Genomic DNA, 55,613 nt, shown 5'->3' with positions numbered 1-55,613 from the left:
GCCCATGCCCCGCCGTCACGGCGAGCCCCGCCTGATTGCGCTGCGCAAGCCAGCCGGGCCCGAGACGCCCGACTGCCGCGATCAGCGCCGCGCGCAGCTGCATCCCGGTCTTCGCCGCAGCGCGGGTTCCAGCGGCGTCAGAGGCAGCGATCAGCACACCGCGCAACGCCGCCAGCCCGAGCAGCCACAGCAGGGATGCCGTGACATCGCGTCCGGCCAGCGCGCCGGTGACGGCATCCGTCAGCATCCACGCGAACGCGATCGTGACCGCCGTCTGCGCGACGCCGATCACGCCCGACAGCAGCAGGAAACCGCGTGCCGCGGCGGCATACCTCAGCAGTCGAGGGTCGACGGGCTTCATGTGTGGGCCCGTTTCGTCTCGGGCACGCTTCGCGCGGCCTCGCTCAACGACCGGTGGGGAGACCGCGCCTCCTCGCTCATTGCGCGAGCGAAGCGAGGCGAAACGTCGTTCGCGAAGACAGCTCTCACGCGTGCGCCGGAGCCCCCTCGATCGAGCTGCGGGTGACGCGCTTTCGGAAGATCCAATAGGTCCACGTCTGGTACGCGAGCACCAGTGGCAGGGCGATCAGGGCGGTCCAGCTCATGATGGTCAGCGTATACGGCGTGCTCGACGCGTTCTCGATCGTGAGGCTGAAGGCCGGGTCGATCGTCGACGGCATCACATAGGGGAACAGCGCCGCGAACAGCATCACGACAGCGGATGCCACGGTGACAGCGCCCGCCGTGAACGCCCGCCCGTCGCGTCCGCGCATCGAGAAGAGCACCGACGCGATCAGTGCGAGCGCCGCGACGAGACCGCATCCGACCACCATCAGCATGAGCGGAGATTCACGGTCCCAGGCGATGCCGATGGTCCAGATCACGGTGCCGGCGGCGGCGAGCACGGTCGGCCCCGCGGCGAGCTTCACCAGGCGACGAGCATCCGAGTGCACCTGCCCGTCGGTCTTGAGCGAGACGAACAGCACACCGTGCAGGAAGAACAGCAGCAGCGTCGTGACGCCGACGAGCAGCGAGTAGGGGTTGAGCAGCGCGAAGAAGCCACCGACGTAGATGTGGCTCTCATTGATCGCCACCCCCTGCACGATGTTGCCGAAGGCGACGCCCCAGAGCAGCGCCGGCACGGCCGAGCCGATCACGATCATCCGGTCGAAGCCGCGCTTCCACGCCGCGCTCTCGCGTTGGTGCCGGTACTCGAACGAGACGCCTCGAAGGATCAGCGCGAGCAGGATCAGCAGCAGCGGCAGATAGAAGCCGCTGAACAGCGTCGCGTACCACTCGGGGAACGACGCGAACAGGCAGGCGCCGGCGACGATGACCCAGGTCTCATTGAGATCCCAGATCGGGCCGATCGTGTTGATCACCTGGCGCCGAGAGACGTCGTTCTTGCCGAGGAACGGCAGCGACATGCCCACGCCGAAGTCGAACCCGTCGAGCACGAAGTAGCCGACGAAGAGGAAGGCGACGATCCAGAACCACATGTATTCCATGACTGATCCCCTTCTCAGTACACGACCGACGGCAGCTGGGCCGTCTCCTCGTGGGGCTGCTCTTCGGTGTCGGGGCCCTTCTGGGCCGCTTTGATGATGAGGCGGATCTCGACCACGGCGAGCGCGGCGTAGATCGCGGTGAAGGCGATCAGCGAGATGAGGACCTCGACGCCGCTGACTCCTGGCGAGACTCCGTCTTGAGTGGTCATCAGGCCGAACACGATCCAGGGCTGCCTGCCCATCTCGGTGAAGACCCAGCCCATGATGTTGGCGACGAGCGCGAGCGGGAACGACCAGATCGCGAGCTTCCACATCCACGGGGCCGGCGGGTTCTTGGCGCCCTTGCGGGTGACCCAGAGCCCGACCACGGCGACGAGGGCCGCGGCCATGCCGAGGCCGATCATCCAGCGGAACGCCCAGTACGTGACCCACAGGATCGGGGCGAACTCGGTGAGGCCGGTGTCGGCGAAGGTCGTGGCGTACTCGGCGTTGAGGTCGTTGATGCCGTGCACGCACGAGTCGAGCGTGTGCGTCGACAGCAGCGAGAGCAGGTACGGCACCCGGATCGAGAACAGCTCGGAGCTGCCGTCCGGGGTTCCGAGGGTGAACAGGCTGAACGATGCGTCGTAGCCGCAGACCGTGTCGAAGGTCGCTTCGGCGGCGGCCATCTTCATGGGCTGTGCGGCGTACATCGCGAGGCCCAGCTGGTCACCCGTGAGCACGACGCCCGCGGTCGAGACGATCATCGCCCACAGGCCGAACTTGAGCGAGATGCGCATGGTGTCGAAGTGCTGTCCGCGGGCGAGGTGCCAGGCCGACACCGAGATCACGACACCGGCGGCGAACATCAGCGCACCGAAGATCGTGTGCGGGAAGGCGGCGAGCGCGACCGGGTTCGTCAGCAGCGCCCAGAAGTCGGTGAGCTCGGCGCGGTTGGTCTCGGGGTTGAAGACGTAGCCGACCGGGTTCTGCATGAACGCGTTGGCGGCGATGATGAAGTACGCCGACAGGATGCTGCCGATCGAGACGCACCAGATGGTGGCGAGGTGCAGCTTCTGCGGGAGCTTGTCCCAGCCGAAGATCCACAGCCCGATGAACGTCGCCTCGAAGAAGAAGGCGAGCAGGCCCTCGAACGCCAGCGGGGCCCCGAACACGTCGCCGACGAAGCGCGAGTAGTCCGACCAGTTCATGCCGAACTGGAACTCCTGCACGATGCCGGTCACGACGCCCATGGCGAAGTTGATCAGGAAGATCTTGCCGAAGAACCGCGTGAGGTGCAGATACTGCACCTTGCCGGTGCGCACCCACGCAGTCTGGAAGATCGCGGCGACGAGCGCCATGCCGATCGTCAGCGGCACGAACAGGTAGTGGTACACGGTCGTCAGACCGAACTGCCATCGAGACAGGACCAGCGGGTCTAGCCATTCCATGAGCCACTCCTTCTTCCGTGCCCTGGTTCTTCCGTGCGCTTGTTCATCTGTGCACCGGGTGCCACGCTAACGACGGGCCTGCCGCCCTCGATGGGCTGCCGACCGTGAATAAGACAGATGCTCGCCTAGGCGGCGGTCATCTCCGTCAGGCGCAGCTGCACGGTGCAATCCGCCGGAAGGGCGGAGGTGCGCACGGCCTCGGCAGCGAGCGGCCCACCGGCTTCGGTGAGCACCCCCTGCATGAGGCCGAGGTGCACGGAGCACAGCATCGGACGGTCTTCGGCGCGACCCGCGGCGTGCGGGCACGGGCTGAGATCGACGGTGAGCTGCTCGTCATCGACGACGGGCTCGAAGCCGCTCTCCTCCAAGTGTTCGATCAGGGCGTCCAGCTGGTAGGTCGCGTCACGGCCCAGAGCGGATGCCGAAGCAGGCAGGACTCGGCGCAGCAGATCGCCGCGGACCGCGGCCGCCTTCGCCTTGTTGCGGGCGATGGGGCTGGAGGCATCCGCTGCGCCCGTCACCGCGCTGTAGAGCGTGCGCGGGCGGCCGCGGGTGGTGCGGTGCTCGCTGGCCTGGATGACGTAGCCGCCCTCGATCAGGCGCTGCAGGTGCTCGCGCACCGTGTTGGGGTGCAGCCCTGTGGCATCGCAGAGCTCGCCGATCGTGAGCTCCGCACGCGTCCGCGCGGTGTCGTCCTGCGCCGAGCCACCTTCGAACAGCGCGTGCAGGATCCGCACTCGCGAGAAGGTCGAGATCGGCCCGCAGACGGGCCCGCCGTTGGCCATGACTCCAGTATTCCGTGGCCGCTGCGCGACATCGAGTGGTTGGGCCGTGAATAATGCCCGAACCGATAGGGATGTCTGATCCCGGCGATAGCCTGGCTGCATGGCCACCCGAAAACCTGCCCCTCCCGCGTACGTCTGCACCGAATGCGGGTGGACGACGGCCAAGTGGGTGGGTCGGTGCGCCGAGTGCCAGCAGTGGGGCACGGTGCAGGAGCAGGGCGCGCAGACCGGCATCCTGAGCCGCATCACTCCCCTCGCGCCGACGGCGGCGAAGGCCGCTCGACCGATCACGCAGATCACCACCGAAGACGCTCCTCGCCGCACGAGCGGCGTGGGCGAGTTCGACCGCGTGCTCGGCGGCGGCATCGTGCCCGGTGCGGCGATCCTGCTCAGCGGCGAACCGGGCGTGGGCAAGTCGACTCTGCTGCTCGAGGTCGCAGCTCAGGCGGCTCGTTCGGGGCGTCGCGTGCTGTACGCCAGCGCCGAGGAGTCGCCCGCCCAGGTGCGGCTTCGTGCAGAGCGCACCGGAGCCCTGCACGACGAGCTCTACCTGGCGAGCGAGACCGATCTCGCCACGATCCTCGGCCACATCGACGAGGTCGCACCGCAGCTCGTCATCGTCGACTCGGTGCAGACGGTGTCGTCATCGCTCATCGACGGCGCGGCGGGTCAGCCGAGTCAGGTGCGCGAGGTGGCGGCGACCCTCATCCGGGTGGCGAAGGACCGCGGGCTGCCGGTCATCCTCGTCGGCCACGTCACGAAAGACGGCACCGTCGCCGGGCCTCGCGTGCTCGAGCACCTGGTCGATGTCGTCTGCCACTTCGAAGGTGACCGCCAGACCTCGTTGCGCTTCATCCGCGCGCTGAAGAACCGATTCGGGCCCACCGATGAGGTCGGTTGCTTCGAGATGACGGGTGCGGGCATCTCCGAGGTCCCCGACCCTTCGGGCCTCTTCCTGTCGCAGGGCGCGACCGAGCCGGGCACGTGCGTCGCCATCTCGCTCGAGGGCCGCAGGGCACTGCCTGTCGAAGTGCAGGCGCTCACGATCAACACCACTGCGCCGAATCCCCGTCGTGTCGTGCACGGCCTCGATTCCTCGCGCGTGGCGATGGTGCTGGCGATCCTCGAGCGACGAGCGCACATCAAGACCAGCAACCTCGACGTCTACGTGTCGACCGTCGGCGGTGTGCGCTTCACCGAACCGGCCGCCGACCTGGCGATCGCGATCGCCGCGGCGGGGTCGATCCAGCAGATCTCGGTGCCTCGAACCGTCGCCGCGGTCGGAGAGCTCAGCCTGGCTGGCGAGATCCGCCCCGTCACGCAGTCGGCGCAGCGCCGCTCCGAGGCCGCGCGGCTCGGCTACGACCAGGTGGTCGACGACCGCTCGAAAACTCTGCGCGCGGCGCTGAACGACGTGCGCGCCCGCAACACCACCCGCCGCAGCGAAGCAGACATCCCGCCGTTCTGAGCCGGCGAGGGCTCGACGCGCACCCCAGACGGGCCACTTCCGTGCCCCACGCCCCGTGCGCTAAGCGGGGTCACTTTCGCATCCGAATCACCAAGCGGGGTCACTTTCGCATCCGAATCGGGCAATGGGGATGCCGAAGTGACCCCGCACGGGCCGCAGATGCGAAAGTGACCCCGCACGGGTCGTGGCGCCCTGTACCGGTCGCACGGGCAAGCGAGCCCGCCACCACGCGGTCACCCAGAAGGGGCGGGCTCAGGCGTCGAGCGCCTTGAGCAGCTCCTCGGGTGACGCCTGCATCGGATGCGGACCTGCGATATCCAGGAAGACGGTCGTGATCGGGTGCGCGCCGAGGAACTTCCGCAACCAGTCGGATGTGTAGATCCCGACCCCCGGAGGCAGGTTCGCCGGCTTGTTCTTGGCATCGCTGAACAGCAGCAGCGCCAGATCGCCAGACTTCGGGTCGCGGTAGGTCCACACCTCTCCGCTGTCGAGCGGATTGTCGCGAGCACCGGGCTTCACGAGCGGCACGACCGTGGTGCCATGGCGCAGTGCCAGAGCCACCGCAGCGATGTCCTGCTTCTCCAGCGCCTGAGCGAGGGCGTCCGACCGGAAATCCTCGGGTGCGGGTTTGCTCTTCGCAGATTTCGACTTCTTCGCTGCCATGCATCCAGCATATTCAGCGGATGCCGACGCGTGCGCCCAAACGAGAGTCGACAGAGAAAGGGGCCCTCTCGAGTCATCCATTGGGGACTGGGGTACTCGAGAGGGCCCTCGGACCCTCGGGCGGCATGTCGAAGCGCTGGGGACGCTGTGCTCGACGCCACTGGGGATGGCATGCGCCGCAAGTCTGCGAGGGTCCCTCCAATGGTATCCCAAAGAAAGAGCAGTGTCACCCGAAACTGAGTGCAGGACTGTATTCGAGACGTTTGGCCAGTTTCGGCGTCAATAGAGCAGGATCTGCTTCGTCGTCGTGCCCTTGAAGCCGCCGATTTCGACAGCGACGTGGTACGACGCCCCGCCTCCGGGCGCGCGGGGACGATTCTCGTCGGCGCAGGTCTCGACATTCGACCGGGTGCGATCCCAGGTGACCGGCACCTTGCTCGTCACGGTCGCGCCTGCCGTGAGGGTGGCGACCATGCTGCTCGGGTTCTCCTGGCAGTCGGTCGACGTCCACCAGACGTCGGATCCGCTCGACACCGTGAGTCTCTGGGTCGTCGATCCGACGTCGATCGCGCAGTCGGTGGAACCACGGTTCGTCAGCGAGATCGACAGCTGCGGCAGCACGCCCGGGTCGTAGGTGTCGGCATCCGTGACCGCAGCCACCTCGACGTCCCCGGCCTCGCACGCGACGATTCCCGGGGTCTCCTCCGCCGACGACTCAGGCGAGGGCGACTCGGCTGCGGGCGATTCAGCCGCGGTGGAATCAGGCGTCGGCGAGTCGGACGCCGACGCGCTGGGCGACGGCGTCGCCTCGGACGCACTCGCCCACGGACGCGCCAGCAGCAGCCACACAGCGACGCCGACGACCGCGACCAACAGGATCGCCGCCACGAGGGTCACCAATCTCCGGCGGCGATACACGGCGGCGGAGTGACGAGGCATTAGTTCAGGTTAGTTGAGGCTTTTCAGCATCCTGGTGTTGCCGAGCGTGTTCGGCTTGACGTGCGCGAGATCGAGGAACTCCTCGACACCCGCGTCGCCGCTGCGCAGCAGCTGCGAGTACACGTCGGGGTCGACGACCTGTTCGCCGATGATCGAATAGCCGCGCCGGCCGAAGAAGTCGACTTCGAAGGTCAGGCAGAACAGTCGGCTGAGACCGAGCTCCCGCGCCTGCTCCTCGAGCGCGCCGACGATCGCGCCGCCGACTCCGTGGTGCAGCCAGTCCCCACGCACCATGAGGGTGCGCACCTCGCCGAGGTCCTCCCAGAACACGTGCAGCGCACCGCATCCGATCAGCTCGCCGTCGGCCTCGGCGACGACGAACTCCTGCACCGCCCCGTAGAGCACGGCGAGGTCTTTGCCGAGCAGGATTCGCTGCTCGACCATCGGCTGCAGAAGGTTCCGGATGCCGATGATGTCGGCGCTGCGTGCCGGCCGGACGATGTACTCGCTCACACGTCAAGCCTAGAACCCGTCACCTCCCGAGACCCTGAGCGGCCCCGGAATGCCGGAGTGCTGGATCACTCCGGATACGCAGAAGGGGCGGATGCTGATCGCATCCGCCCCTTCTGTGATCAGGTCACTCCCCGCTGGCGACCGCCAGGTCGGGGGTGCCGGAGATCGCTCCGCCGGTATTCACGCCGACCGCGACCTTCTCGCCGCGAGGGCCGTGCTCGAAGAGGAACTCGCCGTCCTTCGAGTCGACCTTCACGTGGTCGCCGGGGTTCAGCTCGCCGTGCAGGATCTTCTCGGACAGACGGTCCTCGACCTCGTGCTGCATCGCGCGACGCAGCGGTCGGGCACCGAGTGCCGGGTCGAACCCGATCTCGATGAGACGCTCCTTGGCGGCCTGCGAGAGCTCGATCGTCATGTCGCGGTCGAGCAGACGCTCGCCGAGACGCTTCGTGAACAGATCGACGATCTGCACGAGCTCCTCCTTCGACAACTGCGGGAACACGATGATGTCGTCGACACGGTTGAGGAACTCGGGCTTGAAGTTGCGCTTGAGCTCTTCGTTGACCTTGCCCTTCATCCGCTCGTAGTTCGTCGAGTTGACGCCCTCGATCTGGAATCCGACCGGACCACCGGCGATGTCACGGGCACCGAGGTTGGTGGTCATGATGATGACGGTGTTCTTGAAGTCGATCACGCGACCCTGACCATCGGTCAGACGACCCTCTTCGAGGATCTGCAGCAGCGAGTTGAAGATGTCCGGGTGGGCCTTCTCGATCTCGTCGAACAGCACCACGCTGAACGGCTTGCGGCGCACCTTCTCGGTGAGCTGGCCGCCCTCTTCGAATCCGACGAATCCGGGAGGGGCACCGAACAGACGCGAGACGGTGTGCTTCTCACCGAACTCGCTCATGTCGAGCGAGATGAGAGCAGCTTCGTCGTCGAACAGGAACTCGGCGAGCGCCTTGGCGAGCTCGGTCTTTCCGACGCCCGTGGGGCCGGCGAAGATGAACGAACCGGAGGGACGCTTCGGGTCCTTGAGGCCGGCACGCTGACGACGGATCGTCTTGGAGAGCGCCGCGATGGCCTCTTCCTGACCGATGACGCGCTGGTGCAGCGCCTTCTCCATGAAGACGAGTCGCGAGGACTCCTCTTCCGTCAGCTTGAAGACGGGGATGCCGGTGGCCTGTGCGAGCACCTCGGCGATCAGGCCCTCGTCGACGACCGCCTGGGTCGCGACGTCGCCCGAACGCCACTGCTTCTCGAGGCGCAGGCGCTCGGCGAGGAGGCTCTTCTCCTCGTCGCGCAGCGATGCGGCCTTCTCGAAGTCCTGGTCCTCCGACGCGACCTCTTTCTGTTCGCGCACCTTGGCGATCTTCTCGTCGAATTCGCGCAGCTCGGGCGGGCTCGACAGGATGCTGAGGCGCAGGCGTGCGCCGGCCTCATCGATCAGGTCGATGGCCTTGTCGGGCAGGAACCGGTCGGAGACGTAGCGGTCGGCGAGGTTCGATGCCGCGACGATCGCGCCGTCGGTGATCTGCACCTTGTGGTGCGCCTCGTACCGGTCGCGCAGCCCCTTGAGGATGTTGATCGTGTGAGGCAGGCTCGGCTCGTTCACCTGGATCGACTGGAAGCGGCGCTCGAGAGCGGCATCCTTCTCGAAGTGCTTGCGGTACTCGTCGAGCGTGGTGGCGCCGATGGTCTGGAGCTCACCTCGGGCGAGGAGCGGCTTGAGGATGCTGGCCGCGTCGATCGCGCCCTCGGCGGCACCCGCACCCACGAGGGTGTGGATCTCGTCGATGAAGACGATGATGTCGCCGCGTGTGCGGATCTCCTTGGTGACCTTCTTCAGGCGCTCCTCGAAGTCACCACGGTAGCGGGAGCCTGCGATGAGAGAGCCGAGGTCGAGCGAGTAGAGCTGCTTGTCCTTCAGCGTCTCGGGCACATCGCCCTTGACGATCGCCTGGGCGAGGCCCTCGACGACGGCGGTCTTGCCGACGCCGGGCTCACCGATCAGCACGGGGTTGTTCTTGGAGCGGCGAGACAGGATCTGCATGACCCGCTCGATCTCCTTCTCGCGCCCGATGACCGGGTCGAGCTTGTTGTCGCGTGCGGCCTGCGTCAGGTTGCGACCGAACTGGTCGAGCACCTGCGAGCCGCCCTGGGCGCTCGGGGTGTCGTTCGACTGCGCGCCGACGGCTGCCGGCTCGCGTCCGGGAGCACCAGACAGAAGCTGGATGACCTGCTGGCGGACCTTGTTGAGGTCGGCGCCGAGCTTGACGAGCACCTGGGCTGCGACACCCTCGCCCTCGCGGATGAGGCCGAGCAGGATGTGCTCGGTTCCGATGTAGTTGTGGCCGAGCTGCAGAGCCTCACGGAGGCTGAGCTCGAGCACCTTCTTGGCGCGCGGCGTGAACGGGATGTGACCGGTGGGCTGCTGCTGGCCCTGACCGATGATGTCCTGCACCTGCTCGCGGACGGCGTCAAGGGAGATACCGAGGCTTTCGAGCGCCTTGGCTGCGACACCCTCACCCTCGTGGATGAGGCCGAGCAGGATGTGCTCAGTGCCGATGTAGTTGTGGTTGAGCATCTTCGCCTCTTCTTGGGCGAGGACGACCACTCGACGGGCTCGGTCCGTGAATCTCTCGAACATGCTGTGACTCCTTATTCGCACGGGGCGAAGCGCTGAGTCCTCGACGGGTCTCCGCGCCTGTACATCGAGAGTAACCACCGTGCGGATGCTGTATGCCCGTGTTCGCCGTCGGCATAGCGCCATGACGGTCGGTGACGGCGCTCCTGCAGGGCCGGGGTTGACTCACTTATCGACAGTCGTTATGTTAACGATTATCGGTAATAACGACTCTCGATAAGGAGTGGATGATGACCTCGACGAAAGACCGCACGATCTCTCGCGGCGACTCCGGCGCCCTGATCGGCTTCTGCATCGCAGGAGTCCTGATCGCCGCCTACATCACGGTGTTCTCGATCATCCGGATCGTAGAACTCGCCCGCGGCGTCGATGTGCCGGTGCTGATCGAGTTCGCCCCGGATGCGTCCGCCGTCGACCTGCCGCTCTCGACCGGAGGCAGCGTGGCCGTGGGGCTCGACAGCGGCACGATCATCGCTCCTCAGCTGCCGGCGATTGCCGCGGTGCCCGGCATCATCGGCCAGGTGCTGCAGATCATCACGATCCTGGTCGTGATCGGATGCCTGATCCTGCTCGCGCGCAGCACCGTCAGCGGCCGCATCTTCGGCCGCGGTCGCACGGCCCTCGTGGCCACTGCCGGCATCACCGGCCTCCTCGGATTCGCGTCGGTGCGTTTCTTCGACAACATGCTCGCGAACGCCACCGTCGCCCGGATCACCGACAACGGCATCGACAACGCCGTGATGAGCGTCGAGCCGTTCACCTTCATCCTCGGGGCGTTCGTCATCGCCCTCATCTGCACGGTGTTCTCCATCGGCGACCGACTGCAGCGCGACACGGACGGGCTCGTCTGATGAGCACCGTGACCGCGACACGTTCCCAGACCGCCGATGCGATCACCGTGATCCTTTTCGGCGCGGCCGCTCTGGTGGTGACGGCGATCAGCACCGTCCTGCGCGTGCTCGGAACCTTCCGAGATCAGGGCATCGCGTGGTCCATCCCGATCGACGAGCAGCCGATCGACGCGACCGTCGGCTCAGGAGCCGCGTCGGTCGAGGGGATCGCTCAGCAGGTGATGGTGTTCGCCACCGGAGTGGATGCCGCTTCGACCGCAGCGATCATCGGCTCTCTCGTGCTGTGGGCGCTCGCCCCGTTGATCGTCATCGTCGGCGTGATGCTCGTCGCGTGGAACTTCCTCCGCGGACGATTCTTCGTGCGGAGCAACGCGCGGGCCTTCGACGCGATCGGCTGGACCCTCGTGCTCGCGCCGATGTTCATCGTGCTGCTCGAGAAGCTGGGGCTGAACGGGGTGTCTGCCGCGGTGGGCCTCAGATCCGGCGAGCCGGTGCATCCGATCGAGTTCTGGTCGATCGTCCCGATCTTCGCGACCGGCGTCGCGGTGGGGCTCATCGCAGCCGCGTTCCGGCAGGGCATCCGCCTGCAGCGCGAGAAGGCCCTGCTCGAGGACGACACGAGGGGTCTCGTATGAGCCCGGCCGAGAACGACGACGAGCTCACCGGCATCCACTGCCGTCTCGACGAACTGCTCGCGGAGCGCGGGATGACGCTGACCGAGCTGAGCGCACGCGTCGGCGTCAGCATCGTGAACCTGTCGGTGCTGAAGAATGACCGCGCTCGGGCCATCAGGTACTCCACGCTGCGCGCGATCTGCGATGCCCTCGGATGCGAGGTCGGCGACCTGCTCGTACTCGCCTAGCTGCTGCCCTGCGCCGCATTGCCTCGACGGCCTGACCCGCCGCGACGCCTGACGAAGGATGACGGATGCCGCGGCATCCGTCATCCTTCGTCATGTCGGCCTCGGAATTCGCGCTTCCTCATAGCGTTGAGCGTTATAGCGCGCACACGGCGCGCACCGATTCTGGAGTCCTCGATCCCATGAGCACCACCGCCCGCCCCACGAAGGCGCCCGACACTCGCGGTCCCGTCCGGAAGCTGCTGACCTCGTTCGGCTTCCAGATCCTCGCGGCCCTCGTCCTCGGCATCGCCGCCGGCCTGATCGCGCGCCAGCTCGGCGCCACGGCCGACAGCCCCAACGGCCTCTCCGCCACCCTCGACACGATCGGCAGCTCGTACGTCACGCTGCTGCGCGCCGCCGTCGTGCCGCTGATCTTCACCGCGATCGTCGCCAGCATCTCGAACCTGCGCCGCGTGCAGAACGCCGCACGCCTCGCGGGCCAGACCCTGCTGTGGTTCGCGATCACCGCGTTCATCGCCGTGATCATCGGCATCACGCTCGGACTGGTCATCCAGCCGGGCAACCGCGCCGGTGCAGGCCTCGAGCCCGGCGAACCGTACACGGTCGGCACCTGGTGGAACTTCCTGCTGGGTCTGATCCCGCAGAACTTCCTCGGACTCAGCGTCAGCACGAACCCGGGCGCCACGGACGGCACATTCACGTCGAGCGTGAACTTCAACATCCTGCAGGTCATCGTGATCGCGGTCGCCGTGGGCATCGCGGCGCTCAAGGCCGGCAAGAAGGCCGAGCCTTTCCTCGCATTCACCGAGTCGCTGCTCAAGGTCATCCAGCGCGTGCTGTGGTGGATCATCCGCATCGCCCCGCTCGGCACGTTCGGCCTCATCGGCGCCGCGGTCGTCAAGTACGGCTGGGAGAAGCTGGCCTCGCTCGGCTGGTTCGCGATCGCGATCTACGTCGGTCTCGCGCTCGTGCTGTTCGTCGTCTACCCCGTGCTCGTCAAGACGCACGGCCTGTCGATCAAGCAGTACTTCTCCGGCGTCTGGCCGGCTGTGCAGCTCGCCTTCGTCAGCCGCTCGTCGATCGGCACTCTCCCCCTCACCGAGCGCGTGACGGAGCGCAACCTCGGCGTGCCCCGCTCATATGCCTCGTTCGCCGTGCCGTTCGGTGCGACCACGAAGATGGACGGCTGCGCCGCGATCTACCCGGCCATCGCCGCGATCTTCGTCGCGCAGTTCTTCGGCATCGAGCTCAACCTCGTGCAGTACCTGCTGATCGTGCTCGTCTCGGTCGTCGGCTCGGCCGCCACCGCGGGAACCACGGGTGCGACCGTCATGCTCACGCTGACGCTGTCGACCCTGGGCCTGCCGCTCGAGGGCGTCGGTCTGCTGCTCGCGATCGACCCGATCCTCGACATGGGCCGCACGGCGGTCAACGTCGCGGGCCAGGCGCTCGTGCCGACCATCGTCGCCAAGCGCGAGGGCATCCTCGACGAGGAGCTCTACAACGCACCGCGCGAGGGCCTGCCGTTCGCCGACGACTCGGCCGACGACGAGGCACCCGAGACGGATGCCGCAGCATCCGGCTCCCCGGAATCCGAGACCGAGCCGGTCGGCACCCGCTGACCCGCCGTCTCATCGACCGAGCGCCTCGCCCCTTCCCGGGGTGGGGCGCTCGTCTGTCTCCCGCTATGCGCGACCCTGCAGGCGCGTGGCGGCACGGGTGTCGAGGGCGAGCTCCTCGGCATCCATCGCGGCCATCAGCTCGCGCATGACCTCCTCGTCGAGGTTGCCGGCGTCTCGCTCCGCGAGCAGGATGTCGCGGCGCACCTGCAGCCATCCGCGTGTCAGAGCTGCGAGGTCTTCGTAGGAGGGCCGAGTGACCGCCTCCTCGACCTCCTGCGCCTCGTCGGCGGCCTTCTCGACCCTGGTCATGCGCTTCGTGAACGCGTCGAAGACGCCGATGTCGACGCTGCCGTACTTGTCGACCCACTCGACGCGCTTCTCGGCGAGGAAGGCCTTGCCCGCCTCGCGGCTCTTGGCCTTGACATCGGCGATCGCGCGCTCGTCCTCCTCCTCATCGACATCGCTGGCGATGCCGAGCCCGCGGATCAGCAGCGGCAGAGTCAGGCCCTGCAGCAGCAGTGTGCCGACGGTGACGACGTACGCGACTACGACGATCGCGTGCGACGGCTCGGTGTCGAGAGCCGCGAGATCCGCCGCGGCGAGCGCGGTGGCCAACGTCACCACGCCGCGCATGCCCGCCCACGAGATGACGGCGTTGTCCTTCCAGGTGAGCTGCAGGCCCGCCATGCGATCGCGGACGATCTTCGACCGCAGCTCTTCGGCGCTGTACTGCTTCCAGCGCTTCGAGTCGCGGCGGCGTTCGTCGAAGGCCCCGGACTCGACCGTGCGATCCCAGCGTTCCAGCCGTCTGCGGTCTTGGAAGTTCGCCCACCCGTTCGCCGGGTAGACGTAGAGCGGACGCACGACAAGCACCACGAGCAGCACCACTCCCGACAGCAGCAGGATGCGGCCGACCTCCTCGCCGCCGAGGTCGCTGAGCACGCGCGGGAATTGCAGACCGATGTACGCGAACACGAAGCTCTCGAGCAGCAGGTCGGCCGACAACCACAGCGGGGCCTCCTGCTGACGCGTCGTGTAGTCGGTGCGGGGCGAGTTGTATCCGACGTACAGGCCCATCGCGACGACCGCGAGCACGCCCGAGCCGAGCAGGTGCTCGGCGATGGCATACGCCCCGAACGGTGCGAGCAGCCCGAAGGTGCCGATCACGACGGGGTCGCTGATGCGCATGCGCAGCTGGTGCAGCACGATGCCGAAGACGAGTCCGACGGCGACACCCACCCCGACCGCGAGCAGGAACTGCCAGATGCCGTCCCAGACGGTGAGCGTCGCCCCTGCGATGATCGCCGCGAACACCCGGTAGAGGGTGAGCGAGGTCGCGTCGTTGATCAGACTCTCCCCCGAGAGCACCGTCATGATGCGGCGCGGAAGCCCGAGCTTGCGGCCGATCGCCGCGGCCGAGACCGCGTCGGGTGGCGCCACGATGGCGCCGAGCAGCAGGGCGCCCGGCAGCGTGAGCGACGGCAGGATCCACCACGCCACGAGCCCCACGGCGACCGCGGTGAGCAGCACGAGCGTGACGCCGAGTCGGCGGATCTGCGGCAGGCTGCGCTTGAAGCCCACGAACGACACGTCGAGCGCCGCCGAGTACAGCAGCGGCGGCAGCACGAGGTTCAGCAGCAGGTGGCCATCGATCTCGACCTCGGGCACGAACGGCAGGAAGGATGCCGCGAGCGCGACCACCGTGACGAGCAGCGGAGCCGGCCATCCGCGCCATCGGGCGATCGCCGCCACGACGACAGCACCGACGAGCACGTAGAAGATCTCGGCATCCATGCCCCTAAATTACTGCCCCGCAGCCTTGGCGCCGGGCGCGTCCGGGGGGTCAGGGGCGGTCGTCGGCCAGTTCGTCGCGGAGCCCGGCGTTCTCGTCCTCCAGATCGAGGACTCGTCGGATGCCGACGATGTTGATGCCCTCGACACGCAGGCCCGTCACCCGACGGATGCGTGCGAGATCGTCGTCGCTGTATCGACGCGTGCCTCCGTCGCTGCGCGCGGGGGTGACCAGACCTTTCGCCTCGAAGAGTCGCAGGCTCGCCTCGGGGACGCCGCTGAGCTGGGCGGCGACGGCGATGCCGTAGACCGGCATGCTCGGATCACGATCAGCCATCGGCACCTCCTTCTCTCGACACTTGCATTCTATCTCGATCTGTTCTATAAAAAATCTATAGCAAATGGTGCAGATAATCTGCACCGACATCGCCCATCCGGGCCACACGAAAGGAGACACTCATGGCCATGTCCTTCGATCCGTTCAGTCAGCTCGACCGCTTCGCTGCGAGCGTGCTGGACTCCGTCCGCGCACCGCGTCTCATGCCGGTGGACCTCTACCGCGACGGTGACAGGTACGTGCTGCACGCCGATCTTCCCGGCATCGATCCGGGCTCGATCGACGTCGACCTCGACGGCGGACAGCTCACGATCCGCGCGCAGCGCACGGCCGACGGTCGCGAGGGCGTCCGCTGGCTCGCCCGTGAGCGCGGAGCAGGCTCGTTCCTGCGACAGTTCTCGCTCGGCGACGGCGTGGACCTCGACGCGATCAGCGCCTCGTACGAGAGTGGCGTGCTCTCGGTGATCATCCCGGTCAGCGAGCGGGCGAAGCCGCGCAAGATCGAAGTCGAGTCGAGCGACAACCGACAGTCGATCGCCGCCTGACGCGAGGTGGGGGCGAGCGGGAATGCCCCGCCCGCCCCCGCCGTTGCATTCGGGGATGACTTCCACCGCGCTCTCCGTCCTCGACCTCGTCCCCGTTCGCACCGGCCAGACCAGTGCCGAGGCGATCTCCTCCTCCCTCGATCTCGCCGCCACCGCCGACCGCCTCGGCTATCGCCGCTACTGGTTCGCCGAGCACCACAACATGCCGGCCGTGGCATCGACCACTCCCCCGGTGCTGATCGCCGCCGCCGCGATGCGCACGACGAAGATCCGACTCGGATCCGGCGGCGTCATGCTGCCGAACCACGCTCCGCTGATCGTCGCCGAGCAGTTCGCCGCCCTCGAGGCCATCGCGCCCGGGCGCATCGACCTCGGCCTCGGCCGCGCCCCCGGCAGCGACCCGGTCATCACCCAGCTGCTGCGTGGATCGGGCACCACGAGCGACGTCGAGCAGTTCCCCCGCAACGTGCAGGACATCGCTGCGCTCCTCTCAAGCGACGGCGCCACCGTGCGCTTCACATCGGGTGGCGAGTACACGGTGCACGCGACGCCCGCCGCCGGCGGAAGCCCCGAGGTCTGGCTGCTCGGGTCGAGCGACTACTCGGCGCAGCTCGCCGCATCGCACGGGCTGCCCTATGTCTTCGCGAACCACTTCTCGGGCCAGGGTCTCGAGCGAGCACTCGACCTCTACCGCACCGGCTACCAGCCGAGCGAAGAGCACCCCGAGCCCCGCACGTTCCTCACGGTCAACGTCGTCGCCTCGCCGACGCAGGAAGAGGCCGAGGCCCGCGCCCTGCCGCAGCTGCGCATGATGTCGCGCCTGCGGCTGAACAAGCCGCTCATCGCTCTCGAGACCGTCGAAGAAGCACTCGCCGCCGAGTCGGATGCTGCGACCGACCAGGTCGTCGAGGCTGCCCGCTCGCGGTGGTTCGTGGGCACGGGAGAGTCCGTCGCCGCCGAGGTGCGCGAGTTCGCGGCGAAGTACGGCGTCGACGAGGTCATGCTCTCGCCCGTCGCCGGGGCCTACGAGTCGGAGCCGCGCGACGCCGCCGCCGGCCGCGCGCAGACGCTCGAGCTCATCGCCGCAGCCCTGTAGGGCGCCGCTTCGCGGGCGCCGGGGCGTCCGCGCGCCCGTCGCTCACGAGCGGGGTCAGTTTCGCATCCGAAAAGCCGTTTAGAGATGCAGAAGTGACCCCGCTCGCGGCACCAGATGCGAAAGTGACCCCGCTCGCGGCACCAGATGCTAAAGTGACCCCGCATCGCACCGTAGGATCGCGCCCGTTCACTCGTTCGCGGATGCTGGCCGCAGACGCGACTTCTCCACATCTCTCGGCATCCGCGCGATCACCGGACGAGAACGGCACATCGGATCAGCGAACCTGATCGGATGCGCCATCGGATACTCCTGCCCGACGAACTCGGCCGCCATTTCACCGTGCAGCAGGCCGCGGCCGCGGGCATAGGTCGGGGCCGCGCCTCCGCGCGCGATCTCGACCGCCCTTTCCGCGGAGTGCGTTCGATCGCGGCTGCGGAAATGCCGCTCGATCGAGTTGCCGCCCTTGCGCCCCGCCTGCAGCGTGGTCAGCTCATCGGCGGGGAGACGGCGATGCGGGTGTGGGGGTATCCGCATCCCGGCATCTGGAGCGTCCATGCGCCGATCACCGTTGTCGTGGCGACGGGTTCTTCGCGCGTCCGGCGCAGCGGCGTCGCCGGTCGACGCCTGGCAGCGGGACGCGCCCAACCCTGGCGGATCGGCGGAATCCCTGTCGTCGATCCGCCAGCGGCTCTGTTCATGTGTGCCGCGGCGCTGACCGAGGATCAGGTGGTCATCGCCCTCGACGCTCTGATCAGCGCGACAGACAACTATCCGGGGCTGCGTGCGGGGCGTCCGCCGCTCACCGTGACCGACATCGAGCAGCGTCTGCTGGTCTGGGGCCGTTTCCCGGGGTCTCGCCGAGTCCGTGACGCGCTGTCCCGTGCGCGCGAAGGGGTGGAATCACCGAAGGAAACCGAGACGAGGCTGCTCATCGTGGCAGCGGGTCTACCTGAACCCGTCGTGCAGCACGAGGTCTATGAGAACGGTCTTCTCATAGCGCGATGCGACATGGCCTACCCCGACCTCAAGATCACGATCGAGTACGAGGGCGACGGCCACCGCACGAGCCGCGATCAGTGGCGGCGCGACATCCAGCGACAACGCGAGCTCGAAGACCTCGGATGGATCGTCATCCGCGTGACCCAACTCGACCTGGCGGGCGACCCAGGACCGCTGCTCGACCGCATCCGTCGGGCGCGATCATCCCGCCGCTGACGGTTCCCCTTCACTGCGCCTCTCCTCTCCGCTCCCGCCTTCTCGCTCCAGCCTCCGCGCTCCAGCCCCCAGACGGGGTCACTTTCACACCCCTACTCGCAGGCGGGGCCACTTTCGCACTCGAATCGCCTCTTTGAGATGCGAAAGTGACCCCGCCCAAGCGCGGGATGCGAAAGTGACCCCGCATACGGCGCACGAACGCACGCCCGCGGCCCCGCAGCGGCACGCGCTGTGCGGCGCACGCGCCACCCCGACAAGGGCTGGTATTCCGGTGCGCCGGAGCGTACCCTCACCAGCAACGGAAGGGGTTCGATGATGAGCACGACCAAGACCCTCGCACTCTGGGTGGCCTACGGCACGAACGGAGTCGTCGGCAGCATCCGACACGATGACGAGGGATACACCGTCGTCATGGCCGGATCGGATGCCGCGACGGGCACGTACCCGAACCTGGAATCGGCCAAGGGCGCGCTGCATTCGCACATGCTGCCAGGCAGCGGCTGGCCGATGTTCCGCGAGCACTGATCTTCGAGCGGGGAAAAAGGGGAAGAGGGGCGACGCGGTCGCGGGGGCATCCCGATCCCGCGACCGTCGTACGCTGACTGCATGCGACACACCACCTCCCTCGCTCCCCCGGCCATGTTGACGGTCGAGGACCAGCAGGCGGAGGTGCTGGCAGCCGCCCGACCGCTCGACGCAGAGGCGGTGCCGATCACGCAGGCAGCCGGTCGCACCCTCGCCGCCGACGTTCACGCCCGGGTCGATGTGCCGCTGTTCGACAACTCCGCGATGGACGGATACGCCGTCATCTTCACCGACGTAGAGGTCGCCACGGCCGAGCACCCGGCAGAGCTCCGCGTCATCGCCGACCTGCCCGCGGGTTCGGCTGCGGAGCCCGCGCTGAGTACAGGGCTGGCCGCCCGGATCATGACCGGCGCTCCCGTGCCCCGCACCGCGAACACCGTCGTACCCTTCGAGCACACACGTGACGGGCTGCAGGCCTGGGATGCCGCGGCGATCGTGACCACGGCTCCTCTCCGGAAGGGCGCCAACATCCGACGCCGCGGGGAGGAACTGCGCGCCGGTGCCGTCGTCGCGCGGGCGGGGGCGATGCTCGGCGCACTGCAGCTGACAGCCATCGCGGCCACCGGCGTCGACACCGTGCAGGTGCGTCGTCGCCCTCGGGTCTCCGTGATCTCGACGGGAACCGAGCTCGCCACCCCCGGCGCAGTCCTGGCCCGCGGGCAGATCCCCGAGTCGAACTCGGTGCTGCTCGCGTCGATGTGCGCCGAGGCGGGTGCCGACGTCATCTCGGTCGACACGGTGACCGATGAGGATGCCGCCTTCACGGCCCTCCTCGACCACGCGCTCCGCGCAGGCAGTGCCGATGTCCTGGTCACGTCGGGCGGCGTCAGCGCCGGTGCCCACGAGGTCGTCAAGAACGTGCTGCGCGATCGCATCGAGTTCGTCGCGGTCGCCATGCAGCCGGGTAGACCCCAGGCCTTCGGGCGCATCGACGATGCACTGATCTTCGGCCTGCCCGGCAACCCCGCCAGTGTCGCCGTATCGTTCGAGGCCTTGGTGCGCCCGGCGTTGCTCGCTCTGCAGGGGCGCAAAACGGTGCAACGCCCGATGCTTCGTCTCGCGACCACAGCCGGGTGGCGCAGCCCGACCGGACGACAGCAGTATGTGCCGGTGACTCTCGACCGATCCGACCCGGCCGCGTGGTCGGTGCGCCCGGCAGCCGCCGACGGATCGTCCGGCGCGCACCTCGCCGCAGGACTCGCCGGAGTGGATGCCTACGCCATCGTGCCCGCCGAGGTCTCTGCCGTGGCCCCCGGCGACCTCGTCGACGTGATGCTGCTCTCGTGACCTCGACCAACGCAGCAACCCCGAGAAGCGCGGCAACCCCGGCAACCCCCGGTGCCGCAGCGATCATCCTCGCCGGCGGGCGGGCATCGCGGCTCAACGGCGCCGCCAAGCCGCTGCTCGAGGTCGGTGGCCGCACGCTGCTCGATCGGGCCATCGCGGCCGTCGCAGGCTGCGATCCCATCGTCGTCGTGGGTCCGCCGGTGCCCGTGCGCGGCGAGGTCGTCTGGACTCGCGAGACTCCCGAGTTCGGCGGTCCGGTCGCCGGCATCGCTGCCGGGCTCGCGAACACCGAGAGCGACGAAGTCTTCGTGCTGGCGGCCGATCTGCCCAACGCCGAAGAGGCGGTCGCGCTGCTGCGTCGGCATCCGCCCCTCGCCAGCGGCGAAGACGGCATCTGCCTGGCCGACTACTCCGAACGGATGCAGTGGCTGATCGGGCTCTATCGCACCGACGTGCTGCGCAGGGCTGTCGCTGCCCTGCCCGACGGCGGCCGCGATGCCTCCATCCGGTCACTGCTCGCCGGCCTCGCCGTCACCGCGCTGCAGGCAGGAGACCTGGCGACGGATGTCGACACGTGGGACGATCTCGAACGTGCCCGCGCAACGGCGCAGAATCCCACCACAACGGCGCACACACCCCCGCGCGGCAGCGCACCGGACGAGGAGACGACATGACCGACAAGCCGCAGCATCTTCCGGTCGAGGCCCTCGACGACTGGACCTCCGCCGCCTGCACCGCCCTCGGGATCGACCGCGCGTCGGTCGACATAGCCTTGCTCCTCGATCTCGCCCGCGACGTCGCGCACGGCGTCGCCCGCCCGGCTGCCCCGCTCAGCGCCTACCTCGCCGGTCTCGCCGCAGGGCGCGCAGGCGGCAGCCGCGAGCACACCGCCGCGGCGGTCGCCACGATCACCGCGCTGGCGGCATCCTGGCGCGCCGACGACGACGAGTCCTGAACTTCTCTCATCGCCGCCCCGCCCCGATGTGATCGGGAACGACCACGGCCGGACAAGGTTCGGTCTCAGTCCTCGGGTTCGCCCGAGAGGATGCCGCGCAGCCAGTCGCGCGCCTCGACGAACACGTCGTCGTCGTAACGGTCGGGGTACTGCACGATCTGCCGATCGGCCCGCGGATACGACCCGAGGAACACCACGCGCGGGCTGAACCGCCGGATGCCGAGCAGGGCGTCGGCCATGCGCTCGTGCTCGATGTGCCCGTCGGCGTCGATCACGAACCGGTAGCGGCCCAGCTCGTCGCCGATGGGCCGCGACTGGATGAGCGAGAGGTTGATGCCGCGGGTCGAGAACTGCTCGAGCATCTCGAGGAGAGAACCGGGGTGATCGTTGGGCAGCTCGACGATCAGCGACGTCTTGTCCGCGCCGGTCGGGGCCGGGGCGGAGGTGGTGCGCGTGACGAGCACGAAGCGGGTGACGGCCTGGGCGTTGTCGCCGATGCCCTCTGCCAGCACGTCGACGTCGAGGTGCTTCACGACGCCGGGAGCGGCGATGGCCGCCTGCGCCGGAAGACTGCCGTCGAGCATGCCGACCGCCGATGCGACGTTGCTCGCCGCGGGCACGTGCGAGTGGGTCGGCAGATGTGCGCCGAGCCAGCCGTGGCACTGCCCGTAGGCGACGGGGTGAGCTGCGATCACCTTGACGTCCGACAGCGTGGTTCCCCGGGGAGCGACGAGCACGAAGTTGACCCGCACCAGGTATTCGCCGATGATCCGCAGGCCGGGCAGCGTGGCCAGAGCATCCTGCGTGGTCGAGACGCCGCCCTCGATCGAGTTCTCGATCGCGATCATGGCCGCGTCACTGCGACCCTCGAGCACATCGGCGAGAGCCTCGCCGACGTTGTGCACCGCCCGCCATTCCTGGCCTCGCGCTTCGGCGACCTGTTCGAGCGCCGCTTCGGTGAATGTTCCGGCGGGGCCGAGATAGCTGTAGGTGCGGCGTTCAGTCACGCGTTTCACCTTAGGGCACCAGTGGGCGCCCAGAAGATGCGCGGATGCCGAGATGGGGGCAGACTGTCTGCATGACGAGCCGTGCCGGCCTACCAGCCGAAGAATCCGATCTGATCGATGTCGACGAGCTGATCGCCGCTTATTACGATCGCGTCCCCGACCCCGGCGTCGCCGCCGAACGGGTCGCGTTCGGGACCAGCGGCCACCGCGGGTCGTCGCTCACCAAGAGCTTCAACGAGAACCACATCCTCGCGACCACGCAGGCGATCGTCGACTACCGCACGGCGCAGGGCATCACCGGCCCTCTCTTCCTCGGTCGTGACACGCACGCCCTGTCGCTGCCGGCCGAGCGCAGCGCCATCGAGGTGCTGGTCGCGAACGGCGTCGACCTCCGCGTCGACTCGCGCGATGCGTGGGTGCCGACACCCGCGCTCAGCCATGCGATCCTCACCTTCAACCGCGACCTCGCACCGGATGCCGCCGGCCGCGCCGACGGCATCGTCGTCACCCCGTCGCACAACCCGCCGCGTGACGGCGGCTTCAAGTACAACCCGCCGCACGGCGGACCGGCCGACACCGACGCGACCGGCTGGATCGCCGACCGCGCCAACGAGCTGATCGCCGGCGGTCTGGTCGACGTCAAGCGCGAGCGCTTCGCCGATGTCGACTGGGATGCTCTCCCCGGCTACGACTTCCGCGACGCCTACGTGCGCGACCTGGCGACCATCATCGACATCGACGCGATCCGCAACGCCGGAGTGCGCATCGGCGCCGACCCGCTCGGCGGCGCCTCGGTCGAGTACTGGGCGCTCATCAAGGAGGTCTACGACCTCGACCTGACGGTCGTGAACCCCGAGGTCGACCCGACCTGGCGCTTCATGACGCTCGACTGGGACGAGAAGATCCGCATGGATCCGTCATCCCCTTCGGCGATGGCCTCGCTGGTCGCCAAGAAGGCCGACTACGACGTGCTCACCGGCAACGACGCGGATGCCGACCGCCACGGCATCGTCACCCCCGACGCCGGGCTGATGAACCCCAACCACTACCTCGCGGTCGCGATCGACTACCTGTTCTCGCACCGCTCGGAGTGGCCGCGCGACGCCGCGATCGGCAAGACCCTCGTGTCGTCGATGATCATCGATCGCGTCGCCGAGTCGCTCGGACGCCGCCTGCTCGAGGTGCCCGTCGGCTTCAAGTGGTTCGTGCCCGGGCTGCTCGACGGATCCGTGGCCTTCGGCGGCGAGGAGTCGGCCGGAGCATCGTTCCTCCGCAAGGACGGCACCGTCTGGTCGACCGACAAGGACGGCATCCTGCTGTGCCTTCTCGCTGCCGAGATCATCGCCGTCACCGGCAAGACGCCGTCGGAGCGGTACGCCGAGCTGGAGCAGGCCTTCGGATCGTCGGCGTACCAGCGCGTCGACGCCCCGGCGACGCCCGCGCAGAAGTCGACGCTGAGCAAGCTGGCTCCGGATGCCGTCTCGGCGACGACCCTCGCCGGTGAGGAGATCACCGCCAAGCTGTCGCACGCGCCCGGCAACGGCGCCGCGATCGGCGGCCTCAAGGTGCAGACCGAACACGCGTGGTTCGCGGCTCGCCCGTCGGGCACCGAAGACGTCTACAAGCTGTACGCCGAGAGCCTGCGCGGCCCCGAGCACCTCGCCGAGGTGCAGGCCGAGGCTCGTGCCGTGGTGTCGGCCGCCCTCGGCGGCTGACCCAGCCACCTTTCCGACTGTCTTCTGCCCCCGCACGTCGCCCGTGCGGGGGCAGAAGTGCATCCGGGTCACGCGGGTGCGGGCGCGGGAGCGTGCCGGAGCGGGTGCGGGCGGGAGCGTGCGCGAGCGGGTTCGCGGGCGCGAGCGGGTTCGCGTGCGGGGTCACTTTCGCACCCGAAACGGCCGATCCCGATGCGAAACTGACCCCGCCTGGCGGACGCGATGCGAAACTGACCCCGCCTGGCGGACGCCATCCGCAGGCCGGTCGAACCACCCACCCATCACGGGTGCGGGGTCAAAAACGCATCCGCACCAGCGACTTCAGATGCGCTTTTGACCACCGCAGACCGTCACTCCGCGCACCCGGAGTTGCACGGACGTGCGGGGCCGATGAACCACCGGACACAGCGACTTCAGATGCGCTTTTGACCACCGCAGACGAGCGAGATCGGATGCTACGCGAGGGCAGCCTCGAAGCACGGATACCCCGAAGGGCGGGTGCGGCAGATGGGCAGAAGGGCGGGTGCGGCAGATGGCGACAGGTCAGATCGACCGGGCGAGCGCGGCTCCGGCCTCGCGCAGCCAGCGGGCGGGGTCGGCGAGAGCGGCATCCGACGATCCCGCGATATCGGTGAGAGACGCGGATGCCGCGAACAGCGCCACATCGGAGTCCGCCGTGATGCGTCCGGCCGCGAGCAGCGCCGCGGTCCCGGCGGACGCGGCGAGGCCCGCGATGAATGAGGGCACCTTGCCGTCGCCGGACTGACCGTCGTACGACCCCTCGCCCGTGATGACGACATCGGCGTCGGCGATCGCATCCGCGAGTCCGATGAGCTCTGCCACCTCGGCGGCTCCGGGAGCGAGCGTCGCTCCCCACACGACGAGCGCACCGCCCGTGCCGCCGGCGGCTCCCGTGCCGGGCAGAGCGGGGTCGAGGCCGAGCATCTCGGCGAGACGCGCGAGCGCGGCATCCACGCGCGTGATGTCGTCGCTGGAGAGTCCCTTCTGCGGCCCGAACACCGCCGCGGCGCCCCGTGGGCCGACGAGCGGGTTGGTGACGTCGGTGAGCACGCGCGCCTGAGGCGCGGTGCGCAGTGCGCTGAGGTCGACGGATGCGATGTCGGCGAGTCCGCGCGCACCGCGGGCGGCCGGCTCACCCGAGGCCTCGAGGAATCGAGCGCCGAGCGCTGACAGCATCCCCGTGCCGCCGTCGGTCGAGGCGCTCGATCCGATGCCGACCACCAGCCGTGTGACGCCGTGGTCGAGGGCCGCGGCGATCGCCTGGCCGAAGCCGGTGGTGTCGGCATCCCACGGTCGCAGCTCGTCGAGAAGTTCGATGCCCGAGGTCGAGGCGAGGTCGACGACACCGGTGCCTCCGGGAGAACCGGCGGAGACGGGCAGCAGCAACCAGCTGGTCTCGAGCGGCAAGCCCGCGGGACCATCGACGACGACCGGCATCCGTCGCGCCCCAGGCACGGCCGCGGCGAACGCGGCCACTGTGCCCTCGCCGCCGTCTGCCATCGGGCGATGCACGAACGTCGCGGAGGGATCGACCGACGACCAGCCTTCGGCGAGGGATGCCGCGGCATCCGCCGCGGTGATCGTGCCCTTGAAGCTGTCGGGCGCCAGCACGACGCGCGTCATCAGGCGATACCGGGTGTGCTCGCGCGCACGATGACCTCGAGCGGCAGGGCCGCCTGCTGCCAGTCGGCGTCGACTGTCGCGCGGAAGGCCTGGTACCCGACCTCGCTCAGCGGCACGCGCACGGTGGTGAGCGCCGGAGTGACGTCGCTCGACGACGGCACATCGTCGAAACCGCAGACCGCGATGTCGGAGCCGATCTCGCGACCCGCGTCGCGGATCGCCGACATCGCGCCGATCGCGACGACATCGCTCATGCCGAACACGAGGGTGCCCGGCTCGACACCCTCGGCGAGCGCCGCCGACATCGCCTGCACACCCGATTCGCGACGGAAATCACCTCTGATCAGCCGATCGACCGATCCTCCGCCTGACTCGAAGCCCGCACGGAATCCGGCGAGACGCTCGTCTGAGGTGAGCACCCCTTCGGCCGCGCCGATCGCGATCGCCGAGCGGTAGCCGAGCGACGCCATGCGGCGTCCCAGTGCCTCGGCACCGGCGCGGTTGTCGATCTCGACGTGCCGGTTCTCTGCGCTGCCGGCCCCGAACGTGACCACCTGCCCGCCGAACCGGGCGTACTCGGCCAGCTCGCGGGAGGTGTCGGAGTCGGTCGGCTCGTTGGTGCGCGAGGCTGCGAGGATCAGGCCCTGGGGTCGCTGTCCGCGCAGCGCTCGCACGATGCGCGCCTCACGAGCCGGGTCGCGCTCGGTGATCGCGATCGTGACGACGAGCCCCTGCTCGTCGGCTCCGCGGGCGACGCCGGCGGCGATGAGGCCGAAGTAGGGGTCGGCGATGTCGGCGACGAGCAATGCGATCACGGGCGAGCTGCCGCGGGCTGTGGCCTGCGCAGAAGCGTTCGCCGTGTAGCCCAGCTCGGCCGCCGCCTGCTCGACGCGCTCGCGGAAGGACTCGGCGACCTTGCGCTCGGATCCATTGAGAACGCGGGATGCCGTGGCGAGCGAGACCCCGGCCTCACGGGCCACGTCGTGCAGCGTCGGGGCTGCGCCTCGCGAATGCCGCGGCTGACGCACCCGGGAAGGGCTTTCCTGCTGACTCATGCCCTGAGCCTACTGTGCGGTGCGGGTGGCGCCGGGGATCCTCCGGGGGCCGCGGCAGCCTGAGTCCTGCGGAGCATGACGGCGCTAGAGCGAGAGGTACGAGCGGAGAGTCGCTGCCTCGCCGCGCAGCATCGCCGGGTCGTCGCCGGGCACGAACTCGAGCAGCGCGTCTCTCGGCGGTGTGGGCGCAGACTGCGCCTCTCCGAAGAACCGGGTCCAGAGGGCATCGCGTGCCCGCAGCGGAAGCCTCTCGTGGTCGGGCCACCACGAGAACACGTGCGCGGCGGACACGTGGTCGGCGATCGCACGGTACTCGTCGAGCACCGTCTCGACCGCGGCGCCGACAGTGGGCTGCCAGTAGGTGCTGAGCGTCGGCCTGGCGACCTCGGTGAGCACCCGCAGGGTCGTCGGCGCGGTGTCGGCGAGCGTGCCCGAGTGGAACTCGAGCGCGAGGGAGATGCCTCGGGCGTTCGCCTCGTCGACTGCATCCTGCAGTCGCGCGATCGTCGACGCCCAGTCCTGCAGTGCGGCCCCGTCGGATCCGATCGATCCCGCCCAGACGCGCACACGGTCGACACCGAGAGCCTCGGCCGTGTCGAGCACAGGGGTGATCGGCTCATCGGCGCCGGCGCGGAAGTACGAACCATAGGAGCACGACACGAGTCCGGCATCCGACATCAGCCCCGACACCCTCGCCGCCTGATCGACGTCACCGGCCGGCACGTGCGTGTCACCGCCCCACTCGATGACCTCGAGCCGTGCTTCTGCTGCGATCTCGACGACTCGTTCGGCACTCAGCGCCCTGAAGGTCACCGAGCAGAGTCCTGGGCGGATCTTCGTCATGGGTTCATCCTCTCAAGGGGCCGCGTCGGTGTCTCGGGGGTTGCGCCGGGCGGCTCGCGTCATGTCGGCGCCTCGGGGCCGTCTGCCCGCGCCGTCTGCCCGTACCGTCTGCCGCGTGCCGTTTACCTGATGCCGTCTGCAGGACCGAAGCACGGATGCAGGACGAGAAACCGTGTTCCGGCCCGGCATCCGTGCCCGAGTCCTGCAGCCGGCACACCGACCCCTGCAGAGGCCGCTTCCAGTCCGGGTCGCCGCGTGCCATCTACCTGGTGCGGTCTGCAGGACCGAAGCACGGATGCCGGACGAGGAACCGTGTTCTTGTCCGGCATCCGTGCTCTGGTCCTGCAAGTGATACGCGGGCGGCCAAATGGCACGCCGGGGGTCAGCGCAGGTGCGGTGAGACCGCGGCGCCGAAGGTCTCGGCCGTGCGCCGCACGACGTTCTCGGGAGCATCCGCCCAGATGTCGGCGTTGAAGATCTCGACCTCGATGTCGCGGTCGTATCCGGTGTCGATCACAGCGCGGGTGAGCGAGCCGAAATCGATCACCCCGTCGCCCGTGTAATGCCGCGACAGCAGCACGTCGGCGGCGAGCGGAGTCTTCCAGTCGCACACCTGGTACGTCGCGATGCGGCCTTCACGACCGGCGCGGGCGATCTGCTCGAGCACCTGAGGATCCCACCAGATATGGAACGTGTCGACCGCCGCGCCCACCACATCGGCGTCGAAGTCGGCCGCGATGTCGAGCGCCTGGCCGAGCGTCGAGACGACCGCGCGATCGGAGGCATACATCGGATGCAGCGGCTCGATCGCGAGCGTCACCCCCGCCGCCTTCGCGTCGGCGGCGAGATCTCCGATCGCGTCGCGCACACGCTCACGCGCGCCGATCAGGTCGCGCGACCCGCCCGGCAGACCGCCGGCCACGAGCACGAGCACGGCCGTCGATCCGTCAGCCCCGGATGCGGCGAGCGTCGCGGTCTCCTCGATAGCTCGGCGGTTGTCGTCGAGGGCCGCGACGCGCTCCGGACCCTCGGGGACGGTGAAGAAGCCACCGCGGCAGTGAGTGGTGAACCGCAGCCCGGAGTCGGCGAGCATCCGCGCGGCGACGTCGAGTCCGACCTCGTTGACGGGCTCGCGCCACAGACCGATGGCCTGGATGCGGGCATCCGCCGTCACCCGCAGCGCGGTCGCGAGATCGGCGTGCTTGATGGTCGCCTGGTTGATCGACAGTCGGGGGTCGACGGTCATGCGTCCACTCCGTTCAGGCGCAGCATCGCGTGCCAGCGTTCGCGCGCGAGCTCGGGGTTCTCCAGCGCGAGCGACGCGTTGGCCAGCTCGACGATGCGGCTCAGGTGCACGAGGCTCCGTGCCGAGTGCAGGCCGCCGACCATCTGGAACGCGGGCTGGTGCCCGTTGAGCCAGGCGAGGAACGCGACCCCCGTCTTGTAATAGAACGTCGGGGCAGCGAACACCTGACGACTGAGCTCTTCGGTCGGGCCGAGGATCTCGAGGTAGCGGGCGGGGTCTCCGGCATCCAACGCCTGGATCGCCGCCGACGCCACCGGGGTGATCGCCGCGAACGCACCGAGCAGCGCGTCGGAGTGGGTGCGTTTCGTCTCGGTGCTTCGCTCCTCGCTCAACGACCGGGTGGAGTCGCCGCCGATCAGGCCGACGTAGTTGAAGTCGTCACCCGTGAACATGCGCACGCCCTCAGGCAGACGCTCGCGCACCGAGATCTCGGACTCGGCGTTCAGCAGGCTCATCTTGACGCCGGCGATCTTGTCGGGGTTCTCGGCGATGACATCGAGCAGCACAGCGGATGCCGTCTGCCAGTCGTCCGCTCCGAAGTATCCGGCGAGCTCGGGGTCGAAGGCCGTTCCGAGCCAGTGCAGCACGACCGGCACGGTGGCCGAGGAGAGCACCTCCCGGTAGACGCGGCGGTAGTCGTCGGCATCCGTCGCCACCCTCGCGAGGTGGCGCGAGGCCATGAGAACCGGACCCGCGCCCTGTTCCTCGGTGAAGTGCAGCTGCTCTTTGTAGGCGTCGATCACCTGGTCGAGCGAGATGTGCGAGTCGGCGACGTGGTCGGTGTTGACGCCGACCACGACCGAGCCGCGCTCCTCGCGGGCGACCTCGGCGCTGCGGGCGATGAGCTCGCGCGTCGCCGCGGCATCCAGGCCCATGTTGCGCTGCGCGGTGTCCATTGCGTCGGCGACGCCGAGTCCCCACGAGTACACGTTGCGGCGGAACGCGAGCGTCGAGTCCCAGTCGATGTCGGCGGGCTGGCCGGGGGTGTTGTCGGCGTGCACCTTCGGCACGACGTGGGCGGCGGCGTAGGCGACGCGGCTCTGCAGCGGTGAGGTGGGGCGGGAGTATCCGCCGCCCTCGCGCAGCTCGGCATCCGTCACCGCGCCCGCGGCGTCGAGAAGTCGGAGAGTCGTCATGCTCAACCCAGCGTCAGCGGTTCGAGCGCGACCTTGCGGCCCTCGGCGCTCGAGGTCAGTCCGGCCTCGGCGAACTGCACGCCGCGGGCACCGGAGAGCAGGTCGAAGGGGTACTTCGTGCCCTCGACGAACGAGACCAGGTACTCCTCCCACTGCTGACGGAAGCCGTTGATGAAGACGTCGTTGGTGGGCACGTTCTGCCAGTCGGCGTCGTAGTCGTGGCTGTCTTCGAGGTCGGGATTCCACACGGGCTTCGGCGTCGCGTTGCGCGGCTGGATCTTGGCGCCGAAGAGTCCGACGACGGCGGATCCGTGGGTGCCGTCGACCTGGAACTCGACGAGCTCGTCGCGGTTGACGCGCACGGTCCAGCTCGAGTTGATCTCGGCGATGATGCCGCCCTCGATCTCGAAGATGCCGTAGGCCGCGTCTTCGGCGGTGGCGGTGTAGTGCTCGCCGTTCTCGTCCCAGCGGTCGGCGATGTGCACGGCGGCCTGCGCGTAGACGCTCTTGACCTCGCCGAACAGGTTCTCGAGCACGTAGTTCCAGTGCGGGAACATGTCGACGATGATGCCGCCGCCGTCTTCGGTGCGGTAGTTCCAGCTCGGGCGCTGCGCGGGCTGCCAGTCGCCCTCGAAGACCCAGTAGCCGAACTCGCCGCGCACCGACAGGATGCGGCCGAAGAAGCCCGAGTCGATGAGGCGCTTGAGCTTCTGCAGGCCGGGGAGGTAGAGCTTGTCGTGCACGACGCCGGTCTTGACGCCTGCCTCGTCGGCGAGGCGAGCGAGTTCGAGGGCCTCGTCGAGCGACTCGGCGGTGGGCTTCTCGGTGTAGATGGCCTTGCCGGCCGCGATCGCCTTGCGCAGGGCCGAGGCGCGGGCCTTGGTCACGAGGAAGTCCGCGTAGATCTCCCACTTCGGGTCGGCCAGCGCTGCGTCGAGATCGGTCGTGTAGTCCTCGATGCCGTGCTTGGCGGCGAGCTCGGCGAGCTTGGCCTCGTTGCGGCCGACGAGCAGTGGCTTCACCGTGATGCGGGATCCGTCGGGCAGCTCGATGCCGCCCTGTTCACGGATCGCGAGGATCGACCGCACGAGGTGCTGCCGGTAGCCCATGCGCCCGGAGACGCCGTTCATGATGATCCCGATCTCGCGGGTTGTCGTCTGCGACATTGCTGGTCCGTTCTGTGGGAAGCCGTGGCGCCCGCCATCATCCGGTAAGCGCTTTCCGACAGCATGCCATGCTCGACACCCATGTGCAAGCAGTGGGGGAAAACGCTCTCCTCGGCACTTCTCGGCGAGCGTCGACGACTTTCGGCGAGTTCTGCGGCGTGCGGGGCCACTTCCGCATCCGAACCGGCCGTTTCCGGTGCGATTTCGACCCCGCACCACGGCCCCGCTCAGGCGGGGTCACTTCCGCATCCGGGTCGGCCGTTTCCGGTGCGTTTTCGACCCCGCACCACGGACCCGCTCAGGCGGGGCCACTTCCGCACCCGAACCCGACGCTTCCGGTGCGTTTTCGACCCCGCACCGCGGACCCGGCAACAGCTCAGCGCCCGCCGAGTGCTGCGGTCGATCTCGGACGATGCGCACCCTCGACCGACAGCCGAGTCCGCGCGAGATCTCGAGGATGTCGGCCAGATGCCCGACGATCGCGAGCCGCCTCGCGGTGCGGGGTCAAAAGTGCATCCTCCACGTCAGGCGGGGTCAAAAGTGCATCCGAAATGGGCGTTTGCGATGCCTTTTTGACCCCGCAGCGCGAGCCGGCACCGTTCTCGACCCCGCAGCGCGAGCCGGCACAGTTCTCGACCCCGCAACGCGAGCCGGCCCCGTTCTCGACCCCGCAGCGCGAGCCGGACCCCGCACCGCGAGGCCCGGTGCGGGCCGACTCAGCGGGTGCTGGCGCGGTCGACCAGAAGGGTCGGCACGACAGCGGATGCCGCGGCACCAGGTGCACCCTCGATCTCGGCGACGAGCAGGCTGACAGCCCGGTGGGCGAGGGCGGTGAAATCCTGGCGGATCGTCGTGAGCGGCGGGCGGTAGTTCGCAGCATCCGGCACATCGTCGAATCCGACGACACTGACGTCCTCAGGCACCCGTCGCCCTGCCTCGGCGAGCGCACGCAGCAGCCCCAGCGCCATCTGGTCGTTGGCGCAGAAGACGGCGGATGCTGTGCGCAGAGCGTCTCCGGCGACGAAACCGGCCTCGGCGCTCCAGTCGCCGCGCACGACCGCCGGGGGCTCGATGCCCGCAGCGACGAGGGCGTCACGCCATCCACGCTCGCGTTCGGCAGCTGCAAAAGAATCAGCCGGACCGGCGAGATGGTGCACGGTCGTGTGCCCGAGGCCCAGCAGGTGCGCGGTCGCCGCCGCCGCACCGCCCGCATGATCGCTGTGCACGACGGCGAGATCGGCGGCCCCCGGAGCATCGACCACGACGAGCCGCAGACCGGCCGGTCGCTCGGCCGCAGGCACCAGGGCAGACGCCTCGTTCAGCACGATCGCGCCGTCGACCTCCTGCTCGGCGAGCCGCTCGAACGCGTCGGCGACGCTGTCGCCCGCTGTCACGAGGGTGAGGGCGTAGCCGCGCTCAGCCGCTGCCTCGGCGGTGGCCTGCAGCATCCGCGAGTTGCCGACGGTCGCGAGAGTCGTGACGACGAGTCCGATGGTCTGCGAGCGTCCAGTGCGCAGCGCCCTGGCGGCGCGGTGCGGGCGGTAGCCGAGTTCGGCCATGGCCTTCTCGACACGCTCACGGGTGACGGGGTCGACGCGCGGGCTGTCGTTGACGACCCGCGAGACGGTCTGCCCGGAGACCCCGGCACGTGCGGCGACCATCGCCATCGACACTCGACCCGAGGCGGGGCGGCGGCGTCGCGGCCTGTCGAGGCCGCGCAGGAGATCGTCATCCATCACGGGCACCTCCGCTTGCCGTCCACAACTCCGGAATGTTGACGTTACCACGGCGGTGTGCGTACCATGTTTACGTGAACACGCACGAACATGCTGAGTTGCGAACCGAGACCCTCTCCGCCGGAATCACCAGACGAGCCACCACGCTCGCCGACGGCCGTGAGCTGATCTACTTCGACGACCCCGACACGACGCTCGGTGCCGAGCGCGCGGTCGACGCCCGCACCCTCGATGCCCGCGGCGAGACCGCCACCATGCGCCTCGACGTGCTGACCGGCGATTGGATCACGGTCGCGGCGAACCGGCAGAACCGCGTGATGATGCCGAGCGCCGACGCCGACCCGCTGGCTCCGCAGTCGCCGACCAACCCGTCTGAGGTGCCGTCGCTCTACGACGTCGCCGTGTTCGAGAACCGCTCGCCCGCGTTCGGTCCTGCCCTCGCCGAGGCCACCGGCACCGCCCCCGAGGCGAGCAACCCCCCGCGCGGACTCGACGATCTCGCCGCTCTCGGCCTCGGTCGCACCCGCACCTCGGTCGGACGCTGCGAGGTCGTGTGCTTCAGCCCCGAGCACACCGGCTCGTTCGGCACCCAGTCGGTCACCCGCGCCCGCACCGTGATCGAGGCCTGGGCCGACCGCACCGCAGCACTCTCGAAGCTGCCCGGCATCGAGCAGATCTTCCCGTTCGAGAACCGCGGCGAGGCCATCGGGGTGACGCTCCCCCACCCCCACGGCCAGATCTACGCCTACCCCTACGTGACGCCGCGCACCACGCGTCTGCTCGACTCGATCGACCGCACCGCTCCCGACCTGTTCCAGCACATCCTCGAGTCCGAGCAGGCGTCCGAGCGCGTCGTGTTCCGCGGCGAGCACTGGACGGCATTCGTGCCCTTCGCCGCCCGTTGGCCCCTCGAGGTGCACCTGATGCCCCACCGGCACGTGCCCGACTTCGCCGAGACGACGGATGCCGAGCGCGACGAGCTCGCTCCCCTCTACCTGCGTCTGCTCCGCGGCGTCGACGCCCTGTACGACACCCCGACCCCCTACATCGCCGCCTGGCATCAGGCTCCGGTCAACGTCGGCCGTGAGAGCGTGCGGCTGCACCTGCAGCTCACGAGCCCCCGCCGAGCAGCCGACAAGCTCAAGTTCCTCGCCGGCTCCGAGGCCGCGATGTGGGCGTGGGCCGCAGAGGTCACCCCCGAGCAGGGTGCAGCCCGCATCCGCGAGGCCATCGCCAAGGCAGACGCCGCCCAGACAGACACCGCAGACACTGCAGACGAGGTATCCGCATGACCGACACCACCCTCGAGGCCGCGACCGCCCTCTTCCTCGACCTCACCGGCCGCGCACCTGACGGCGTCTGGTCGGCGCCGGGGCGAGTGAACCTGATCGGCGAGCACACCGACTACAACGACGGCTTCGTGCTGCCGTTCGCGATCCCGCACCGCACATACGCGGCCGTCGGGGTCCGTGCCGACGGCCTCGGTCGAGTGCGCGTCGCATCGACCTTCGCCGCCGAGCCGGTCGAGGTGTCCCTCAACGAGCTCGACGAACTGTTCCCCACCGCGTCCGGCACTGCCCCGGGTGTGCCCGAATGGGCCGCGTACCCGCTCGGCGTCGCCTGGGCGCTGCGTCAGGCCGACGGCGTGGCTTCGTCGGCCGCCACCGGCACGGGCCTCGACATCGCCATCACCTCCGACGTCCCGGTGGGCGCGGGGCTCTCCTCGTCCGCCGCGATCGAGAGCGCCACGGCATCCGCCCTGAACGACCTCTGGGCTGCCGGACTCGACCGCATCGCGCTCGCCCGCGTCGGTCGCCGGGCCGAGAACGAGGCCGTCGGCGCACCGACCGGCATCATGGATCAGATGGCCTCGATGCTCGGCGAGCCCGACGCGGCGATCTTCCTCGACTGCCGCTCGCTCGACGCCAACCTCGTGCAGGTCGGCATCGCCGAGGCCGGCCTCGCGATCCTCGTGATGGACACGCGCGTCAAGCACGCCCACTCCACCGGTGGCTACGGCGAGCGACGCGCCGCCTGTGAGCGCGGCGCCGCGATCATGGGCGTGCCGAGCCTGCGCGATGTCTCGGTCGACGACCTGCCGCGCGCCGAAGAGCTCATGGACGACGTGACCTTCCGTCGGGTGCGTCACGTGGTCACCGAGAACCAGCGCGTGCTCGACACCGTGAAGGTGCTGCGCGACGAGGGTCCTCGCTCCATCGGCGATCTGCTCGTGGCCTCGCACGCGTCGATGCGCGACGACTTCGAGATCTCGGTCCCCGAGCTCGACACGGCGGTCGAGGCCGCCCTCGCCGCCGGTGCGCTCGGCGCTCGCATGACCGGCGGCGGGTTCGGCGGAGCAGCGATCGCGCTCATCGAGCAGGATGCCGTGCAGCAGGTGTCGGATGCCGTGAACGCGGCGTTCGCCGCATCCGGGTTCGCGGCCCCCGTGATCTTCACCGTCGTTCCGTCGGCCGGAGCGCGCCGCGACGCCTGACCGGCGTCAGGGTCCACTGATTGCGACCTGAGATACTGAACACTTCACCACCCTGAGGAGCACAATGTCCTGGATCGTGACCGGCGGCGCCGGCTACATCGGCTCGCACGTCGTTCGCGCACTGGCGGATGCAGGGCTCACGCCCGTCATCCTCGACGATCTCTCGAGCGGCGTCGCTTCGTTCGTGCCCGAGGGTGTGGCCTTCGTGCAGGGCAGCATCCTCGACCGCGAGCTCGTCGAGAAGACGCTGCGGGATCACCGCGCCGAAGGCGTCATCCACGTCGCCGGATACAAGTACGCCGGGGTCTCGGTGCAGCGTCCGCTGCACACCTACGCGCAGAACGTCGAGGGCACCCGTGTGATCCTCGAGGCGATGGAGGCCGCGGGCGTCACGAACATCGTGTTCTCGTCGTCGGCCGCCGTGTTCGGCACCCCCGACGTGGCGCTCGTCGTCGAAGACACCGCCAAGAAGCCGGCGAGCCCCTACGGCGAGTCGAAGCTGATCGGCGAATGGCTGCTGCGTGATCAGGCGATCGCGACCGCCGACTCCGACAAGCCGCTGCGCCACACGTCGCTGCGCTACTTCAACGTCGTCGGCTCGGCAGACCCGACGGTCTACGACGTGAGCCCGCACAACCTCTTCCCGATCGTGTTCGAGAAGCTCATCGCCGGAGAGACCCCGCGCATCAACGGCGACGACTACGACACCGAAGACGGCACCAACGTGCGCGACTACGTGCACGTCGGCGACATCGCCGCAGCCCACGTCGCCGCCGCACAGCGCCTCGCCGGCGGCGAGCCGATCGAAGCGGCCTACAACCTCGGTTCGGGCGACGGCCTCAGCGTGAAGCAGATCATGGATGCCGTCGCACGCGTCACGGGCATCGACTTCACCCCCGAGGTCGGCCCCCGCCGCCCCGGCGACCCCGACCGCATCGTCGCCACCGGCGAGCTCGCCGCCCGCGACCTTGACTGGAAGATGCGGTACACGGTCGATGAGATGGTGCGGACGGGCTGGGAGGCGCGTCGGGCCGCGTCCTGACGTCAGAGGTCTCGGGTGCGGCCTCAGAGGTCTCGGGAGCGGATCGGGTAGAGCCAGAAGCACAGCCAGGCGAGCGCGGCGAAGCCCAGCGGAACCACCGCCACCATCACGCGGATGCCGCCGTCGACCGCGTCCGGCTGCGCATCGCCGAGGGACGCATCGAAGCCGGATGCCGTGAGCACGGCCGCCGCGACGACGGCCTGCAGCACGACCGAACCTCGCACCACGAAGCCGTTCACGCCGAAGTAGGCGCCCTCTCGGCGATGTCCGGTGCGCGCGGCATCCTCGTCGATGATCTGCGCGAGAACCACCTCGAGCAGCTGCAGCAGGCCTCCGACACCGACGCCCACCGCGACACCGACGAGCGCAGCGGCGAGCACGGTCGACGGAAGCAGGTACCCGAGCATGGCGATGCCGAAGACCGCCACGCTCCACAGCAGCGCCGCCCGAGGTGAGGTGCGTCGCACGATCGCACTCCACAGCACGATCGACGGAATGGCGGTCACGAAGATCGCGCCCAGCAGCAGGCTGCCCTCACCCTCAGCGGCGCCCAGCGAGTAGCGCACGTAGAACGGCAGAGCGGCGAGCACGACGGCGATGGATGTCTGGATGAACAGCGAGCCGAGCACGTAAGGCACGAACGCGCGGTTCGCGAACGTGTACTTCAGCTGGTCGCCCCACCGCATCGCCTCGGATGCCGCCTCCGGCACCCGACGCTCGATCATGCCGCCGAAGAACGACCACACCAGCAGCACGAGGCAGACGGCTGAGAGCACGGTCGCCATGCCCGGCCAGCCGATCGACCCGTAGAGTGCGGGTGCTCCCGCGGTGCCGAGCACGATGCCGAGGATCGCGAAGATCTGACGGGGCACGTTGCCGCGCGCCCGCTCGTCGGTCGTGCGGAAGATCTCGGGGAACAGCGCCGAGATGTTCAGCACGACCACCACGAACGCGATGTCGTACACCGCGACCACGATCAGGAACCACGTGATCAATCCGGCGGTCGGCAGCTCCGGCGGCATCCACACCAGCGCGAATGCGACCACGAGCGGCACGATGCCGAGACCGATCCAGGGGATGCGGCGGCCCCACGGCGTGCGGATGCGGTCGGACAGCGCGCCCACGACCGGGTTGAGCACCGCGTTCAGGATGCCGTGCGCGATCATCGCCGCGGCCACCCAGGTCGGCTCGACGCCGAGATGCGTGACGTAGAAGTAGACGACGAAGGCCGAGAACGTCTGCGCCATGAGCTGCGTCGGGAAGCCGGAGGCTCCGAACGCGATCGCCTGCGCCCTGGTGGGAGCGTCGTCGAGGCGACGGTCGCGCAGCCGCGTCGTCATCGAGGTCATGCGCGCCGACTCCGCTGCAGATCGCGCAGGTCGCGCCATCCGACTCGCACGAGCCCTTCGTCTTCGATCGCCTGCAGCACCGCGGGATCGGAGAGCAGGCGAAGCTCGTGTCCGCGCTTGGCCGCGGCGAAGTCGACAGCGGCGCGCAGCTCATCGTCGTCGACCATGGGGTGCAGATAGATCTCGGTCACCCCGGCCGGAACCGCACGGAGCAGCGCGATGAAACCGTCGCGGATCTGCTCGTACGACTCCCCTGGGACCTCTTCGAACGGGTGGCTCCACAGCCGGTCGATGATCTCGACGCCGAGGGAGTCGGCTGCAGCCGATGCCTCTGCGAGCTTCGTCTGCAGTGCGGCGTCGTCGCCCGTGCCCTCCATGCTCCGAGGCAGCCGGAACGGCAGTCCGCTGCGGGCGGCGAGCTCGAACACCGGGCCGAGGAAGTCCCGCCCGGTGAGCAGACCGTAGACCGATCCCATGTGGTTGTCGAGGTGCGTCACGTCGACACCGGCATCCAGCGCCGTCTGCAGCTGCGCGGCGATCTCGACGGTGACGTCGTCGACCGACGCGAGTTCCTCGATCGCGAGGACGTCAGCGGGAAAGTACCCCGCTTCGTCGACGAGAGTCGTGCCGGTGCCCGTGAGCGGTCGCCAGCGGTAGTCGGTCCACTCGCTCGTGAGCACGAGGTGCACACCGACGTCGAGGTCGGTGCGCGAGGCTGCGAATGCCATCGCCTCGGGCGCCCAGGCGCACGGCACCATCAGGGTCGTCGAGTCGATGCGGCCCGCATCCAGCAGCTGGGTGATCGCGGTGTTGGCCGCGTGGCACATGCCGAAATCGTCGGCATTGATGATCACGGCCCTGGCGCCAGGTGCGAGACCGAGTCGATCTGCGAGGTCTGAGGTCACCGTCGGCTCCTGTCCGAGGCGGGGAGCACCAGTGAGAACACCGACGCCCGGAGGGCGGATGCCGCCTCGCCGACCGCGCCGATCAGCGGCGCCTCCGGACCGAACGACGAGACCACCAGCGTGAGGGGCAGCTGAGGGGCGAGTTCTTCCGCGAACTCAGCTGCCGCGCGGGCGAGCGCAGGGTGCGCGGCTGTGCCGCCGAGCAGAAACGCCTCAGGGTCGATCACGAGAGCGATGCTGCCGGCGATCAGGGTGAGCCTGCGCCCCATCTCGGCGGCCATGGCGAGTGCGGCCTCGTCACCGGCCCATGCGGCGTCGAGGTGCTGGTCGATCGTCTCGTCGGGGTCGCGTCCGTGGGCGAGCGCGAGGTCGCGCACGACGGCGTCGCCGAGCACGGGAGCACCGATCGGCAGAGGGCTCTGCGGCAGATACATGACCTCGCCGGCGACACCCGAGAACCCACGGTGCAGGGATCCGTCGATGACGATGCCGGCTCCGAGACCATCGTCGAGCACCAGCAGCGCGAAGCTGCTGAGCTCTGCGCCGGTGCCATCGGAGAGCTCAGCGAGCGCTGCGAGGTTGACGTCGTTCTCGACCCGCACCGGGCAGCCGAGCCGTGCGGCCAGCCCGTTCTTGAACGCACCGCCGTCTGGACCCTGATCGTCGCGGATGCCTCCGTCGGCGGTGACGATGCCGGGGATGCCGACGACGGCGAGCAGCAGCGGCCCGTTGACCGTGCGGAGACACGCGTCGACCAGACCCGCGATGTGCTGCACCCGGTCACCGCGCGGGGGGAATACGGCGTGAGTCTCGGCTCGCACTGTCCCGGTCGGGTCGACCAGCGCGACATGGGCCGCGTGGGCGTCGACGTGCACGGCCGCAGCGAACCCGAGCTGCGGATGCAGTGCGACGCGCCCCGCAGCCGGTCCGCGCGTGTCACGATCGACCCCGGCTGCGGCCACGGTCGACGAGGCCTCCAGCATCCGCAGCACCTGCGTGACCGCAGTGCGCGACAGACCCGTCTCGGCGACGAGTTCAGCGCGGGTGAGCGGGCCGCGGCGCGCGAGAGTCTCGAGGATCGCGCGGCCGTTGAGCGTTCGAAGCAGGGTCTGGGGCCCCGCAAGTGGTCGTGCCAAGATGATCCCCCCGGATTCGACGTGCGGCCAGCTTGACACATCGCGTCATACGTGTCGAGTAATCCGAGCCCCGGCCTTCAGTCGAGCGCGGACATCACGTGCTTGATGCGCGTGTAGTCGTCGAAGCCGTACTGCGAGAGGTCCTTGCCGTAGCCGGAGTGCTTGAAGCCACCGTGCGGCATGTCGGAGACGAACGGGATGTGCGTGTTGATCCACACGCAGCCGAAGTCGAGATCGCGCGAGAAGCGCATCGCACGGGTGTGGTCGGTCGTCCACACCGATGACGCCAGCGCGTAGGGCACGTCGTTCGCCATCTCGAGCGCCTGCTCCTCGGTGTCGAACGACTGCACGGTCAGCACCGGGCCGAAGATCTCGCCCTGCACGGCCTCGTCGTCCTGGTGCAGCCCCGACACGATGGTCGCCTCGAAGAAGTAGCCCTTCTCGCCCTGACGCGCGCCGCCGGTCTCGATCGTCGCGTGCGCGGGCAGGCGATCGACGAAGCCCTGCACCTGGGCGAGCTGAGCCGCGCTGCTGAGCGGGCCGTAGAGCACGCCCTCCTCGTGCGGGCCGCCGGTGCGAGCATCCGTCTTCGCCTTCTCGACCAGTGCAGCGACGAACTCGTCGTGCAGTGACGAGTGCACGAGCACGCGAGTCGCGGCGGTGCAGTCCTGCCCGGCGTTGAAGAACGCTCCGGCGACGATGCCGGATGCCGCCTTGTCGACGTTCGCGTCGGGGAAGACGATCGCTGGCGCCTTGCCGCCGAGCTCGAGGTGCACCCGCTTGACGTCGTTCGCGGCCGACCGCGCGACGGCCATGCCTGCGCGCACCGATCCGGTGATCGCGACCATCTGCGGGGTCGGATGCTCGACCAGCGCCACACCCGTGTCGCGGTCGCCCAGCACGACGTTGAGCGTGCCGGCGGGCGTGTGCAGCGCGACGATCTCGGCGAGCAGCAGCGTGGTCAGCGGTGTCGACTCCGCAGGCTTGAGCACGACGGTGTTGCCCGCGGCGAGCGCGGGTGCGATCTTCCAGACCGCCATGTTGAGCGGGTAGTTCCAGGGAGTGACCTGACCGATCACGCCGATCGGCTCGCGGCGCACGAATGAGGTGTGCCCGGCGAGGTACTCCCCCGCGGCGCGGCCCTCGAGGCTGCGAGCGGCACCGGCGAAGAACCGCAGCTGGTCGATCGACTGCAGGATCTCGTCGGTGACGAGGCTGGCCCGGGGCTTGCCGGTGTCCTTCGACTCGAGGTCGGCGAACTCCTCGGCGCGCGCCTGCATCTCGTCGGCGATGCGGAACAGCGCGAGCTGGCGGTCGGCCGGGGTCGTGTCACGCCAGAGCGGGAAGGCAGCGGATGCCGCGGCGTACGCCGCGTCGACGTCTGAGGTGTCGGAGACCGGCAGCTCGCCATACGTCTCCTCCGTCACGGGGTCGATGAGCGGCATGCGCCCCTGCCCGCTCACGGCAACGTACTGCCCGCCGATGAAGTTCTGAAGGAGATCTGTGGCCATACTCGCCATGCTAGCGATCGGATTGCGAATACAGAAGAGTCGGCTGGCCTGAACGATGGAATCAGTTGCTTCGGGCACGTGATGCTGTCAATATCGACACATGAGCGCCACAGTGAAGCAGCCCGTGCTGGATGACATCTCGAAGCGGATCGTCGAGCTGCTGCAGGAAGACGGCCGTCGGCCCTACGCCGAGATCGGCCGAGAGGTGGGGCTCAGCGAGGCGGCAGCACGACAGCGCGTGCAGCGGATGACCGAGGCCGGCATCATCCAGATCGTCGCAGTGACCGACCCGATGCAGCTCGGCTTCAACCGCATGTCGATGATCGGCATCCGCGTGACAGGCGACCCGCGGCTCATCGCCGAGGAGCTGACGAAGATCACCGAGCTCGCCTACGTCGTCGTGACGCTCGGCACCTTCGACATCCTCGTCGAGGCCGTGTGCGAGAGCGACACCCACCTGCTCGACCTGATCGCCACCCGCATCCGCACGATCCCCGGCATCACCCACACCGAGAGCCTGCTCTACGCCGGGCTCTACAAAGACCTCTACAACTGGGGCACGCGCTGAGGCGCGGGTCCGGAAACCAGGAGCACACCATGGGAACCACGGTCTTCGAACGTCGCCGCCCCGCGGATGCCGTGGTCGACGCCTCGCTGCGCGACACGGCTCTCAGCGTGTTCTGGCTCGATGACGTCGAGCGCATCTCGCACCCCTCGCTGACCGAGAGCATCACGGCCGACCTCGCCATCGTCGGCGGCGGGTACGCCGGGCTCTGGACCGCTGTGCGCGCCAAGGAGCGTGACCCCGAGCGCCGCGTCGTGCTGCTCGAGGCATCGCGCATCGCGTGGGCTGCCTCCGGGCGCAACGGCGGATTCTGCGAGGCGAGCCTCACTCACGGGCACGAGAACGGCGTGACCCGCTGGCCCGACGAGATCGACCGCCTCGAAGAACTGGGGCTCGAGAACCTCGACGGCATCGAAGCGACCGTGAAGCGCTATGGCATGGACGTCGACTTCGAGCGCACCGGTCAGCTGGCCGTGGCCGTCGAGCCGCACCAGGTCGAGTGGCTGCGCGAGGAGGAGGGGTTCCTCGACCGCGAGGCCGTGCAGGCCGAGGTGCACTCCGACACGTTCCTCGCCGGCGCCTGGGAGCGCGACACCAGCGCTCTCGTGCACCCGGCCAAGCTCGGACTCGAACTGGCCCGCGTCGCGGTCGAGCTCGGGGTCGAGATCTACGAGCACTCGCTCGTACGCGAAGTGGTCGGCGACGGGTCGACCGCGATCACACTCGTCACCCGCGACGGCGGGCGAGTGAGAGCGGATGCCGTGGCGCTCGCCACCAACGTCTTCCCTTCGCTGCTCAAGCGCAACCGCCTGATGACCGTTCCCGTCTACGACTACGTGCTGATGACCGAGCCGCTGACCGACGAGCGGCTCGAATCGATCGGCTGGTCGAACCGCCAGGGCCTGGCCGACAGCGCCAACCAGTTCCACTACTACCGACTCACGGCCGACAACCGCATCCTCTTCGGCGGATACGACGCGGTCTACCACTTCGGCGGCAAGGTGCGCCCCGAGTACGAGGACCGCGCCGAGAGCCACCGCAAGCTCGCCTCGCACTTCTTCACGACCTTCCCGCAGCTCGAGGGCCTGCGGTTCACCCACCGCTGGGCCGGGGCGATCGACTCGTCGAGCCGCTTCTGCGCGTTCTTCGGCACCGCGCGCAAGGGACGCGTTGCCTATGCCACCGGATTCACCGGCCTCGGCGTCGGCGCCGCGCGCTTCGCCGCCGACGTCATGCTCGACAAGCTGTCTGGCGAGCCGACTGAGCGCACCGAGCTCGCGATGGTGCGTGAGAAGCCGATCCCCTTCCCTCCCGAGCCCGTCGCGTCGATCGGCGTCAACCTCGTGCGTGCCGCGATGAACCGGGCCGACCACAATGAGGGCAAGCGCAATCTGTTCCTCAAGACTCTGGATGCCGTCGGCATGGGGTTCGACTCGTGAGCGAGCTCGCGCCCGGTGAGGGAGTGGATGCTGCGACGGTGCCGCTCGCGCACGAACCGCTGCCGGCGGACGAGGTGCTCATCGGCCGGCCGACCACCGCGACGCACACACTGGCGAGGCTCGGTGAGGTCGAGGTCGGCATCTGGGAGATGACGCCCGGCACAGCATCCGACACCGAGGCCGACGAGGTCTTCGTCGTGCTCTCGGGTCACGCCCGCATCGAGTTCGTCGAGCCGCCATTGCCCGCGATCGAGGTCGGCCCTGGGTCTGTCGTTCGCCTGGCCGAGGGTCAGCGCACCGCATGGACGGTCACCGAGACGCTTCGCAAGGTGTACATCGCCTGAGGCTCGCATCCCAGAAGAAAATCAGCCCGCGCCTTTCGGCAACGGGCTGATCATGATGTATTCACTCTGCCGCAACGGTGACGGCCGCGCCAGTATTCACCACCTCCAGGATCCTTCTGCACACGCGTCGCTCTCAGCCTGTCTCGCAAGCAATGCGTTGCTTCTGAGCGGTGCCGTCACAGCATCGGGAACTAGAGCTCTCTGATCGCGATTCCCGGCGGAACCTATCAAGTCCCGGAGGCGTGAGGTCTCTGCGGTCTCGGGTGGATCCTCACTCACACCGTCGATAGTGTCGTGTGCACAGCGTGAGGAGTGTCATCGTGTCTCAGACTTCGAGGTCGGATCCACCACTGCAAGCATCCTCTCTGCCCGGAGTCGAGATCATCGCTCGCGTTCGGCGTCTGCTCGTGGTCTGTCTCGCCGCCGCCGCGGGTTACTCCATATTCATGACGAGCAACAAGGGATACTGCCCAGGAGGCGTCACCGCTGACGGCAGTTTCACGGACGCCGCCGGGAATGTGACCGACACCGCACCACTATGCGTGAGTCTCTCACTCCACCCCAGTCCGTTGGTCTTCATCGCGATCGCCGCGATTGCTTTTGCGGCAATCACCATGGTGCTCCGCCGTGCGGCAGACATCCCCTCAGCCATCCGATACCTCGACAGGGCTGCCGCCGCGATCGCGATTCTTGCGGTCGCGTCCGTCGTGATCAGCCAGATCTGGTTCGCGATGATCCCGATCACCGACTGGGACGGAACAGGGACGTTCTTCTACCCCTTCCCCTTCGGATCAGTGGAGCTCACCACCGAACCGATGTCGGTGGGCTAGGGCTCGGATGTCAGCAACAGAGGAACAGCGTCGGGATGAGCGCTCCCTCGCGGCACCACGGCACCGGCGTGCGCTGCAGTTCGCGGCGACTGTGACGTCGGCGTCGGCTGCGGATAGCGGTCCCAGCGGCCTTCCGCTGCCTCGCGTGAGCCGCGCCGAAACGATCGTGACTATGCGCTACCCCTCGCCTGGAGCTCCGTAGGATCCACCGTCGGGAAGCGGTGGGCAGGTTGCGGTATCGGTCTGCGCGGCGACTTCGGCCCGGACCGCGGCGCCATCCTCCGTGTTCACGACGGTGTAGACGATTCCTTCTTGCGCCCCGGGGCGGGGGAGGTACCCCATGGTCGTTGGATCGTCTTCGCTGAGCGGACCGACGCGAGTCGTCACGAGGTCCGCTGGGGGGTTCTCGATCAGCCAGTTGGCCGCGTCGACCGCAGTCATGCCAGGGACTACCCAGTGCCCTTCCATCTCCTCGTAAGGTCCCCACGGCCACGCGGTGTACGAGTTGAAGCTGACGGTCGAGCTTTCTGTCCGACCTGCTCCCGGCGGGAGGTTCACCGCTTCAAGCCACGCCTGAGCCTGAGCCAGCGCTGCCGCATCGACGTCGGCCGGCGCGGCAGGTTCGGGCGACTCGACGGGAGTCGACGCCTGTTCGTTTCCGCTGCCTTCGGAGACGTCAGCGGCGGGCGCGCAACCTGCCAGAGCAGTGACGATCATGACCGCACTGGATACCGCAAGAGAACGACGCCGCATACGCAAGAGAGTAGCGCTGCGCAGTAGCTTGGCGGGCCCGGGCCTCACGGTCATCGAGTACGTGTGGGACTGAGCATGGTGCTCGTGCTGGGGATGATGATCGCAGTGCTGGCTACGCCGCCTCCCGTCTACCGCTAACCGCTGCCAGCGTGGCTTCGGAAGCGCGTGCGCTGTTGGTCGGTGCGAGGGTGAGGATGAGCAGTACCGCTGCGATGACGATGAGTCCTGTCCAGCCGAGCGCGGAGAGGCGTTCGCCGACGATGAGGACGGCGAGAACAGTGGCGATCGCAGGTTCGGTGAGTGTGACGGTGGTGGCGGTGCTGGCCGGCACCTTCGTGAGGCCGTATCCGAACAGCAGGTATCCCAGGAACATGGGCACGAGAGCCATATAGGCGGCGACGGCGACGTTGCCCGGCGAGGTCAGCAGCGGGGCACCGGTGAGGGCGAGAACCGGCATGAGGAGAAGGCCGCCGCCGCCGAAGACGGCGCCCATGGATGCGGCCCGGCCGATGCCGTCGGAGATCAGGCGGTGCGATGCCCAAGAGTATGTGGCGTAGGTGGCGCCGGCGACAAGCCCGAGGGCGATGCCGAGGAACGTGTGCGTGGTGGAGCCGGCTTGCCCGTCGATCTTGGAGACACAGAGGAGTGTGCTGCCCAGCACTCCCAGGGCGGCCGCCAGCATCCACCAACGGCTCAGAGGTCGTTTGTCGACGAATCGCTCCAGCACGCCGGAGGCGAGTGGGGCCGATGCGAGAGACACGACGGACCCCACGGCGACGCCGGCGGTGTGCATGGAGCTGTAGAAAGCGAGGGGGTAGATCGCGACCGCGATCGCCCCGACGATGACGGTGCGCTTCTGGAGCAGGAGCGCCTCCCGACTCGACCGGAGCGCGGGTACGGCGATCGCGGCTTGCAGGAGGCCTCCGATGCCCAGTGTTGCCGCCCCGATCGCGAGGGGGCCGACATCGGTCGCGAACGTCGCCGCGGTACCGGTCGTACCCCACAGGAGCGAGGTGACCGTGATGGCTGCGAGCCCTGCGAGACGCCCACTGTTCATAGGTCGGCGATCAGCCCCGCGGCGAGCTGCTTCGCCTGTTCCAGCCTGCGGGACGTACCTTCAAGCCCAGCGCGCGCCATCGCGCCTTCGAGGAGGAAGGAGCAGTGCTCAGCCAGACCCGCCGCATCGTCAGGTGTGGTCACACGGCTCAGTTGAGCGACGAGGATCTGCTCCACCTGTTCTTTGTGGCGTCGCACCGAGTCCCGCCCGGGCGAGTTCACAGGGAGTTCGGCTGCGGCGTTGAGGAGCCCGCAGCCGCGGAAACCGTGCTCGTAGCCGAGATCGGCGTGATCGATGTAGGCGTCGAAGACGGCCAAGACGGCTGCCTTCGGGTCCGGCGAATCGCCGACCCGGTGCGCGTACAGACCCAGCCACTCCTGGTGGCGTGCCTCGATGTAGGCGAGCATCAGCTCGTCCTTCGACGAGAAGTTGTTGTAGAGACTCATCCGCGCCACGCCCGCTGCGGCGGTGATCGCGTTGATTCCCGTGGCGGCGATTCCGTCGGCATAGAACAGGCGAGCGGCTGCGTGCAGCAACCGCGTCCGCGCTGTGGCGTCCTCCGACAACGTCATGGTCATCCTTCCACTGGGTAGACCAGTCTACCTAGTCGAGATGCCTCTCAGAGCAGCGCCCGCACCGACGCGTACGCATCCACGACTTCGCGGGTGGGCTGGTCGTAGACCCGCACGATCCCGGCTTCCCCCTCATGCCTCGTCCACCCTGGATCACCCGTGGTGACGAACGTGACGGCAGCGCCGTGCACCTCGACGGCGAGTTCCTGCGGCGGATTCGGGCCGGCCAGCGCCTCCATCGACGGACCATCGAGGCAGTCGAAGAAGAACGGCACATCGAGGCAGTGCTCGGCGAAGCCGAAGTGCCCGGACGGCCACGAGAACCGGTAGAGCCAGGTGGGCGCGTCACCACGATCGGCCGCGATGCGGGGAACCGAGGCGCGGAACATCCGGTCGGTGACCACGCGCCCTGCGAGACGAGCCTTGCCGAGACGCGCGACGTCGGCGTTCGCGGCGAGGTACTCCGCGCGGATGCTCCCCCGCAGCCCGAGCCTGCTCAGGAGCACGCCCTGCGGCACCCAGCGCAGGGCTTTCCCCGCGGCGCCCTCGAACGCCATCGTGAACTCGTCGTCCGCGGCGCCGATCACGAGCGGCTTGTCGGCACCGACACCGGCACGCAGCGACTCACGGGTCGACCGCGGCAGCAGATCTCCGTCGACGACCGGCCCGAGCGGCAGGCCCTCATCGATCATCGCGGTCATCGACGAGGGTCCGAGCTGCGTCGCCTTCTTCTGCAGAGCGAGCAGACGATTCTCGCTCACGGTCGACAGACCAGCCACGGTCGGAGCCACTCCTGCCGCCGTGGCGAGCGCCCGCCCGAACTTCTCGGCCCGAGATGCCGCCACATCGCCGAGAGCACCAGAGATCGCATAGACACCGTGAAACAGGTGCTGCGCCTTCTCCATCCCGAGCAGGGTGAGCACCGCTCCACCACCAGCGGACTGCCCGGCGATGGTCACGCGACCGGGGTCTCCCCCGAACGCGGCGATGTTCTGCTGCACCCACTCGAGTGCCAGCAGCCAGTCGCGCACACCGCGGTTCGACGGGGCATCCTCGATCCAGCCGAACCCGTCGAAGCCGAGCCGGTATGAGATCGACACGGTGACCACGCCGTCGCGGTTGAAGTTGCGGCCGTCGTACCAGGGGCTGGCCGGGGAGCCGGCGAAGTATCCGCCGCCATGGATCCAGACGAGCACGGGCAGAGCGGATGCCGCGGGGTCGGGCGTGAAGACGTTGACGTTCAGCGTCGAGTCGCCCTCGACGCTCGGCTCGGGGATCAGCGTCACACCGGGATCTCCGCGCTGCGCGGTCGCCGCGAACTCGAGCGCGTCGAGCACGCCGTCCCAGGGTGCCTTCGGCACGGGCGCCTGGAAGCGCAGGTCACCGATCGGCGCCTCAGCGAACGGGATGCCGAGAAAGGCCGCGGATCGCGGAGCCCCTCGCCCTCCCGTTGTCGGGCGCCACCGCCCCCGGACCCGCCCCGCGGCGGTCTGCACCTCGACGTACTCGATCATGGCTCTCACACTCTCACGACGAGACTCTCGCCCGCCGAAGGACAGCGCCCGGGATGTGGCCCCTCCGCCGCTCCCTGTCCCGAACGTTTCCGTCACCGATCACGCCCGTCGCTTAGTGTCGAGGTCATGGCCTACCCCCTCGTCTACTTCTCTGCTCTCAAGAGCGAGGCCGAGTTCCTCGCCGACTACGACCCGTCGCTTGCGACGTGGGCGGACGAGGACGGATCGACGCTGCTGATGCGAGCGCTGCGCAACGGCGATCCCGCCAGCCGGGTCGCGATCGCCACGCGGCTGCTCGACGACGGTGCTGATGCCAGCGCCGCGACCGCGAGTCATGTGAATGCGTTGCATGTAGTGCTGAGCGCAACGGCACACGATTTCAGCACCGAAGCGCCTCTGCTCGCGCGCCTGCTCGACGAAGGCGCGGATATCAACGCCGACAGCGGCAGTCGGTGGGGCACGCCACTGCAGACGCTGAGTCGCACGCTCAAGTTCTCCGACGAGACTCTCGCTCCGTTCTACGACGTCCTGTTCGCCCGCCCTGACCTCGACGTGACAACCGCGAGCAGCGTGGGACGCAGCGTCACCGAGAGCGCCCAGGCCGCCATCAGACGCCGCGCCGACCTGCTCGCGCGCTGCCACGCGCACACGAACCAGCACGGAGCGCACTGACCCCCTCGGCGAGCGTGGTGGACGAGCGCGGGCCTCAGACTCCCAAGACGAGACGGATGCCGGTCCCGATCTGCGCCATCAGATAGGGCGCGAGGTGGCCGGCAGGGTAGGTGTCGACGAACTCACGTGAGACCGGGCCGATCTGGCTGACGTTCGCCACCGAGTCACGATCGAGCCCTGACGCTGCGGCCGGCACCAGCACGTTGCCGGGAAACCCCTCGAGAGCGGTGTTCGAGGTCAGCGGCACGACGAGGACGGAACTGATGTTGGTGTCCAGCAGCCAGTCCTCTTGCACCACGACGGACGGGCGCACTTTCGCCGGTTCCGAGCCTCGCGGAATCCCGAAGTCGACCCAGACGATGTCGCCTCTGCGGATCACCAGTCGGTGCTCTCGCGCAACCGCTGCTCGTTGCCACGCACGAACAACTCATCGTCTGCATCGGTATCGGCCTGAGCCAAGATCTGGTTCGCGATACGGGTCAGGTCCGAAGAGCCTTCCAACTCATCGGCCAGCCGTCGCCCCGCGAGCTGGAAGAACTCCGACCGGTTCATGCCGTGTCGCGCAGCCACGCGTTCGAAACGAGCGAAGTCGCCGTCGGGTACTGAGATCGCCGTCTTCATGGGAGGAGTATAACTGGTCATACCGCGAGGGTAGTCAGAGCATCCGACATTCGCGGGGGCGTCGAAAGAAGCCGTCCTACTCCCCGACGCGCGAGACCACTGCGTGCGGCATCCGCTCGGTCATGACGCGCACCGCCTCGGGGTTGTCGTCGACGAGCACGGCGTCGCGCCCGAGAGCCGAGGCCACGGCCCCGGTCGTGCCGCTGCCGGCGAAGAGGTCGAGCACACGGTCGCCCGGGCGGCTGGATGCTCGCACGATGCGCCGCAGGATGCCTTCGGGCTTCTGCGTGGGGTATCCGGTCTTCTCGCGGCCGGTCGTAGGCACGATCGTGTGCCACCACACGTCGGTGGGCAGCTTGCCTCGGGCGGCCTTCTCGGGTGTGACGAGACCCGGCGCCATGTAGGGCTCACGGTCGATGTCGTCGGCGTTGAACACGTACTCACGCGGGTTCTTGACGTACACGAGGATCGTGTCGTGCTTGGTGGGCCAGCGGCGGCGGGACTTCGCGCCGTAGTCGTAGGCCCAGATGAGCTCGTTGAGGAAGCAGTCGCGGCCGAACACCGCGTCGAGCATGACCTTGGCGTAGTGCGCCTCGCGGTAGTCGAGGTGCAGATAGAGGGTGCCGTCGTCGGCGAGCAACCGCCAGGCCTCCTCGAGCCGCGGCATCAGGAAGGCGCCGTAGTCGTCGAACCGGTCGTCGTAGGTACGCAGCATGCCGCGCACCCGCTCGTACGCATGACCGTGGAATCCGTGCCGCACCTCGGCCCCCGCGGGCGCCGGTTCGGTAGTCAGCAGGATCGGGTCGGCTGCGGCATCCGACCCGCGGGATTCCGGGGCCTCGACACCGTCAGCGTCCGGATCGTGCTGAGTTGTGAACGTGCGGCGGGCAGTGACCACCTGCCGCTCCTGCGTCCGCCCCGTGTTGAACGGCGGATCGAGGTAGACGAGCGTGAAGGATGCCGACGGCAGCGTCGCCGTGACCGCGAGGTTGTCGCCCTGGATGATCGAGACGTCACCACGGACGACGGGAGCGACAGACTCCGGGTCATGCGAGGGGTCGGTCACGGAACCCGATGCAGCCACGTGTCCGTGGCGAACTTCGACTCGACCAGCGCCTCGGCATCCGCGTACTCGTCGGCACTGATCGCTCCGTCCTCCGCCGACGTGAGCGAGCGGAACGTGTCCTTGAAGCGCTCGATGATCTCGGCGCGCGCGAGTCCGGTCTGGCTGCGCAGCGGATCGACCCGCTTCGCCGCCGAGGTGGTGCCCTTGTCGCTGAGCTTCTCGCGCCCGATGCGCAGCACCTCGGTCATCATCTGGCCGTCGATGTCATACGAGAGGGTCGCATGGTGCAGCACTCCCCCGTTGGCGAGGCGCTTCTGCGCGGCTCCGCCGATCTTGCCCGACGAGCTGGCGATGTCGTTGAGCGGCTGGTAGATCGCGTCGATGCCGAGCGAGCGCAGCGCCTGCAGCACCCAGTCGTCGAGAAAGGCGTAGGAGTCGGCGAAGGTCATGCCCTGCACGAGCGACGCCGGCACGTAGAGCGAGTACGTGATGATCTGCCCCGCGGCCATGAGCATCGCCCCACCGCCCGAGATGCGGCGCACGACGTCGAAGCCGTGGCGGGCAGCTCCCTCGGGGTCGACCTCGTTGCGGTACGACTGGAACGATCCGATGACGACGGCCGACTGGTCCCACTCCCAGATGCGCAGGGTCGGGCGGCGCCGCCCCTCACCGACCCGCGAGGTGAGCACCTCGTCGAGCGCGAGGTTCATGCGCGGCGAGACCGCCTTCTCGTGCACGATCTCCCAGTCGAAGTCGTTCCACCCCGGCGCCGTGACGAGTGCGCGACGCACGGCGGTGCCGACGGCTTCGGGAGTGAATCCGAGTAGCTGTGCACCCTCGGGCAGAGCGCCGCGTACTGCTACGGCGATGGCCGTGGCATCCGTCTCGACCGGCAGTCCGGTGACAGCCTGGTTGATGTCGTCGAGTGCCGTGTCGGGTTCGAGGAAGAAGTCGCCGGCGAGCCGGAATCGGGCGATCCTGCCGTCTTCGACCTCGAGGTCGACGACGACGAGCTTTCCTCCTGGAACCTTGAATTCACCGTGCACGCTTACAGCTTAAGGCGAGGCCGTCGCACAGGCGCGGTGCGGCGCGGATTCAGCGACCGAGCACGACCGCCCGCTCACCCGCACGGATCGGCGCCGAGAAGCGGTTGCCCGGCGGCGGCTGGGGGCAGACGTACTGGTCGGAGAAGGCGCACGGAGGCAGATAGGCGCGATTGAAGTCGATGATCACAGAGCCGTCGGATGCCGGTTCTTCGACGGGCAGGAAGCGGAAGCGATAGGTCTCGGTGCCGTTGGTGCCGTCGGCGAAGACCGCGCTCAGGCCGCCCTGGGGTGTGCGCGTCGCGGCGAGCGCCACCGCGACACCGTCGAGCCTGAACCGCAGCCGTCCGGCGAGGTCCGACTCGTGCGAGCGGCCGTCGACCGAGGTCACGGTGATCGTCTCACCCGGCGTCGGCTCGAACTCCGCGTCGATGCGCCATCCCTTGCGAGGCGGATACGCGTCGATCGCGCTGAACCGCTCCCGCTCCGGCCGCCTCGGGTTGAACACCCGCAGCGCGACATCGCCGCGCCTGTCGAACACGCGCAGCTCACGGCGGCCGAGCCGCAGCGTGTCACGGCCCCTCAGCGTGACGACCGACCCGGCGGTGCCGAGATCGCTGCCGCGGATCCCCCCGTCTCCCGTGAGTGCCCAGAGTCCTGGGACTCCCTCGACGGCTGCGGGTTCGGTGATGAGCCAGTTCGTCGACTCGAGCGCGGCGGGGCCGTACTCCGCGCCGGCATAGCGCTCTCGCGACTCGTGCCATGCACGCCACTCGTCTTCGAAACCCACCCCGCACCTCCCTCTCGCCGCGAATCTATGCGGAGGAGTGACGGGCGTGCCGACATGACGTCACGCGGATTCACCCGCTGTAACGCGGGTTCACGGGGCGTAACACGCCGACGCGCGACGCGCAGGGCGGCTCAGCGCGGGGGGATGCGGGTGTCGAGCCAGGAGAGGATGTCGGCCCGCACCTCGTCCTGCTGCAGCTCGTTGAAGATCTCGTGACGCGCATCGGGGTAGACCAGCGTCGTGATGTCGGTGAGTCCCGACCGAGTGCGGTACTCGTCGGCGAGCTTGTGCACGCTGCGGGGTCCGCCGACCGGGTCGTCACGGCCGACGAGCAGCAGCAGCGGGATGTCGCGGCCGAGGTCCTTGCGGGGGCGGCCATAGAGCTTGGCCGCTTCGACGGGTCCGAACAGCTTGAGAAGCGGCTGGTCCGTGGTGAGCGGATCCTCGTCGAACGAGGTCCACACGGCGGGGTCGCGACTCAGCCATTCGAGGCCGGTGGCGTCGTCGGCCGCCCAGCGGGCGTTGAGCGGCGCGGCGTTGAGCGAGCCTGGTGTGCGCAGAGCCGACCCCGAGAGGATCACGGCGTCCCACGCCTCGGGGTGGTCGTTCACGAGCATCTGCGCGAGGAACGAGCCCCACGAGTGCCCGAGCAGCACGAGCGGCAGGTCGGGGTGCTCATCCTTGATGATGCCGGTGAGCTGCCAGACCGCGGCCTGCGCCGCGCGCAGTCCGCCCTTGCCGAGGCGGCCGAGCTTCTCGGGTCCGCCGTGCTGACGGATGCCGGTGCGACCGTGCCCTCGATGATCGTCTGCGTAGACGAAGAACCCCGCCCCGGTCAGCGCCTCGATCAGCGCGCCGTAGCGGCCGGCGTGCTCGCCCACTCCGTGCAGCAGCTGCACGACTCCTCGCGCATCACCCACCGCGGGGTGCACGTCGTAGACGATGGCGATGCCGTCGGCATCCGTGAATTCGCGCGTATCGGTCACGCCCCCACCCTACTGAGAGTGCGAGACATACGTCAGGGCGACTGGGCGAAGCGCGTCAGCTCAACAGCGCGGCGACGACGCCCTGGGCGATCTCGAGGTCGGTGACCTCGTATCCGCCGACGCCGTCCGAGGCCGACCCCATGCGCACGCCGCCGTCTTCGAGCACTGTGCGCTTCGCGGAGAAGTGCAGCGCGTCGACACCGGCCGCGACGAGGGCGGGGGCGCTGGCGGCATCCACTCCGCTGCCCGCCATGATCTCGATCTCGCCGGCGGCCTCGGCGACGAGCGCGCGCAGCGTGTCGATGCCGTCGATCGCGACCGAGGCGCCACCCGAGGTCAGCACCCGGCGGAGCCCGAGGTCCCGGGCGGCGACGAGCGTCGCGACGGGGTCTGGGGTCACGTCTATAGCTCGGTGCAGGGTGACGGATGCTCCGTCGGCGGCGTCGCGCAGTCGCCGCATGGCGGGGATGTCGAGCAGCCCCTCATCGTTGAGAGCACCGATCACGACACCGTCGGCGCCCGCTTCGATCGCACGGCGGACGTCGCTCTCGGCGATCGCGGTCTCGTCGGCAGAGTAACGGAAACCGCCGGCTCTGGGCCGGACGAGCACGTGCACCTCGACTCCGACGGCACGTGCCGCATCGATCGACAGGTCGAGCGTCGCCGGCGACGGAGTGAGGCCGCCGAGAGCGAGAGCCTGGGCGAGTTCGACGCGCGCGGCGCCGACCGCTCCGGCGATCCGCACTCCGGTGGGGTCCTGCACGGCGATCTCGAGAGCAACGGGTCGGGTCATGCGTCCATTCTGGCCTGTCGGCGGCGGCCGATCCGACGCGCGCTTCCCATCGTCCATCAAATTACTTAGACTGTCTAAGTAATGTCTGCGACCGATGAATCCCTCCAACTCACCGCGACAGACCTGCGCATGGCGACGTTCCGACTCGCACGGCGCCTCCGCTCGGCCCGTGCCGTCGACGCGATGAGCGACGCGCAGCTCGCGGTGCTCGCGACGCTGCGCATGCACGGGCGCCGCACGATCACCGCGCTCGCCGAGCGCGAGCGGGTCACGGCGCCGTCGATGACGAGCATGATCAACGGGCTAGAGGAGCAGGGTTTCGTGCTTCGCACTCCGGATGCCGAAGACCGCCGTCGCGTGCAGGTCGACATCACCGAGGCGGGCACCGAGATCGTCGCCCAGACGATCCGCCGTCGGGACGAGCTGCTCGCCGACATGCTCGGTGAACTGGACTTCACGGAGGACGAGCTGACGACGCTGCGAGAAGCGAGCGCCCTGATGCGGAAGGTGGTCGACCGATGAGCGCGATGTTCCGTTCGTTCTCGAACATCAACTACCGCATCTGGTTCGCCGGGGCCCTGGTCTCGAACATCGGCGGATGGATGCAGGCGACGGCGCAGGACTGGGTCGTGCTCACCGAGCTCACCGACAACGACGCCGCCGCCATGGGGTTCACCATGGCGCTGCAGTTCGGTCCGCCGCTCGTGCTCGTGAGCCTGACCGGATGGGTCGCCGACCGCTTCGAACGCCGCCGCATCCTGCTCGCCACCCAGAGCGCCCTGCTGCTGCTCGCGATCGCCGTCGGCGTCCTGCTGCTCAACGGCGTGATGACCCTGCCGATGATGTTCTGCTTCGCCGCCGCGTTCGGTGTCGTGAACGCCTTCGACGCCCCCGCGCGGCAGGCCTTCGTCTCCGACATGGTCTCGGCCGGCGACACATCGAACGCGGTCGCGCTCAACTCGGCATCCTTCAACCTCGCCCGCATGATCGGCCCGGCCGTCGGCGGCCTGCTGATCGTCGCGATCGGCTCGGGGTGGGTCTTCATCGCGAACGCCGTGACGTTCCTGGCGATGCTGGTCGCGCTGCTGCTGTTGCGCACGGGCCAGCTCGCGCCGCGCCCGAAGAACCCTCGGCCTGGAGGCCTCGCCGAGGGCTTCCGCTACGTGTGGGGTCGCAGCGATCTACGAGTCGTGTTCGTGACGGTGTTCCTGATCGGCGCGTTCGGCATGAACTTCCCGATCTTCGCCTCGACCATGGCGCTCGAATTCGGGGCCGGGGCCGACGGCTACGGCGTGCTGAGCTCGGTGCTCGCGATCGGGTCGCTCGCCGGGGCGCTGCTGGCGGCCCGGCGCGACCGCGCTCGCGTGCGCGTCGTGATCTTCGCGGCGGGCGGATTCGGGGTCGCGGCCTTCATATCCGCAGCC

At 68.7% G+C, this 55,613-nt stretch carries 56 protein-coding genes (1 of these 56 running past the window's edge); 23 read left to right on the top strand and 33 right to left on the bottom strand.

Features of this window, described 5'->3' with window-relative positions:
* The 4 genes from cydD to ACLKOY_RS13815 form a co-directional block, all read right to left on the bottom strand.
* Positions 1-361, bottom strand: the 5' end (the start) of a protein-coding gene (gene cydD / locus ACLKOY_RS13830; RefSeq protein WP_436454176.1) for a thiol reductant ABC exporter subunit CydD. The gene continues 1,307 nt to the left of window position 1, outside the view; 361 of the gene's 1,668 nt are visible here — the first part of the coding sequence; the start codon lies at positions 359-361; the stop codon falls past the left edge of the window.
* Between the two features lie 124 nt (positions 362-485).
* A complete protein-coding gene (gene cydB / locus ACLKOY_RS13825; protein WP_436454175.1) occupies positions 486-1,508 on the bottom strand; it encodes a cytochrome d ubiquinol oxidase subunit II in 1,023 nt (340 codons plus the stop codon).
* Positions 1,509-1,522: 14 nt separating this feature from the next.
* Complete coding sequence (locus ACLKOY_RS13820; RefSeq protein ID WP_436454174.1) at positions 1,523-2,938, bottom strand: cytochrome ubiquinol oxidase subunit I; 1,416 nt, start codon at positions 2,936-2,938, stop codon at positions 1,523-1,525.
* 125 nt (positions 2,939-3,063) lie between these two features.
* Positions 3,064-3,723 (bottom strand): helix-turn-helix transcriptional regulator, encoded by a 660-nt coding sequence (locus ACLKOY_RS13815; protein WP_140038108.1) that lies wholly within the window; start codon positions 3,721-3,723, stop codon positions 3,064-3,066.
* Positions 3,724-3,823: 100 nt separating this feature from the next.
* Between ACLKOY_RS13815 and radA the strand changes: the two genes are divergently transcribed.
* The gene (radA, locus tag ACLKOY_RS13810; protein WP_436454173.1) at positions 3,824-5,191 is read left to right on the top strand and encodes a DNA repair protein RadA; all 1,368 of its coding nucleotides are present in this window, start codon (positions 3,824-3,826) and stop codon (positions 5,189-5,191) included.
* Positions 5,192-5,443: 252 nt separating this feature from the next.
* Here the strand turns inward: radA and ACLKOY_RS13805 are convergent, their stop codons facing one another.
* The 4 genes from ACLKOY_RS13805 to ACLKOY_RS13790 form a co-directional block, all read right to left on the bottom strand.
* The gene (locus ACLKOY_RS13805; RefSeq protein ID WP_436454172.1) at positions 5,444-5,854 is read right to left on the bottom strand and encodes a dehydrogenase; all 411 of its coding nucleotides are present in this window, start codon (positions 5,852-5,854) and stop codon (positions 5,444-5,446) included.
* 279 nt (positions 5,855-6,133) lie between these two features.
* Positions 6,134-6,793 (bottom strand): hypothetical protein, encoded by a 660-nt coding sequence (locus ACLKOY_RS13800; RefSeq protein WP_436454171.1) that lies wholly within the window; start codon positions 6,791-6,793, stop codon positions 6,134-6,136.
* Between the two features lie 9 nt (positions 6,794-6,802).
* Positions 6,803-7,306: an amino-acid N-acetyltransferase gene (locus ACLKOY_RS13795; protein WP_042539928.1), complete on the bottom strand. Its 504-nt coding sequence runs from the start codon at positions 7,304-7,306 to the stop codon at positions 6,803-6,805.
* A 124-nt stretch (positions 7,307-7,430) separates the two neighbouring features.
* The gene (locus tag ACLKOY_RS13790) at positions 7,431-9,956 is read right to left on the bottom strand and encodes an ATP-dependent Clp protease ATP-binding subunit (RefSeq protein ID WP_042539926.1); all 2,526 of its coding nucleotides are present in this window, start codon (positions 9,954-9,956) and stop codon (positions 7,431-7,433) included.
* Positions 9,957-10,183: 227 nt separating this feature from the next.
* Between ACLKOY_RS13790 and ACLKOY_RS13785 the strand changes: the two genes are divergently transcribed.
* The 4 genes from ACLKOY_RS13785 to ACLKOY_RS13770 all read left to right on the top strand — a co-directional run bounded on the left by ACLKOY_RS13785 (position 10,184) and on the right by ACLKOY_RS13770 (position 13,288).
* Positions 10,184-10,804 (top strand): hypothetical protein, encoded by a 621-nt coding sequence (locus ACLKOY_RS13785; RefSeq protein WP_436454170.1) that lies wholly within the window; start codon positions 10,184-10,186, stop codon positions 10,802-10,804.
* A complete protein-coding gene (locus tag ACLKOY_RS13780) occupies positions 10,804-11,439 on the top strand; it encodes a hypothetical protein (protein WP_436454169.1) in 636 nt (211 codons plus the stop codon). The genes ACLKOY_RS13785 and ACLKOY_RS13780 overlap by 1 nt, the downstream gene beginning before the upstream one ends.
* Positions 11,436-11,666: a helix-turn-helix domain-containing protein gene (locus tag ACLKOY_RS13775; RefSeq protein WP_140038115.1), complete on the top strand. Its 231-nt coding sequence runs from the start codon at positions 11,436-11,438 to the stop codon at positions 11,664-11,666. Before ACLKOY_RS13780 ends, ACLKOY_RS13775 begins: the two co-directional genes overlap by 4 nt.
* Before the next feature lie 179 nt (positions 11,667-11,845).
* A complete protein-coding gene (locus tag ACLKOY_RS13770) occupies positions 11,846-13,288 on the top strand; it encodes a dicarboxylate/amino acid:cation symporter (RefSeq protein WP_436454168.1) in 1,443 nt (480 codons plus the stop codon).
* Positions 13,289-13,351: 63 nt separating this feature from the next.
* Here ACLKOY_RS13770 and ACLKOY_RS13765 read toward each other — a convergent pair whose 3' ends face one another.
* Both ACLKOY_RS13765 and ACLKOY_RS13760 read right to left on the bottom strand, forming a co-directional pair.
* Positions 13,352-15,082 (bottom strand): cation:proton antiporter domain-containing protein, encoded by a 1,731-nt coding sequence (locus tag ACLKOY_RS13765; RefSeq protein ID WP_363574093.1) that lies wholly within the window; start codon positions 15,080-15,082, stop codon positions 13,352-13,354.
* A 49-nt stretch (positions 15,083-15,131) separates the two neighbouring features.
* The gene (locus ACLKOY_RS13760; RefSeq protein WP_140038120.1) at positions 15,132-15,416 is read right to left on the bottom strand and encodes a MerR family transcriptional regulator; all 285 of its coding nucleotides are present in this window, start codon (positions 15,414-15,416) and stop codon (positions 15,132-15,134) included.
* A 122-nt stretch (positions 15,417-15,538) separates the two neighbouring features.
* Between ACLKOY_RS13760 and ACLKOY_RS13755 the strand changes: the two genes are divergently transcribed.
* From ACLKOY_RS13755 to ACLKOY_RS13725, 7 genes are all read left to right on the top strand, one after another.
* A complete protein-coding gene (locus tag ACLKOY_RS13755; protein ID WP_056374219.1) occupies positions 15,539-15,961 on the top strand; it encodes an Hsp20/alpha crystallin family protein in 423 nt (140 codons plus the stop codon).
* 55 nt (positions 15,962-16,016) lie between these two features.
* A complete protein-coding gene (locus tag ACLKOY_RS13750) occupies positions 16,017-17,057 on the top strand; it encodes an LLM class flavin-dependent oxidoreductase (protein ID WP_436454167.1) in 1,041 nt (346 codons plus the stop codon).
* Between the two features lie 291 nt (positions 17,058-17,348).
* Positions 17,349-18,272 (top strand): hypothetical protein, encoded by a 924-nt coding sequence (locus tag ACLKOY_RS13745; RefSeq protein ID WP_436454166.1) that lies wholly within the window; start codon positions 17,349-17,351, stop codon positions 18,270-18,272.
* Between the two features lie 315 nt (positions 18,273-18,587).
* Complete coding sequence (locus tag ACLKOY_RS13740; RefSeq protein WP_140038123.1) at positions 18,588-18,797, top strand: methyltransferase; 210 nt, start codon at positions 18,588-18,590, stop codon at positions 18,795-18,797.
* 81 nt (positions 18,798-18,878) lie between these two features.
* Positions 18,879-20,144 (top strand): molybdopterin molybdotransferase MoeA, encoded by a 1,266-nt coding sequence (locus ACLKOY_RS13735; protein ID WP_436454165.1) that lies wholly within the window; start codon positions 18,879-18,881, stop codon positions 20,142-20,144.
* Positions 20,141-20,818, top strand: coding sequence for a molybdenum cofactor guanylyltransferase (gene mobA / locus ACLKOY_RS13730; RefSeq protein WP_436454164.1), 678 nt, complete (start codon positions 20,141-20,143; stop codon positions 20,816-20,818). The genes ACLKOY_RS13735 and mobA overlap by 4 nt, the downstream gene beginning before the upstream one ends.
* Entirely contained in the window at positions 20,815-21,099 is a 285-nt protein-coding gene (locus tag ACLKOY_RS13725; RefSeq protein ID WP_436454163.1) for a DUF6457 domain-containing protein, read from the top strand. Before mobA ends, ACLKOY_RS13725 begins: the two co-directional genes overlap by 4 nt.
* 65 nt (positions 21,100-21,164) lie before the next feature.
* Here ACLKOY_RS13725 and pheA read toward each other — a convergent pair whose 3' ends face one another.
* Positions 21,165-22,115 carry a prephenate dehydratase gene (gene pheA, locus ACLKOY_RS13720; protein WP_140038125.1) on the bottom strand — a complete coding sequence of 317 codons (951 nt, stop codon included), beginning with the start codon at positions 22,113-22,115 and terminating at the stop codon, positions 21,165-21,167.
* A 62-nt stretch (positions 22,116-22,177) separates the two neighbouring features.
* Here pheA and pgm point away from each other — a divergent pair, with 62 nt between their 5' ends.
* A complete protein-coding gene (pgm, locus tag ACLKOY_RS13715; protein ID WP_436454162.1) occupies positions 22,178-23,821 on the top strand; it encodes a phosphoglucomutase (alpha-D-glucose-1,6-bisphosphate-dependent) in 1,644 nt (547 codons plus the stop codon).
* Between the two features lie 543 nt (positions 23,822-24,364).
* Here pgm and ACLKOY_RS13710 read toward each other — a convergent pair.
* The 7 genes from ACLKOY_RS13710 to ACLKOY_RS13680 all read right to left on the bottom strand — a co-directional run bounded on the left by ACLKOY_RS13710 (position 24,365) and on the right by ACLKOY_RS13680 (position 32,638).
* Positions 24,365-25,465, bottom strand: coding sequence for a glycerate kinase (locus tag ACLKOY_RS13710; protein ID WP_436454161.1), 1,101 nt, complete (start codon positions 25,463-25,465; stop codon positions 24,365-24,367).
* The gene (locus ACLKOY_RS13705; RefSeq protein ID WP_436454160.1) at positions 25,465-26,520 is read right to left on the bottom strand and encodes a LacI family DNA-binding transcriptional regulator; all 1,056 of its coding nucleotides are present in this window, start codon (positions 26,518-26,520) and stop codon (positions 25,465-25,467) included. Before ACLKOY_RS13705 ends, ACLKOY_RS13710 begins: the two co-directional genes overlap by 1 nt.
* A gap of 84 nt (positions 26,521-26,604) precedes the next feature.
* Positions 26,605-27,363 carry a sugar phosphate isomerase/epimerase family protein gene (locus ACLKOY_RS13700; protein WP_436454159.1) on the bottom strand — a complete coding sequence of 253 codons (759 nt, stop codon included), beginning with the start codon at positions 27,361-27,363 and terminating at the stop codon, positions 26,605-26,607.
* 382 nt (positions 27,364-27,745) lie between these two features.
* A complete protein-coding gene (locus tag ACLKOY_RS13695) occupies positions 27,746-28,609 on the bottom strand; it encodes a sugar phosphate isomerase/epimerase family protein (protein ID WP_436454158.1) in 864 nt (287 codons plus the stop codon).
* On the bottom strand, positions 28,606-29,805 hold the full coding sequence (locus ACLKOY_RS13690) for a dihydrodipicolinate synthase family protein (RefSeq protein WP_436454157.1): 1,200 nt from the start codon (positions 29,803-29,805) through the stop codon (positions 28,606-28,608). Before ACLKOY_RS13690 ends, ACLKOY_RS13695 begins: the two co-directional genes overlap by 4 nt.
* 2 nt (positions 29,806-29,807) lie before the next feature.
* Positions 29,808-30,971: a Gfo/Idh/MocA family protein gene (locus tag ACLKOY_RS13685; RefSeq protein ID WP_140038133.1), complete on the bottom strand. Its 1,164-nt coding sequence runs from the start codon at positions 30,969-30,971 to the stop codon at positions 29,808-29,810.
* Between the two features lie 716 nt (positions 30,972-31,687).
* Positions 31,688-32,638: a LacI family DNA-binding transcriptional regulator gene (locus ACLKOY_RS13680; protein ID WP_436454220.1), complete on the bottom strand. Its 951-nt coding sequence runs from the start codon at positions 32,636-32,638 to the stop codon at positions 31,688-31,690.
* Between the two features lie 143 nt (positions 32,639-32,781).
* Between ACLKOY_RS13680 and galT the strand changes: the two genes are divergently transcribed.
* The 3 genes from galT to galE all read left to right on the top strand — a co-directional run bounded on the left by galT (position 32,782) and on the right by galE (position 36,243).
* The gene (gene galT / locus ACLKOY_RS13675; protein WP_436454156.1) at positions 32,782-33,999 is read left to right on the top strand and encodes a galactose-1-phosphate uridylyltransferase; all 1,218 of its coding nucleotides are present in this window, start codon (positions 32,782-32,784) and stop codon (positions 33,997-33,999) included.
* Complete coding sequence (gene galK, locus ACLKOY_RS13670; protein ID WP_436454155.1) at positions 33,996-35,201, top strand: galactokinase; 1,206 nt, start codon at positions 33,996-33,998, stop codon at positions 35,199-35,201. The genes galT and galK overlap by 4 nt, the downstream gene beginning before the upstream one ends.
* Positions 35,202-35,265: 64 nt before the next feature.
* The gene (gene galE, locus ACLKOY_RS13665; RefSeq protein WP_436454154.1) at positions 35,266-36,243 is read left to right on the top strand and encodes a UDP-glucose 4-epimerase GalE; all 978 of its coding nucleotides are present in this window, start codon (positions 35,266-35,268) and stop codon (positions 36,241-36,243) included.
* Positions 36,244-36,266: 23 nt separating this feature from the next.
* On the opposite strand, the gene ACLKOY_RS13660 is transcribed toward galE, so the two are convergent.
* The 4 genes from ACLKOY_RS13660 to ACLKOY_RS13645 all read right to left on the bottom strand — a co-directional run bounded on the left by ACLKOY_RS13660 (position 36,267) and on the right by ACLKOY_RS13645 (position 41,144).
* Entirely contained in the window at positions 36,267-37,592 is a 1,326-nt protein-coding gene (locus ACLKOY_RS13660; protein ID WP_436454153.1) for an MFS transporter, read from the bottom strand.
* Entirely contained in the window at positions 37,589-38,497 is a 909-nt protein-coding gene (locus ACLKOY_RS13655; RefSeq protein ID WP_436454152.1) for a polysaccharide deacetylase family protein, read from the bottom strand. The genes ACLKOY_RS13660 and ACLKOY_RS13655 overlap by 4 nt, the downstream gene beginning before the upstream one ends.
* Positions 38,494-39,633, bottom strand: a complete 1,140-nt coding sequence (locus tag ACLKOY_RS13650; protein ID WP_436454151.1) for an ROK family protein — start codon at positions 39,631-39,633, stop codon at positions 38,494-38,496. The genes ACLKOY_RS13655 and ACLKOY_RS13650 overlap by 4 nt, the downstream gene beginning before the upstream one ends.
* 77 nt (positions 39,634-39,710) lie before the next feature.
* Positions 39,711-41,144, bottom strand: coding sequence for a gamma-aminobutyraldehyde dehydrogenase (locus tag ACLKOY_RS13645; RefSeq protein WP_436454150.1), 1,434 nt, complete (start codon positions 41,142-41,144; stop codon positions 39,711-39,713).
* Between the two features lie 100 nt (positions 41,145-41,244).
* On the opposite strand from ACLKOY_RS13645, the gene ACLKOY_RS13640 reads away from it, so the two are divergent.
* From ACLKOY_RS13640 to ACLKOY_RS13625, 4 genes are all read left to right on the top strand, one after another.
* Positions 41,245-41,712 (top strand): Lrp/AsnC family transcriptional regulator, encoded by a 468-nt coding sequence (locus ACLKOY_RS13640; protein ID WP_363574049.1) that lies wholly within the window; start codon positions 41,245-41,247, stop codon positions 41,710-41,712.
* Positions 41,713-41,741: 29 nt separating this feature from the next.
* Positions 41,742-43,148: an NAD(P)/FAD-dependent oxidoreductase gene (locus ACLKOY_RS13635; protein ID WP_436454149.1), complete on the top strand. Its 1,407-nt coding sequence runs from the start codon at positions 41,742-41,744 to the stop codon at positions 43,146-43,148.
* The gene (locus tag ACLKOY_RS13630; protein WP_436454148.1) at positions 43,145-43,492 is read left to right on the top strand and encodes a cupin domain-containing protein; all 348 of its coding nucleotides are present in this window, start codon (positions 43,145-43,147) and stop codon (positions 43,490-43,492) included. Before ACLKOY_RS13635 ends, ACLKOY_RS13630 begins: the two co-directional genes overlap by 4 nt.
* Positions 43,493-43,938: 446 nt before the next feature.
* Positions 43,939-44,322, top strand: a complete 384-nt coding sequence (locus tag ACLKOY_RS13625; protein WP_436454147.1) for a hypothetical protein — start codon at positions 43,939-43,941, stop codon at positions 44,320-44,322.
* Positions 44,323-44,499: 177 nt separating this feature from the next.
* Here ACLKOY_RS13625 and ACLKOY_RS13620 read toward each other — a convergent pair whose 3' ends face one another.
* The 4 genes from ACLKOY_RS13620 to ACLKOY_RS13605 form a co-directional block, all read right to left on the bottom strand.
* Positions 44,500-45,039 carry a hypothetical protein gene (locus ACLKOY_RS13620; RefSeq protein WP_436454146.1) on the bottom strand — a complete coding sequence of 180 codons (540 nt, stop codon included), beginning with the start codon at positions 45,037-45,039 and terminating at the stop codon, positions 44,500-44,502.
* A gap of 148 nt (positions 45,040-45,187) precedes the next feature.
* On the bottom strand, positions 45,188-46,132 hold the full coding sequence (locus ACLKOY_RS13615) for a DMT family transporter (RefSeq protein ID WP_436454145.1): 945 nt from the start codon (positions 46,130-46,132) through the stop codon (positions 45,188-45,190).
* Complete coding sequence (locus ACLKOY_RS13610; RefSeq protein ID WP_436454144.1) at positions 46,129-46,704, bottom strand: TetR/AcrR family transcriptional regulator; 576 nt, start codon at positions 46,702-46,704, stop codon at positions 46,129-46,131. The genes ACLKOY_RS13615 and ACLKOY_RS13610 overlap by 4 nt, the downstream gene beginning before the upstream one ends.
* A 47-nt stretch (positions 46,705-46,751) precedes the next feature.
* Entirely contained in the window at positions 46,752-48,218 is a 1,467-nt protein-coding gene (locus ACLKOY_RS13605; RefSeq protein ID WP_436454143.1) for a carboxylesterase/lipase family protein, read from the bottom strand.
* A gap of 126 nt (positions 48,219-48,344) precedes the next feature.
* Between ACLKOY_RS13605 and ACLKOY_RS13600 the strand changes: the two genes are divergently transcribed.
* The gene (locus ACLKOY_RS13600; RefSeq protein WP_436454142.1) at positions 48,345-48,890 is read left to right on the top strand and encodes a hypothetical protein; all 546 of its coding nucleotides are present in this window, start codon (positions 48,345-48,347) and stop codon (positions 48,888-48,890) included.
* Between the two features lie 34 nt (positions 48,891-48,924).
* On the opposite strand, the gene ACLKOY_RS13595 is transcribed toward ACLKOY_RS13600, so the two are convergent.
* The 7 genes from ACLKOY_RS13595 to ACLKOY_RS13565 form a co-directional block, all read right to left on the bottom strand.
* Complete coding sequence (locus tag ACLKOY_RS13595) at positions 48,925-49,269, bottom strand: type II toxin-antitoxin system PemK/MazF family toxin (protein WP_436454141.1); 345 nt, start codon at positions 49,267-49,269, stop codon at positions 48,925-48,927.
* Positions 49,266-49,511 carry a hypothetical protein gene (locus ACLKOY_RS13590; protein ID WP_042537868.1) on the bottom strand — a complete coding sequence of 82 codons (246 nt, stop codon included), beginning with the start codon at positions 49,509-49,511 and terminating at the stop codon, positions 49,266-49,268. Before ACLKOY_RS13590 ends, ACLKOY_RS13595 begins: the two co-directional genes overlap by 4 nt.
* 76 nt (positions 49,512-49,587) lie before the next feature.
* Positions 49,588-50,577: a DNA-methyltransferase gene (locus ACLKOY_RS13585; protein ID WP_436454140.1), complete on the bottom strand. Its 990-nt coding sequence runs from the start codon at positions 50,575-50,577 to the stop codon at positions 49,588-49,590.
* Entirely contained in the window at positions 50,574-51,623 is a 1,050-nt protein-coding gene (locus ACLKOY_RS13580) for a lipoyl protein ligase domain-containing protein (RefSeq protein ID WP_436454139.1), read from the bottom strand. The genes ACLKOY_RS13585 and ACLKOY_RS13580 overlap by 4 nt, the downstream gene beginning before the upstream one ends.
* Before the next feature lie 49 nt (positions 51,624-51,672).
* Positions 51,673-52,410, bottom strand: coding sequence for a DUF1684 domain-containing protein (locus tag ACLKOY_RS13575; RefSeq protein ID WP_436454138.1), 738 nt, complete (start codon positions 52,408-52,410; stop codon positions 51,673-51,675).
* Positions 52,411-52,541: 131 nt separating this feature from the next.
* Complete coding sequence (locus ACLKOY_RS13570; RefSeq protein ID WP_436454137.1) at positions 52,542-53,396, bottom strand: alpha/beta fold hydrolase; 855 nt, start codon at positions 53,394-53,396, stop codon at positions 52,542-52,544.
* Positions 53,397-53,451: 55 nt separating this feature from the next.
* Positions 53,452-54,189 (bottom strand): copper homeostasis protein CutC, encoded by a 738-nt coding sequence (locus tag ACLKOY_RS13565; protein WP_436454136.1) that lies wholly within the window; start codon positions 54,187-54,189, stop codon positions 53,452-53,454.
* 81 nt (positions 54,190-54,270) lie between these two features.
* Here ACLKOY_RS13565 and ACLKOY_RS13560 point away from each other — a divergent pair, with 81 nt between their 5' ends.
* Both ACLKOY_RS13560 and ACLKOY_RS13555 read left to right on the top strand, forming a co-directional pair.
* Positions 54,271-54,711, top strand: a complete 441-nt coding sequence (locus tag ACLKOY_RS13560; protein ID WP_436454135.1) for a MarR family winged helix-turn-helix transcriptional regulator — start codon at positions 54,271-54,273, stop codon at positions 54,709-54,711.
* Positions 54,712-54,716: 5 nt separating this feature from the next.
* Positions 54,717-55,613 (top strand): MFS transporter (locus tag ACLKOY_RS13555; RefSeq protein WP_436454219.1); only part of this gene is annotated, 897 nt, incomplete at its 3' end.

The sequence above is a fragment of the Microbacterium sp. K2 genome, from assembly GCF_051365005.1.
GTDB lineage: Bacteria > Actinomycetota > Actinomycetes > Actinomycetales > Microbacteriaceae > Microbacterium > Microbacterium foliorum_B.
The sequence above is the reverse complement of the archived record's forward strand: the minus strand, read 5'-3'. Positions and strand labels throughout refer to the sequence as shown.

Excerpts from the sequence above, each read along its gene's own strand:
- ACLKOY_RS13560 (WP_436454135.1), top strand. The coding sequence starts at position 54,271 with ATGTCTGCGACCGATGAATCCCTCCAACTCACCGCGACAGACCTGCGC.
- ACLKOY_RS13695 (WP_436454158.1), bottom strand. The coding sequence starts at position 28,609 with ATGACCGTCGACCCCCGACTGTCGATCAACCAGGCGACCATCAAGCAC.
- ACLKOY_RS13645 (WP_436454150.1), bottom strand. The coding sequence starts at position 41,144 with ATGGCCACAGATCTCCTTCAGAACTTCATCGGCGGGCAGTACGTTGCC.
- ACLKOY_RS13770 (WP_436454168.1), top strand. The coding sequence starts at position 11,846 with ATGAGCACCACCGCCCGCCCCACGAAGGCGCCCGACACTCGCGGTCCC.
- ACLKOY_RS13565 (WP_436454136.1), bottom strand. The coding sequence starts at position 54,189 with ATGACCCGACCCGTTGCTCTCGAGATCGCCGTGCAGGACCCCACCGGA.
- ACLKOY_RS13690 (WP_436454157.1), bottom strand. The coding sequence starts at position 29,805 with ATGACGACTCTCCGACTTCTCGACGCCGCGGGCGCGGTGACGGATGCC.
- ACLKOY_RS13705 (WP_436454160.1), bottom strand. The coding sequence starts at position 26,520 with ATGAGTCAGCAGGAAAGCCCTTCCCGGGTGCGTCAGCCGCGGCATTCG.
- ACLKOY_RS13790 (WP_042539926.1), bottom strand. The coding sequence starts at position 9,956 with ATGTTCGAGAGATTCACGGACCGAGCCCGTCGAGTGGTCGTCCTCGCC.
- ACLKOY_RS13765 (WP_363574093.1), bottom strand. The coding sequence starts at position 15,082 with ATGGATGCCGAGATCTTCTACGTGCTCGTCGGTGCTGTCGTCGTGGCG.
- ACLKOY_RS13750 (WP_436454167.1), top strand. The coding sequence starts at position 16,017 with ATGACTTCCACCGCGCTCTCCGTCCTCGACCTCGTCCCCGTTCGCACC.
- galK (WP_436454155.1), top strand. The coding sequence starts at position 33,996 with ATGACCGACACCACCCTCGAGGCCGCGACCGCCCTCTTCCTCGACCTC.
- ACLKOY_RS13660 (WP_436454153.1), bottom strand. The coding sequence starts at position 37,592 with ATGACCTCGATGACGACGCGGCTGCGCGACCGTCGCCTCGACGACGCT.
- ACLKOY_RS13740 (WP_140038123.1), top strand. The coding sequence starts at position 18,588 with ATGAGCACGACCAAGACCCTCGCACTCTGGGTGGCCTACGGCACGAAC.
- ACLKOY_RS13800 (WP_436454171.1), bottom strand. The coding sequence starts at position 6,793 with ATGCCTCGTCACTCCGCCGCCGTGTATCGCCGCCGGAGATTGGTGACC.
- ACLKOY_RS13775 (WP_140038115.1), top strand. The coding sequence starts at position 11,436 with ATGAGCCCGGCCGAGAACGACGACGAGCTCACCGGCATCCACTGCCGT.
- galE (WP_436454154.1), top strand. The coding sequence starts at position 35,266 with ATGTCCTGGATCGTGACCGGCGGCGCCGGCTACATCGGCTCGCACGTC.
- ACLKOY_RS13605 (WP_436454143.1), bottom strand. The coding sequence starts at position 48,218 with ATGATCGAGTACGTCGAGGTGCAGACCGCCGCGGGGCGGGTCCGGGGG.
- ACLKOY_RS13735 (WP_436454165.1), top strand. The coding sequence starts at position 18,879 with ATGCGACACACCACCTCCCTCGCTCCCCCGGCCATGTTGACGGTCGAG.
- ACLKOY_RS13625 (WP_436454147.1), top strand. The coding sequence starts at position 43,939 with ATGACGAGCAACAAGGGATACTGCCCAGGAGGCGTCACCGCTGACGGC.
- ACLKOY_RS13805 (WP_436454172.1), bottom strand. The coding sequence starts at position 5,854 with ATGGCAGCGAAGAAGTCGAAATCTGCGAAGAGCAAACCCGCACCCGAG.
- pgm (WP_436454162.1), top strand. The coding sequence starts at position 22,178 with ATGACGAGCCGTGCCGGCCTACCAGCCGAAGAATCCGATCTGATCGAT.
- ACLKOY_RS13615 (WP_436454145.1), bottom strand. The coding sequence starts at position 46,132 with ATGAACAGTGGGCGTCTCGCAGGGCTCGCAGCCATCACGGTCACCTCG.
- ACLKOY_RS13760 (WP_140038120.1), bottom strand. The coding sequence starts at position 15,416 with ATGGCTGATCGTGATCCGAGCATGCCGGTCTACGGCATCGCCGTCGCC.
- ACLKOY_RS13610 (WP_436454144.1), bottom strand. The coding sequence starts at position 46,704 with ATGACGTTGTCGGAGGACGCCACAGCGCGGACGCGGTTGCTGCACGCA.
- ACLKOY_RS13785 (WP_436454170.1), top strand. The coding sequence starts at position 10,184 with ATGACCTCGACGAAAGACCGCACGATCTCTCGCGGCGACTCCGGCGCC.
- ACLKOY_RS13815 (WP_140038108.1), bottom strand. The coding sequence starts at position 3,723 with ATGGCCAACGGCGGGCCCGTCTGCGGGCCGATCTCGACCTTCTCGCGA.
- ACLKOY_RS13620 (WP_436454146.1), bottom strand. The coding sequence starts at position 45,039 with ATGATCGTCACTGCTCTGGCAGGTTGCGCGCCCGCCGCTGACGTCTCC.
- ACLKOY_RS13635 (WP_436454149.1), top strand. The coding sequence starts at position 41,742 with ATGGGAACCACGGTCTTCGAACGTCGCCGCCCCGCGGATGCCGTGGTC.
- ACLKOY_RS13685 (WP_140038133.1), bottom strand. The coding sequence starts at position 30,971 with ATGTCGCAGACGACAACCCGCGAGATCGGGATCATCATGAACGGCGTC.
- ACLKOY_RS13780 (WP_436454169.1), top strand. The coding sequence starts at position 10,804 with ATGAGCACCGTGACCGCGACACGTTCCCAGACCGCCGATGCGATCACC.
- ACLKOY_RS13710 (WP_436454161.1), bottom strand. The coding sequence starts at position 25,465 with ATGACGCGCGTCGTGCTGGCGCCCGACAGCTTCAAGGGCACGATCACC.
- cydB (WP_436454175.1), bottom strand. The coding sequence starts at position 1,508 with ATGGAATACATGTGGTTCTGGATCGTCGCCTTCCTCTTCGTCGGCTAC.
- ACLKOY_RS13745 (WP_436454166.1), top strand. The coding sequence starts at position 17,349 with ATGCGCCATCGGATACTCCTGCCCGACGAACTCGGCCGCCATTTCACC.
- ACLKOY_RS13700 (WP_436454159.1), bottom strand. The coding sequence starts at position 27,363 with ATGACGAAGATCCGCCCAGGACTCTGCTCGGTGACCTTCAGGGCGCTG.
- ACLKOY_RS13755 (WP_056374219.1), top strand. The coding sequence starts at position 15,539 with ATGGCCATGTCCTTCGATCCGTTCAGTCAGCTCGACCGCTTCGCTGCG.
- ACLKOY_RS13600 (WP_436454142.1), top strand. The coding sequence starts at position 48,345 with ATGGCCTACCCCCTCGTCTACTTCTCTGCTCTCAAGAGCGAGGCCGAG.
- ACLKOY_RS13680 (WP_436454220.1), bottom strand. The coding sequence starts at position 32,638 with ATGGCGATGGTCGCCGCACGTGCCGGGGTCTCCGGGCAGACCGTCTCG.
- ACLKOY_RS13590 (WP_042537868.1), bottom strand. The coding sequence starts at position 49,511 with ATGAAGACGGCGATCTCAGTACCCGACGGCGACTTCGCTCGTTTCGAA.
- radA (WP_436454173.1), top strand. The coding sequence starts at position 3,824 with ATGGCCACCCGAAAACCTGCCCCTCCCGCGTACGTCTGCACCGAATGC.
- ACLKOY_RS13820 (WP_436454174.1), bottom strand. The coding sequence starts at position 2,938 with ATGGAATGGCTAGACCCGCTGGTCCTGTCTCGATGGCAGTTCGGTCTG.
- ACLKOY_RS13640 (WP_363574049.1), top strand. The coding sequence starts at position 41,245 with ATGAGCGCCACAGTGAAGCAGCCCGTGCTGGATGACATCTCGAAGCGG.
- ACLKOY_RS13725 (WP_436454163.1), top strand. The coding sequence starts at position 20,815 with ATGACCGACAAGCCGCAGCATCTTCCGGTCGAGGCCCTCGACGACTGG.